Source organism: Pseudomonas sp. Leaf15 (assembly GCF_001421425.1).
Taxonomy (GTDB): domain Bacteria; phylum Pseudomonadota; class Gammaproteobacteria; order Pseudomonadales; family Pseudomonadaceae; genus Aquipseudomonas; species Aquipseudomonas salomonii.
In genome coordinates this window covers 55674-112014 of record NZ_LMKI01000033.1, presented here as the reverse complement: position 1 = coordinate 112014, position 56341 = coordinate 55674, and the positions used below count along the sequence as shown (strand labels likewise).

The following is a 56341-nucleotide window of genomic DNA, read 5'->3' as shown; positions in this document are numbered from 1 at the left end:
TCGGCAACCAACTCAGGGGTATACGACATAAGGACTCCAGACGTTCTAAGAATTTATTAGAGGCTAGCAGGCCATAAGGTGAACGCACTTTGCCGAACTGTCCAGTGTGTTGCCGCTTGTTGGAATTATTGCTTTTCGGGCGGCAATTCCGGCAGAGCACGCAGTGCAGTTTCATACCATTCGGTATTGAAAGCGCGGTCCTCTTCCAGCAGCGCGTCGATCTCCACCGCAAGCACGTGAGCCATCAGTTGCAGGATCTCTTCACGTTCGTAGCCCACCAGCGTCAGTTTGTTGAAGGTGGCCTTGGCCGCTGGCGGGGTTTCGCTTTCGATCTGGTTCTCGATGGCTTCGATCAGGGTGGTTTCGGCGAATTCTTCTTCGTCGTTGTCGATATCGGTCGGCTCGCTCATGGCAGGCTCCTCAAGGAAAGGGCGCCAGTCTACCGCCATTCAGGCAACTGATGCTGCTGGTCAGGCGGCCTGCAGGGATCTATAACGCTTGCAGCCAACCCCACACCCGGCCTGGAGGCATTCGCTATGCTCAAGCTTTACGGATTTTCGGTCAGCAACTACTACAACATGGTCAAACTGGCGTTGCTGGAGAAAGGCCTGCCATTCGAAGAAGTGCCATTTTACGCAGGCCAAACCCCTGAAGCCCTGGCCGTCAGCCCGCGCGGCAAGGTGCCGGTGCTGGGGGTCAAACAAGGCTTTATCAACGAAACCAGCGTGATCCTCGAGTACATCGAGCAAACCCAGGAAGGCCCGTCGTTGCTGCCCGCCGACCCGTATCAGCGCGCCCAGGTGCTGGCGTTGTGCCGGGAGATTGAGCTGTACATCGAGTTGCCCGCCCGCGCGTGTTTTGCCGAGGCGTTCTTTGGTATGCCGGTTCCGGACGCGATCAAGGAAAAAACCAAGGCTGAGTTGTTGCTGGGGGTGGCTTCTTTAGGTCGGCACGGCAAGTTCGCGCCCTATGTGGCGGGAGAAAGCTTCACGATTGCCGATCTGTATTTCATGTACAGCCTGAACCTCGCCTGCGCGGTGGGCGAGAAGCTGTTTGGTCTGGATTTGCTGGCGGATTTGCCGAAGGCCAAAGCGTTGCTCGAGCGCCTGCATGAGATGCCCAACGCCAAGAGGGTGGCGGCGGACAGGGAGGCGGCGATGCCTGCATTTATGGCGATGATTGCGGCCAAGAAGTAGATATTTTGCGGCTGGGATGACGCCATCGCAGGCAAGCCAGCTCCCACATTTTGAATGGTGAGTCCATTCAAGTGTGGGAGCTGGCTTGCCTGCGATGCTTTTAGCGGCTGGCGAGCAGTGCCTGGCCGCGCACAACGGCTGCCTTGACCTGCGCCGGCGCAGTGCCGCCCACGTGGTTACGGGCATTCACCGAGCCTTCCAGGGTCAGCACGGCGAACACGTCCTGTTCGATCTGGTCGCTGAACTGACGCAGTTCTTCCAGGCTCATTTCCGCCAGGTCCTTGCCGGTGTCCACGCCGTATTTAACAGCATGGCCGACGATTTCGTGGCAGTCACGGAATGGCAGACCACGACGCACCAGGTAGTCCGCCAGGTCGGTGGCGGTGGAGAAACCGCGCAGCGCCGCTTCACGCATGATCGCGTGCTTGGGCTTGATCGCCGGGATCATGTCGGCAAACGCACGCAACGAGTCGCGCAGGGTGTCGGCGGCGTCGAACAGCGGCTCTTTGTCTTCCTGGTTGTCCTTGTTGTAGGCCAGAGGCTGGCCTTTCATCAAGGTCAGCAGGCCCATCAGCGCGCCGAACACGCGGCCGCTCTTGCCACGCACCAGCTCCGGTACATCGGGGTTTTTCTTTTGCGGCATGATCGAGCTGCCGGTGCAGAAGCGGTCCGGCAGGTCAATGAACTGGAATTGCGCGCTGGTCCACAACACCAACTCTTCGGAGAAACGCGACAGGTGCATCATCGCAATGCTGGCGGCGGCGCAGAATTCGATGGCGAAGTCGCGATCCGACACGCCGTCCAAAGAGTTGCCGCCCACGGCGTCGAAACCCAGCAGTTGCGCGGTGTATTCGCGGTCGATCGGGTAAGTGGTGCCGGCCAGCGCGGCGCTGCCCAACGGCATGCGGTTGGCGCGCTTGCGGCAGTCCACCAGGCGCTCGTAGTCGCGGCTGAGCATTTCGAACCAGGCCAGCAAATGATGGCCGAAGGTCACGGGCTGCGCGGTTTGCAAGTGGGTGAAGCCGGGCATGATGGTGCCGGACTCACGCTCGGCCTGCTCCAGCAGGCCTTTTTGCAGGCGGGTGATTTCGACCAGGATCAGGTCGATCTCGTCACGCAACCACAGGCGGATATCGGTGGCCACCTGGTCGTTACGGCTGCGACCGGTGTGCAACTTCTTGCCGGTCACACCGATGCGATCGGTGAGGCGCGCCTCGATATTCATGTGCACGTCTTCCAGGTCGACGCGCCAGTCGAACGTGCCGGCTTCGATCTCACCGCGGATGGTGGTCAGGCCGTCGATGATGCTGTCGCGCTCGGCGTCGGTCAGCACGCCGACCTTGGCCAGCATCGTGGCGTGGGCGATCGAGCCCATGATGTCGTGGCGGTACAGGCGCTGGTCGAAGGTGACGGAGGCGGTGAAGCGCGCGACGAAGGCGTCGACGGGTTCACTGAAGCGGCCGCCCCAGGACTGGTTGGTCTTGTCGGTGCTCATGGATTCGCTCGTGATCTGCTTAAAAGAGGCGTGGAGGTGTGCCGCCGATAATAACAGGGTTGCCCGTGGAGGCGATGCTGCGGGTGATCGGCATTTTTATTTGCGCCAAGGATGGCTAAGTGCCTTGCCGTCGAACGCATCCGGGACGAGACTGGTGGCAGGCGTTAATTGAAACGATATTTGACGATTGAGCAATATCGTCTCAGCGAGCGTCTACAGTTGCACTGATAGAGCATGAATGCACCAAAGTCGGGTGATGCGGTCATAGCCCAGACTATCCATTAAAAAAGGGGGGTATTCGGATTGTGTATCAGCAAACCCTACGACGATGCCCAAAGGCAGCAGGTCTTGGGCGCAATTGAACAGGTCCGGGTAAATTTGGGTGCCGCTGCCGGGGCACTTTTTGCCGCTCGCGCTAGTCTTAGCGTGGATCGCTGTGACGCAAGTCACCGCACCTGTCTACGCTATCCTTGTGCGAGACTCACGCAGGAATCCAGCGCAATATGAATGTCCTGATCGTTGATGACGAACCCCAAGCCCGCGAGCGACTGAGCCGTTTGGTCAGTGAACTCGAGGGTTATACAGTCCTTGAACCGAGCGCCACCAACGGCGATGAGGCATTGACGCTGATCGACAGCCTCAAGCCGGACGTGGTGTTGCTCGATATCCGCTTGCCGGGCCTTGATGGCCTGCAAGTCGCCGCCCGTTTGAGTGAGCGAGAATCGCCACCTGCCGTGGTGCTGTGCGCCGCACAAGAAGAGTTTTCCACCGAGACCCTGGAAGCCAGCGGTGTCAGCTTTATCCTCAAACCGGTGACGAGTGAAGCATTGCTCAAGGCGCTCAAGAAGGCCGAGCGCCCGAACCGCGTGCAACTCGCTGCGCTGACCCAGCCGGCCGCCCAAAGTGGCAACGGGCCGCGCAGCCATATCAGCGCGCGGACCCGTAAGGGCATCGAACTGATCCCGTTGGGGCAGGTGGTCTACTTTATTGCCGACCACAAGTACGTGACCCTGCGCCACGAGGCTGGCGAAGTGCTGCTCGACGAGCCGCTCAAGGCCCTCGAAGATGAATTTGGCGACCGCTTCGTACGCATCCACCGCAATGCACTGGTGGCCCGCGAGCGAATAGAACGCCTGCAGCGCACGCCTTTGGGGCACTTCCAGCTGTTCCTCAAAGGGCTTAACGGCGATGCCTTGATCGTCAGCCGACGCCATGTCGCCGGTGTGCGCAAGATGATGCAGCAGCTTTAGCCCAAGGGTTATAGCGAGGCCTGCAATCGTTTATCCCGGTGCGACGTGGCCAGGGAGGCCCCGCACTTGCTGATTCAAATCAAAGCGTGTTTGGCTGAGCTGTTATTATCTGCCGTATCTATTCAGTACGGATTGATCCATGTCCTCTCGCGAAATCCGCATCGCCACCCGTAAAAGCGCCCTGGCCTTGTGGCAGGCCGAATACGTCAAAGCGCGCCTTGAACAGGCCCACCCAGGCCTCAAAGTATCCCTGGTGCCCATGGTCAGTCGCGGCGACAAGCTGCTCGACTCGCCGCTGTCGAAGATCGGCGGCAAGGGCTTGTTCGTCAAGGAGCTGGAAACCGCGCTGCTGGAAAACCAGGCCGACATCGCCGTGCATTCGATGAAGGATGTGCCCATGGACTTCCCCGAAGGCCTGGGCCTTTTTTGCATCTGCGAGCGCGAAGACCCGCGCGATGCGTTTGTTTCCAACACCTACGCGTCCCTGGATGACCTGCCGTTGGGCAGCATCGTCGGCACCTCCAGCCTGCGTCGTCAGGCCCAATTGCTGACTCGTCGCCCGGACCTGCAGATTCGTTTTTTGCGCGGCAACGTCAACACCCGCCTGGCCAAGCTGGACGCCGGCGAATATGACGCGATCATCCTTGCGGCTGCCGGCCTGATCCGCCTGGGTTTTGAAGACCGTATTACGTCGGCCATCAGCGTCGAAGACAGCTTGCCCGCCGGCGGGCAGGGCGCAGTCGGCATTGAGTGCCGCACCGCCGACAGCGAAATCCATGCCTTGCTCAAACCCCTCGACCACCACGACACCGAAGTGCGTGTCACTGCTGAACGTGCCCTCAACAAGCACCTCAACGGTGGCTGCCAGGTGCCGATTGCCTGCTACGCGGTACTCGAAGGTGAAAACCTCTGGCTGCGTGGCTTGGTCGGTGATCCGGACGGCGGCACACTGCTCACCGCCGAGGTGCGTGGGCCGCAGCGTGACGCGACGGCCTTGGGCATCCAGGTCGCAGAGGAGCTGCTGGGCAAAGGCGCCGGCGCCATTCTGGAAAAAGTCTATGGCGAGGCCGGCCCGCAGTGACCGATTGGCGCGTGCTGCTGACGCGGCCCGCCGAAGAGTCGGCGGCCGTGGCTGCGTTGTTGGCCGAAGCCGGAATTTTCAGCAGCAGCTTGCCGCTGCTGGATACCGAAGCCTTGCCCGTCACGCCCGAGCAACAGGCAGTTTTTGCTGAGCTGGGCCGCTATAGCGCGGTGATTGTGGTGAGTAAACCGGCGGCACGCCTGGCTGTGCAGCAATTGCAGCAGCCCTGGCCAGCGTTGCCGTGGTTCAGTGTGGGCGCTGCCACTGCGCAGGTACTGGCCGATCACGGCCTCACCGTTCACTATCCGCAAACCGGCGACGACAGCGAGGCCTTGCTTGCGTTGCCCGCCTTGCGCGAGGCTGTCGCACGGCCCGGTGCGCGGGTGTTGATCCTGCGTGGTGAGGGCGGCCGAGAGTTGCTGGCTGAGCGTTTGCGTGAGCAAGGTGCTAGTGTCGATTATCTGGAGTTGTATCGGCGTTTCCTACCGGCCTACGCTGCCGGGGCGTTGATGCAACGCATCCAGTTGGAACGCTTGAACGGCCTGGTGGTCAGCAGTGGGCAGGGTTTTTTACACCTGCAAGCCCTGGCCGGCCCCGATTGGCCGAAGGTGGCGCAGCTGCCGTTGTTCGTGCCCAGCCCTCGCGTGTCTGACATGGCGCGGGCCGCTGGTGCAGAAAAAGTTGTGGATTGTCGCGGCGCGAGTGCCGCGGCTTTGTTAGTGGCGTTGCGCAGCGCTGCCTCATAAGGCATGCGGCGCCCACTCTCTGATACGCAAAGGACGGATACGTGAGCGAAACAGCCTTGCCTAAAGATGAAACCCAACCCGCACTTGATGCGCCGGTTGAGTCACAGGTCACCGCGCCACGCCGTGGCAATGGCCTGGCGGTTGTGGCCCTGTTGCTCGGTGCTGCAGGCGTTGCCGCCGGCGGTTGGGGGATCTGGCAGGTCCGTGCCCTGCAAGCCAGCAGCCAGCAACAGCTGGGCCAGGTACAGACCCTTGATGATCAATCCCAATCCCTCAAGCAAAGCCAGCAACAGCTGGCGGCGCGCCTGGCGCAGTTGCCTGGCGCGGACGAGCTTGAGGAGCGTCGCCGCCTGGTCGCCCAATTGCAGGGTGACCAGCAGCGCCTGAGCCAACGCCTGGAAACCGTGCTGGGCGCCAGCCGCAAAGACTGGCGCCTGGCCGAGGCTGAACACCTGATCCGCCTGGCCAGCTTGCGTCTCTCTGCCTTGCAGGACATCAACAGTGCCCAGTCACTGGTCCAGGGTGCCGACGAAATTCTGCGTGAACAGAGTGACCCAGGCGCCTACGCCGCCCGTGAGCAGTTGGCCAAGAGCCTTGCCGCGTTGCGCAGTACCGAGCAACCCGACCGCACCGGCCTGTACCTGCAACTGGCCGCACTGCGTGATCAGGTCGTGGCGCTTGCGGCTATCGCACCGGAGTATCAGCTCACCGAACCTGCGTCCGAAGGGCGCTCGACCACCGATACGGAAAATCGCCTGAAACAGTGGTGGGAGCAGATCTCTCGCTACTTCCGTATCGACTTCAACCCTGATGACAACATTCGTCCATTGCTCGCCGGCCAAGGCCTGAATCAGGTGCGCCTGGCATTGAGCCTGGCGCTGGAACAGGCGCAGTGGGCCGCGCTTAACGGCGAATCGGCGGTGTACAGCCGCTCGCTGGGTGAGGCGCGCAGCGTGCTGCAGGACAACTTCAACCAGGACAATCCGCAGAGCAAGGCGATGCTGGCGCGTATTGCCGAGCTCGAGCCCAAGGCTGTCTCGGTGGTGACGCCGGACCTGGCCACCAGCCTGGCCGCAGTGCAGGCCTACCTTGAGCGCCGTCATCTGTCTGCCGATGAAGCCAAGGCGTCGGCGGGCACGCCGGCGACCCAGGAGTAGAGCCGATGAAGCGTTTCTATGTGATCCTGGTGCTGGCGATTGCGATCGCCCTGGCACTGGGCGTGGGTATTTCGAAACACACCGGCTACGTGCTGATTACCTACCCCCATCTGCTGCATTACGAATCAAGCCTGTGGGCCACGCTGGTGGCGGTGTTCGCCGTCGTTCTGGTGATCTACCTGCTGCGTGTGCTGTTCAGCTTGCTCACCACCTCGGGCGGCGTAGTCAACCCATGGTCGCGGCGTAACCGCAGCCGCCGTGTGCAGATTGCCATCGAGCAAGGCCAGATGGACCTCGCCGAGGGCCGCTGGGCCAGCGCCGAACGTCACCTGCACCGCGCCGCTGAAGCCGAGCGCCAGCCGTTGTTGTACTACCTTGGCGCTGCACGGGCTGCCAACGAACAGGGCCGCTATGTGGAGTCCGACGGTTTGCTGGAGCGTGCCCTGGAACGCCAGCCACAGGCGGAACTGGCTGTGGCCCTGAGCCATGCGCAACTGCAGATGGACCGTGGCGACACTGAAGGTGCGCTGGTGACCTTGCAGGCCATGTACGAGCGTCATCCGCATAACGCGCAGGTCTTGCGCCAATTGCAGCGTCTGCATCAGCAGCGGGGTGATTGGCCGTCGGTGATTCGCTTGTTACCCGAACTGCGCAAAGACAAGGTACTTCCCGCCGCTGAGCTGGCCGAACTTGAGCGCCGTGCCTGGGGCGAAAACCTTGGGCTGGCGGTCGAGCGTGAAGAGCAGGGCGAAGCCGGTTTGCAGTCTTTGGAGCGAGCGTGGGAGCAACTGACCTCCGCCCAGCGCCAAGAACCGCAACTGGTGTTGGCTTACGCTGAACAACTGCGTCGGCTGGATGCTGACGCCAAGGCCGAAGAAGTGCTGCGTGGCGCCATCAAGCGCGGCTATGACAGCCATCTGATTCGGCTTTACGGTTTGTTGCGTGGCAGTGACCCGGGTCGACAGCTCAAATTTGCTGAAGGCTGGCTCAAAGACCATCCGGGGGATGCCAGCCTGTTGCTGACACTGGGTCGCCTGTGTCTGCAAAACAGTCTGTGGGGCAAAGCACGCGACTATCTGGAAAGCAGCCTGCAAGTGCAGCGTAACCCCGAGGCCTGTGCTGAGCTGGCGCGCTTGCTGGCCCAGCTGGGCGACACCGAGCGCAGCAACCAGTTGTTCCAGGAAGGCCTGGGGCTTCTGGACAGCCGCTTGCTGGCATCACCGTTGCCGGTGCCTGCGCGAGTGTAGGAATGAAAGCCAAGGTTGGCCCGACCTTTCTGAGGGCCAACCTTTCTTTATCGCGTAAACCCTGGGCGCTAAAGCGCTACGTAGCAAATTCCTACCGCCAACTGCTTGAAGTCATCCAGGTTCTGACGGCATATCCCCAGGCGGTTGCGGAATAGTCTGCTCTAACGCGTATTGAAAGGAGTCAGGCCTTTACTCTACCGTAAGGGTCTATCTCCTGCGGTACGGATAACAATGTCTTTGGCCCCTTCACGCTCCCTGTTTCTTCTGGCCTTCTTGGCTGGTGCGCTGACGTTGGGTGCGTCTTTTTATCTTGAGTTCGGCGCGCTCTTGCGTCCTTGCTTCCTGTGCCAGGTGCAGCGCATCTTTTTGGCAGCCTTTACGCTGATCAACCTGGTAGCGACCATTCACAACCCGAAACGCTCCGGGGTCTACCTGTACGGGTTGGCCAGCATGGGCTGCGCAATGCTCGGGGCCATCACTGCGGTACGCCAGGTGCTGCTACAAAATGCCGCGCCGGAGCAGGTCAACGATTGCTGGCCCAGCCTTCACTACATGATTGAAAACCTGTCGTTATGGCAAGCACTGCAACTGAGTGTAAAAGGCACCGTGGACTGCGTGGAACTCAACTGGACACTGTTTGACCTGAGCCTGCCCGAATGGAGCTTGTTGTTCTTTTTGGCGATGCTGGTGCTCGGCATCATGCAGTTTTCACGATTGTTGGCGGGCCGCCGTTTGCACCCTGCGAGGTACTGAAAATTCGCCGTAATGTGTAGGACGGGATTAAACACTTGTATGAACTTTCTCTCCTGCGTACCTTGAAGCCATAGTCATGCGGGCATAATCTGGCCCGCACGCGTTATCGAAACCGTTTGTGACATGCGGCCTTGTTCGGCTCCCGCCTCAATGTTTGAGGTGTTACGCGGGCACAGGCGGCAGCGCCCCTATAGGGAAGAGAGATCACCATGCTGGAAAGTTGTCAGAATGCTCAGGAACGCTGGGGTGGAGTGCACAAGCTGATCGACAGCTGGTTGAAGGCACGTCACGAACTGGTTCGAGCCTTTGATGCTCTTGGCGCCAAGCCCGAGGCACTGGCTGAGAATCGCGAACCGCTGCAGGATTTCTGCGGTGTCTTGGTGGACTACGTGTCGGCCGGCCATTTTGGTGTCTACGAGCAACTGACCAAGGAAGCGGAAGCTTTTGATGATCAGCGTGGCCTTGACCTGGCAGATACGATCTACCCGCGCATTGATGTGATCACCGAGAAGCTGCTGGCCTTCACCGATCTGTGTGATGCTGGTAATTGTGTTGCTGAAAAATTCAAAGAATTGGGCGCGCTGCTGCATGAGCGCTTCGAGTTGGAAGACTGCCTGATCGAAGTGCTGCACAACGCTCACAAAGAAGAGTCGGCCGCCCAGGCTTGACCCTCTGAGTGAGATAAAAAAACGGTGCGCATGGCGCACCGTTTTTTATTGGGTCAGTGGCGAGTGCCGAGCAATTCGATCTCGAATACCAGTGGCGTATAGGGTGGGATCAACTCACCCGCACCGTCGGCGCCATAGGCCTGGGCGGAGGGAATCACCAGTCGCCATTTCGCGCCTACCGGCATCTGCTGCAGCGCGCTGCTCCAACCACTGATCACACTGTCCAGGCGAAACCATTGGGGCTGCGTGCTCTTGTCGAAGACTGTCCCATCGGGCAGCCGTCCTACGTAATTTACGTGCACCTCATCACTGGCCAGTGGTTTGCTGCCGTTGCCGGGCGCTAGCTCGGTGAGCAGGATGCCATCTGCCAGTTCACGCACGCCGCTGACGGCTTTTTCCTTGGCTAAGAATTGCTGTTCGGCAGCGAGGGCCTTTTCGCTTTGTGGAGCCTCGGCGTCGGCAGCGTTTTGTGCTTCGTGTTCGGCGAGGATCTGTTCGATGCGTGCATTATCCAGTGCCAATGGCTTGCCCTGGTAGGCTTGCTTGAGGCCATCGAGCAAGGCTTGGATCTGCAGGTCGGGAACCTGCTGGCGCAGGCGCTCGCCAAGGCTTGCACCCAAACTGTAGGCAAGGTCGTGTGGGTCTTGGGCAGTGGTTTTTGACGGTGATTGCTCGCCTGCATTGGCCACGCCAATCGCCAGGCCAAGCACTAAAAAAAGATAACGCGACATGCTGCTTCTCCCGCCGAAAGTGCGACGGATTATGCCAGTGTGAGTGGGCAAAAAGTGCCGCCGTTTTTTGTTATATCGATAAGAATTTATTCACGGTGCAACGCAAGGCAAACGATACTGTCAACATGCCCTAGCGGCGGTAAGAGCAGAGGGCTAGTATGAGCCGCACCCACGTCAGCCAGGAGGTAAACCATGTCGGCCAAACAGAAGCCTGTTAATACCCCGTTGCATTTACTCCAACAACTTTCGGGCAGCTTGCTCGAACATCTGGAAAGCGCATGTTCCCAAGCGTTGGCCGATGCAGAAAAACTGCTCGCCAAACTGGAAAAACAACGCGGTAAAGCGCAAGAAAAGCTGCACAAATCCCGCACCAAACTGCAAGACGCCGCAACTGCCGGCAAAGCCAAGGCACAAGCCAAAGCCAAAGACGCCGTCAAAGAACTTGAGGACCTGCTGGACGCCCTCAAGGATCGCCAAGCTGAAACCCGCACTTACATTTCCCAACTCAAAAAAGATGCTCAGGAAAGCCTGAAACTGGCCCAGGGCGTTGGTCGAGTCAAAGAAGCGGTGGCTAAAGTATTGGGCGCTCGTACACCGGCAAAAGCTGCCGCATCGAAAGCTCCAGCCAAGGCTGCGGCCAAGCCAGCTGCAAAAACTGCTGCTGCAAAACCAGCGGCCAAGCCAGCTGCTAAAACCGCTGCTGCAAAGCCAGCCGCCAAGCCAGCTGCTAAAACTGCTGCTGCGAAACCAGCCGCCAAGCCAGCTGCTAAAACTGCTGCTGCGAAACCAGCCGCCAAGCCAACTGCTAAAACCGCTGCCGCGAAACCAGCCGCCAAGCCAGTTGCTAAAACTGCTGCTGCAAAGCCAGCGGCCAAGCCAGCTGCTAAAACCGCTGCTGCGAAACCAGCCGCCAAGCCAGCTGCTAAAACTGCTGCTGCRAARCCAGCSGCCAAGCCAGYTGCTAAAACTGCTGCTGCGAAACCAGCTGCCAAGCCAGCTGTTAAAACTGCTGCTGCAAAGCCAGCGGCCAAGCCAGTTGCTAAAACTGCTGCTGCRAAACCAGCYGCCAAGCCAGTTGCCAAACCGGCTGCAGCCAAACCAGCCGCTAAGCCAGCAGCCAAACCTGCCGCCGCGAAACCGGCCGTCAAGCCAGCCGCCAAACCTGCTGCCGCTAAGCCAGCTGCAAAGCCAGCCGTTGCCAAGCCTGCTCCGGTCAAGCCAGCAACTCCGGCAGCCGCGCCTGCTACCCCGGCAGCGTCCAGCGCTCCAACCGCATCGGCCAGCAGCACGCCTGCACCGGTAGCGCCAAGCACCACCCCAACCAGCGCTTCCTAAGTGCGGGTGGCCACGACGCGCAGCTGCTGCAGCGCGTCGTGGTCAAGGTTGGCGGCTTCGGTCGCCAAACCTTCAAGCCATTTCGGTTGACTCACTTCCCCCGTCGGCCATGCCTGCGCCAACGCTTCCAGGCGCGCTAATAATTCCCGTTCGGCCTCCAGCTCCAGAGCTTTGACTCGCTCGCGTAATGCCGCCAGAGGCACATCCTGTTGCGCCAGGGCTCGCCATTGCATGCGCATCTGTCGTAACGGTTCGACCACCGTTTTTTGCCATGGGCGTGCAAGCTGTTGCAGCGCGTGAATGCGCGCAGGCTCAAGCGCTACGCCGCGCCGTTCCAGCCACGCACCACAGAGCAACAGGCACACATCCGCGCCTTGTTCCTGCAAGCGCAGGCAAGCGTCTTCGCACCCTGGGCGGGCGTAAATCGAAAGGGCAAAGCTCCACAGGTCAGCGCACATATTCACACCCAAGCCAGCGGGCAACGAAGCTGGTAGACTCCGCCGCCATTATGATCCGACTTCAAAGCCTAACATTACAGCGTGGCCCGCAACGTCTTCTTGAAGACGCCGAGCTGACCCTGCACGCCGGTCACAAAGCCGGCCTGATCGGTGCCAACGGCGCCGGCAAATCCACGTTGTTCGCCCTGTTGCTGGGTGAGCTGACCCCGGATTCCGGGGACTGCTTGCTGCCGGCCGACTGGCGCATTGCCCATATGCGCCAGGAGATCGACACCCTCGACCGCATTGCGATCGACTACGTGCTCGATGGCGACCTGCGCCTGCGCCAGGTGCAACACGACCTCGCCGAGGCCGAGAAAGCCCAGGACGGCGCCGCTCAGGCCCGCCTGCACTCGGAGCTGGACAGTGCCGACGGCTACACCGCCGATGCCCGCGCCCGCAAGATGCTGGCTGGCCTTGGGTTTACCAACGAACAGATGGATCGACCGGTCGCCGACTTCTCCGGTGGCTGGCGCATGCGCCTGAACCTGGCCCAGGCACTGATGTGCCCTTCGGACTTGTTGCTGCTCGACGAACCGACCAACCACTTGGACCTCGATGCGATCCTGTGGCTGGAAGACTTCCTCAAGAACTATCAGGGCACCTTGTTGCTGATTTCCCACGACCGGGACTTCCTCGACGCCGTGGTCGATAACATCGCCCACGTCGAACAGAAGAAGATTACGCTGTACCGTGGCGGCTACACCGCGTTCGAACGCGCGCGCGCCGAGCGTCTGGCCCAGCAGCAACAGGCCTTCGAAAAGCAGCAGGCGCAACGTGCGCACATGGAAAGCTACATCGCCCGGTTCAAGGCCCAGGCCACCAAGGCCCGCCAGGCCCAGAGCCGGATCAAGGCGCTGGAGCGCATGGAAGAGCTGTCGGCGGCCCATGTCGATTCGCCGTTCGACTTTGTATTCCGTGAATCGGTGAAAATCTCCAGCCCCTTGCTGGATCTCTCGGATGCACGCCTGGGTTATGGCGACAAAACCATCCTGGAGAAGGTCAAGCTGCAGCTCACACCGGGTGCGCGCATCGGTTTGCTCGGGCCTAACGGCGCGGGCAAATCGACGCTGATCAAGAACCTGTCCGGCGAGCTTGAGCCTTTGGCCGGCCGCCTGACCCGTGGCGAGAACACGGTGGTGGGCTACTTCGCCCAGCATCAGTTGGATTCTCTGGACTCCAAGGCCAGTCCGTTGCTGCACCTGCAGCGTCTGGCGCCGACCGAGCGCGAACAAACGCTGCGTGACTTCCTTGGCGGTTTCGACTTCCGTGGCGCACGCATTGATGAGCCGGTGCTGAATTTCTCCGGCGGCGAAAAGGCCCGTCTTGCCCTGGCATTGATTGCCTGGGACCGGCCGAACCTGCTGCTGCTCGACGAACCGACCAACCACCTGGACCTGGAGATGCGCCTGGCGTTGACCATGGCCCTGCAGGAGTTCAGTGGTGCGGTGCTGGTGGTGTCTCACGATCGCCACTTGCTCAAGAGCACCACCGACAACTTCCTGCTGGTGGCTGACGGCAAGGTTGAAGAGTTCGACGGCGACCTGGATGACTATGCGCGTTGGCTGACCGATTACCGCCTGCGCAACGCGCCCGTGAGTAATACGCCGGTCAACCCCGACAAAACCGACAAGAAGGCCCAGCGCCAGGCAGCCGCCGCCCTGCGCCAGCAGTTGGCGCCGCACAAGCGCGAAGCCGACAAGCTGGAAGCCGAGCTGGGCAAGGTGCATGAGCGCCTGGCCAAGATCGAAACCAGCCTGGGCGACAGCGCCGTCTACGAGGCGGCGCGCAAGGACGAACTGCGCGACCTGCTGGCCGAACAAGCCAAGCTCAAGGTGCGCGAAGGGCAGTTGGAGGAGACCTGGATGGAAGCCCTCGAAGTGCTCGAAACCTTGCAAGCGGAGCTGGAGGCGCTGTCCTGATGGAAGCGTTGCAGTTACCGCTGCCGGCACAATGGATCGCGCCGCTCTGGGTGGGTGTGCAAATCCTGCTGATCCTGCTCGCGGGTTATTTCGCCCAGCGCTTCGTGGCCAAAGTCCTGAATCGCCTGGGTGAACGCTACCCGTTGCCTCCTCAGTTGCTGATGCCACTGCGTGGCGGCCTGCGCTGGCTGATCATGGGCAGTGCGCTGATTTTTGTGCTGGAGCGCCTGGGCGTGTCCGCCACTGTGTTGTGGACGGCGCTGTCGGGGTTTGTCGCAGTCGCGGCCGTGGCGTTTTTTGCCATGTGGTCGGTACTGTCCAACCTGCTGTGTGCGATTTTGATCTTTACCGTCGGGCCGTTTCGCCTCGGTGATATCGTCGAACTGGTGGATACCGTCGACAAGCCGGGTGTAAAAGGCCGGGTGGTGGCGATCAACCTGCTCTACACCACACTCATCGAAGTGGCGGAGGCAGGCACTGACAGTGCGATGGTGCAGGTGCCAAACAGCCTGTTCTTTCAGCGCTCGGTGCGGCGTTGGCCAGGTACCCACGTGTTTCCAGGCGACCGCTAGCATTCACGTCGTGTAAAAATCCATAGCCAGTCTTCGGTCGGCGGAGTTAGCTTAAGCCTTACTCGCAAACTCCCTCCTGAGGTGTGTAATGGCACTCGACACATGGCTGGCCTTTTTCCTGGCCAGTTGGATCATTTCCCTTTCCCCCGGCGCCGGTGCCATCGCTTCGATGTCCAGCGGCCTGCAATACGGTTTCCTGCGCGGCTACTGGAACGCCATTGGCCTGCAACTGGGCCTGGCGATGCAGATCGCCGTGGTGGCGGGTGGCCTGGGTGCCATTCTTGCGGCGTCTTCGACCGCGTTTTATGCGATCAAGTGGTTTGGTGTGGCGTACCTGGTGTACTTGGCCATCAAGCAGTGGCGCGCCCTGCCGATGGACATGAGCGAGGATGCAACGATACGCCCGATCGGCAAGCCAATGGCGATGATATTCCGTGGCTTCCTGGTCAACGCGAGCAACCCCAAGGCGTTGGTGTTCATGCTGGCGGTTCTGCCGCAGTTCGTGAACCCGCAGGCGCCGCTGCTGGTCCAGTACCTGGTTCTGGGCGCAACCATGATCAGCGTCGACATGATTGTAATGGCGGGCTACACGGGGCTTGCGTCGAAAGTCTTGCGGCTGCTGCGTACGCCCAAGCAGCAGAAACGCATGAATCGCACGTTTGCCGGATTGTTTGTGGGGGCGGCGGGTTTCCTGGCCAGCTTGCATCGCGCAACGGCTTGATTGACGAAGCCAGCTCCCACATTTGTCATGTGTTGGCTTTGAGATGACGGCTCAACGAAGAATCTTCGGCGCTTCATCCCTTGGCAGGTTATTGCGCACTGCAGGCTTGCCTGGTTCTTCGTAGCCACCGCCCAGTTGTTCCGCCAGTTGGCGCGCCACATCCTCACCCAGCGCTTTCGACACTTCCCGCACCACGCGCGGCCGGTTCAGGCTTACGCGCACGTCACGGTTGTTCACCAGCTTGGTGTCCTGGCCCTCACCCATGGCGGTAAACGCCGAGGTGATCTCGAAGGTGCGCGTATTGATCAGGCTGAAATCGGCCACCAGCGTCAGGCCCAGCACCGCCGAGTAGCTGTTGGTGTGGTCCAGGGCGTTGATGTCCTGGGTGAAGTCGATGTCTGACAGGGTGCCGAACAGCACATAGTCCGCGCCCTTGAAATTACCGGCCTTGATGCGTTTGATCACGTCATAGACATCACCTTTGGCGTCGGCGGTGTAAGGCGTGCCCTGCACCAGCTGAAACTGGTGCGACTTGAGGATCTCTCCCTTGATATCACCGCTGAATTTACGCAGCTCGGCCTGTTCGATGTAGCTGGTACGGCTCTCGTACTCGCTGTAGCTCGAAGCTCCGCTGGCGCTGTAGCCACTGGCCTGGAAGTTGTTGCTGGCCGACACCGCGTGGATGTACTCCTCGACTCGCGCCTCGTACGCCAGGTCGGTGACCGCGATCTTCGGGGCGGCCGAGGCGCCAAAGGCGCACAGCAGGCCGATCATGCCGATCCATGCACGCATTGCTTAGCGCTCCGTGGTCTTGCGGATTTCTTTCTCGTCCATCCATTCGGCCAGGCCGCTTTCAACGTCGATCAGTTGCAGGCTGAACTTGTAGAACACGTCCTTGTAGTCCGAGCTGCGCTTGACGATGGAGCTGATGGAACCTTCCAGGCGGTACTTGGCGGCAACCATGTTGCCGGTTTTGCTCACCGTGGATTTCTTGTACAGGCCGCTCTGGTTTTGCAGCTTGAGCTGGTCGACCTGGCTTTGCATGTCGGTGTTATCGCTGGCGAAACGCGCGGTGCCGGTTTTCATCAGCTGGGTCTTGATCGACGTGGTGATCTCGCGGGTATCGATGTACTCGCTGGTCTTGTTCTTCACGTCGTACACCTGCACCACTGGGCGGCCTTGCAGGATGCCGGACTGGGCCAGGGAGCGGGTCATGCTCTCGGCGATCATCTGCAGGTCGGTGGAGCCGAACTCGTTGGTCACCAGCTCCACGGCCTTGGAGTCGCCATAGCTGATGTTCTTGCCGCCGAGTACCGGCGAGGTGTTGGAGCAACCGCTGGCCAGAAGGGCAACGACGGCGAGAATCGAGAAGCGTGCAAACATGGGGAAATCTCTCTGAATACGGTTAGCGCAGCGGCTCAAGGGGTTTTCACTTCGAGACGGAAGTCGGCGGCCTGGGGCAGGTTGGCGATGGCCGGCAGGAAAGTCGCCTGGTTGGCGTACAGGTTCAGCACTTTCCAGGTTTCTTCATCGCCCACCGGGAAGCCATCGGCACCCAGCCAGGCGAAGCGGTAATACATCATCTGGTTGCTGCTGGTGATGTTGCTCAACTGCACCTTGGCGGTCAGGAAGCCATTTTCGCGGGCCACGCGGATGGCGCCGACGGCGATGCCCTTGAACTTGCCCATCACCACGATCTTGCTGGCGGCACTGCCGGGCTCCTGTGGCGGCGGGGTGGCGCAGCCGGCGAGCAGGACCAGCGCCAGGGCGCCGAGGATGAAATGACGCATAACGTGCTCCTTAAGGTTGTTTGAGGGCGATGGCCTGGGCAGAGGTGCTCGGCACCACATGGGCCGCAAGGCCACCGGCGAACACCTGGTTACCGACCACGCGCAGGGTGATCACCTGATAGCGCTGGTCGGCCTTGACCGTCACCCGTGTACCGCCCAGGGCATTAGGCAGGCTGACCTGGTGCTCGCCGTGCTTGAGGCGCAGGCGTGTCACCTGGGTCATGTCCGGCAGCGTGCGCCAGGTGCGGGTGTCGGCGCCTTCGGTCACTGCCGAGGCGATGCCCAGCACCAGGCCCGCCATTGGGTTGGTCTTGTTCAGGTTGTTTTGCGTCACGCCACGGCTGACGGCCCGCACGGTGGTGCGCAGGATGATCCCCGGCATGTCGTCACGCAGGGCGCGGCGGGACATGGCGGTGGTGCTATTGAGCACGGTGAGATTCTGCTGCTTGCCGTCGACGCCGATCTGGCCGAAAGCCTGGGTGGAGGTGTCGGCCTTGATCACCGGGAACGAGAGCGGGGTGATCACCAAATGGCCGTCAATCGGAATCGGCAGCGGCAGGCGGATCGAATCTCGCGCCGGTGCCAGGCCGCTCTGCACCACGATCAGTACGTCGGTCTCGTCGGCGCCGACCTTGGACTTGTCCAGGTCCAGCAACGCCTGTTCCAGCAGCGGCGTATTGGGGCGCAACTCGGCCGCCTTGCGATAGCCCGGTGCAGCCAGGTCTTTCTCACCCAGGGCTTCGTAGACAAAGCCTGCCAGGTAATGGCTGAACGCACTCTGGTAGCTGTTCTTCAGGCCGACCACTTCCGGCGCGTCGAGTGCTTCCACCGGGTAGCCGCGCAGGTCTTTGAACTGGGTAGTGACGCCTTGGCGCTCGGCTTCGTTTTCGCGCTTGAGGTATTCCTTGTCCCGCAGGTCGGCGATCACGGCTTCGCGCTCGTGGGTCTTCTTGATCTCGGTGCGGGCGCCGTCGAAATCATTCAGGGCCAGCAGGTTCAGGGCCATCTGGGTGGTCAGCATGACTTTTTCGTAGTCATAACCTTCGTAGCGACGCACCTTGTCGTTGACCAGGAAGCTGCCGAACTGGGCGAGGTACTTTTCGCTGTCGAACTTGACCGACTCTTCCCACTTGAACACTTGCAGGTCGGCGTTGCGCCAGGCGGTCTGGCTGCCGGTGAGGTCGCCTTTGGCGCGCAACAACTCGCCCTTTTCAAAAAAGTAGAGCAGGTCCTTGTCTTCGCCGGTGTTGTTCTTTTCCAGCAGGGTCAGGGCGCCGTCGACGTTGCCGGTGGCCAACTGCTGGTTGGTGGCTTGCAGCTCGGTATCGTAGCTGCGAAACATTGAACAACCGGAGAGCAAGGTAACCGCCGCCAGTGTGAGCGGGGTTAAGGCGCGAAATGCCATGCAAACTTCTTCCCTGAGAGTATTCAGCTGATGTGCAAATTCCTCATAAAAACGAGGAAATAAATTCCCTTTCGCAATAACAGGGCGCGGCATTATAGGCGTCATTGCTGGCAAAACAATGGCTTTTTGCTGCTGCAAGTCACGTTCAGATGCCATTACTTGCCCCTTGAATGCACAGGGCTCACCTGCGCCAAATCACTAACACCTTGAGTCAAACCCTTTAAAATTTAACAATGTGTTACTTCGTATTTCCCTTTGAGATTCATTCATGATTGCCCCCATCCGTTTTCTCGCTTGGTTGCTGCTGCCAGCCTTGATGTCGTGCAGCTTCAACCTGCTGGCCGCGACTGCCGAGGGCGCCCCACAAGCCCTGCATCTGTTGGACTACATTGGTGCTGACTACCCTCCGACGGTGGAGGCGGGCAAGGTTATCGATGAATCGGAATACCGCGAACAAATAGAGTTTCTCGGCGTGTTGCAGGGCTTGGTGGCTGAGCTACCGCAAAGGCCTGAGCGCGCGGAGTTGGTCAAAGGCGTCGACGAATTGTTAGCGGCTGTATCCGCTCACCAGGACGGCGCACTCGTCGCCCGCCAAGCCCGTCAGTTGGGCGCCAAGTTGGCGGTGGCCTATGAAGTCAGCCAGGCGCCGGCTATCACGCCAGACCCTGCGCGGGGTGCGCCGCTGTACGCCCAGCACTGCTCGGTGTGCCACGGTACTGCCGGTGCGGGTGATGGCCCGGCGTCCACGGGCATGACGCCGCCGCCTGCGAACCTGCGCGATGCGGTACGTCTGGACCGCCTGAGTCTCTACGCGATTTACAACACCTTGGGCCTGGGTGTTGAAGGCACTGACATGCCGTCCTTTGCCGACCAGTTGGATGATCGTCAGCGCTGGGACCTGGCCACCTACATAGCAGGCTTCACCGCCGACCCGGCTGCCGCCAAAAGCGAACAGCCTTTCAACCTTGCCGACCTCGCTCGCCAGACCCCCAACGAGGTGCTGGCAGCCAGTGGCCCAGCCGCTGCAGCGACGTTCCGCGCCCAGCGTGCGCAGCCGCCGCAGGTCAAGCGTGGCCCGGCGCAGTTGCTCGACTACACCGCAACCACCTTGGACAAGAGCCTCGCCGCGTTCCGTAACGGTGATCACGAACAGGCCTATGACCTTTCAGTTGCAGCGTACCTGGAAGGTTTCGAGCTGGTAGAAAGCTCCCTGGATAACGTCGACGCCAACGTGCGTAAAGACACCGAGAAAGCCTTGATGGCCTACCGGCAGTCATTGCAGGACGGCCTGCCGGTCGAGCAGGTGCAACAGCGCCTGGACGTGGCCAAGGGCAAACTCACCGAATCCGCCGGATTGTTGGGCAGTGATGGCCTGAGCTGGTCGCTGAGCTACATCTCCGGGTTGCTGATCCTGCTGCGCGAAGGCCTTGAGGCGATTCTGGTACTGGCGGCGATCCTGGCGTTCCTGCGTAATACCGGCCAGCAATCGGCGGTGCGCAGTGTCAACGTCGGCTGGGGCTTGGCGCTGCTGGCCGGCTTGGCGACCTGGGCACTGGCGGCGTATGTGATCGACGTGAGCGGCGCCCAGCGCGAATTGCTCGAAGGCTGCACGGCGTTGTTCGCCAGCGTGATGGTGCTGTGGCTGGGCGTGTGGATGCATGACCGACGCCACGCGGCGGCCTGGCAGGATTACATCAAGAGCAGCCTGGTCGGTGGCGGTGGCCGTTTCGGTTTTGCGATGCTGGCGTTTTTCTCGGTATACCGCGAGCTGTTCGAGGTGATCCTGTTCTACGAAACCCTGTGGCTGCAGGCGGGTCCTGCCGGGCACAACGCGGTATTGGCCGGCGGCGCCACGGCGTTGGTACTGCTGGTAGGTTTGGCGTGGGTGATCCTGCGCGGTTCGGCGAAACTGCCGCTGGCGTTGTTCTTCGGCATCAATGCGGCGTTGCTGTGCGCGTTGTCGGTGGTGTTCGCCGGGCATGGCGTCAAGGCGTTGCAGGAAGCGGGCATCTTCGGCACACGGCCGGTGGCGTTCTTTGACTTCGACTGGCTGGGCATTCACGCCGATGCGTATTCGCTGGGGGCGCAGGCTGTGGCGATTCTGGCGATTGTGGTGTTGTATGGCCGTAGTCGTTCTGCAGAGATGCGTCGTAGAATCTCTGATTAAATAAATAGACAGAACGATTTGATCTGCGGTTCCGAATAATAGTATTTTGTGCTGTGATGAGGTAAATGTTTAAGCATCAAAAGCCAGTCAGTGTAATTGACTGGCTTTGATGTTTTTGTTATTTGGCGCGTTGCATAATAGTTGTTGATGGGTGACATGTGTTAAATGCAATTATCGTTCTCGCTGGAATAGTAGTTGTGATTAGATTAGAACTTCGGTTTATTGCTTGCCCAGTTAAGGTCTCCACTATTAATTCCTCCTGGTTCTGATAAGTCTTTGTAAAAGTGCCAGCTCGATGTTTTGTCGGGGTTAGCTTTTTCTGTTTTCACACAGTCCCAGTCTTCAAAAACCGCAGCGCCGGCTTGGTAGGGTGCTACGAGCCTCCAACTTGCATCAGCTGTCGAAAACCACATTATGGTTGCTTTCTTTTCATTGTTGAAAGAAAAGTGACCTTTAATATCAACCGTATCCTGTCCGGGAACGGTTAGTGAACCACTAAACGCACCACTTGGCTCATCAATGTTTTTGAATTCAAGTTGTATGTTGTCCTTGTCGGAATTGTATTTCCCGCGCATGTCTGTTGTAAGTGACATTTTGCACCTCTCTCATATGCTGTAGCTTTAGGGTGGCGAGTAAATTAATTACTCTGAGATCAGAGTAGGGTTGGTAGAGTGAGTTGTAACCTGTGAAGGTTGACAGTTGTTTATATTCTTTCGGAGTAGCCTTTATTCCGATTTTTTTGTTTAGAGAGGAAATGAGTCTGTTAGGTTGGGCGGCTTTTTTCAGAGCACGCCCGTTGGCGGATAGCGTCTTTACCGAAGCGCAAATATGCACCGTTGAATGTTTTCGGTGTGCAGGCCGTTATGTGCGAGCAGCTCACTCGCTAAAAAGTGTCGGAGCTGCGCGCGCTTTAATACAGCATCAGGGGCAGAGCGCTGTTTTCTCTGCCGCCCAGGTGTATGCGCACTACTATCCTGATTGCTCATGCGCTATCGCCTTCCCTGGTTCAATCATTCTCGTGGGTCAATTCCAATACCCGATCCACCAACTTGTTGATCCCTGACGCGACCTCGCTGATGCGCTTGCCGAGCATGTAGGCCGGTGTGCTCACCAGCTTGCGGGCCTTGTCTTCGACGATGTCCTCGACAGCGCACTCCTGATGAGTGGCACCCATCTTGTCCAGGGCGGCCGCCGTGTCGGGGCAGTTGCCGATGGTGCAGGTCACGCCGGGGCCGTAGATCTTCGCAGCCAGGGCCGGCGAGATGCAGATCAACCCCACCGGCTTGCCGGCTTCGGCAAAGGCTTCGGCCAGCTCCAGCACGTGCGGGTTGACGCTGCAACCGGCGCCCTCCACGGCAAAGTTCGAGAGATTCTTCGCTGCGCCAAACCCGCCAGGCACGATCAGTGCGTCGAACTCGTCGGCGCTGGCTTCACGAATGTCCTTCACTTCACCTCGAGCGATGCGCGCCGACTCCACCAGCACATTGCGCGACTCGGGCATCTCTTCACCGGTGAGGTGGTTGATGACGTGCAACTGCGCAATATCTGGCGCAAAACATTGAACCTGAGCGCCGCGCTGATCCAGGCGCAGCAGCGTGATCACGCTTTCGTGGATCTCTGCGCCGTCGTACACGCCGCAGCCGGAAAGGATCACTGCAATCTTTTTGCTCATGGGCATCTCTCCTCTTTTGTGGCGTTAAATGTCTACTAATTTGTCACCTGTTGCCAATGGGATCTCCTGCCGCTACACCTAATCTTGATGTAACAAAAAAACATCGGACTAGCCCATGGACTTCGTGCCTTACGCGGTACCGTTTTTCATTGCCCTGATTGTGGTCGAGCTGCTGGCCGATCGCTGGCGCGGTGAACGCAATTATCGGGTGGCGGACGCCATCAACAGCCTCAGCACCGGTGTGCTGTCTACCACCACCGGGTTGTTGACCAGAGGCGTGGGCCTGCTGACCTACGCGTTTGCCCTCAAGCACCTGGCGCTGATCGAGCTGCCTGCCCAAAGCGTGTGGACCTGGGTGTTCGCCTTTGTGTTCTACGACTTCTGCTACTACTGGCTGCACCGCTGCGGCCATGAGCGCAACATCCTGTGGGCTGCGCACTCGGTGCATCACCAGAGCGAGGACTACAACCTCACCACCGCGTTGCGCCAGACCAGTACCGGCTTCCTGCTGAGCTGGATCTTCTACTTGCCCCTGGCCGTCGTGGGCGTGCCGCTGGTGGTGTTTATCAGCGTGGCCTCGCTCAATCTCTTGTATCAATTCTGGGTACACACACGTCACGTGCCCAAGCTCGGCTGGTTCGAGTGGTTTTTCGTCACGCCGTCCAATCATCGTGCCCACCATGCACAAAACGCTCTCTACATGGATCGCAACTACGGCGGGGTGTTCATTATTTGGGACCGCCTGTTCGGCAGCTTCCAGGAAGAAGACGATAACGAGCCGGTGATCTTTGGCGTGACCACGCCGCTGGCCAGTTGGAACCCGCTATGGGCCAACCTGCAGTTTTATGCACAGTTGTGGAGTGATGCGCGTCGCACTGAGAGCAGGTGGGACAAGCTGCGCATCTGGTTCATGCGCACCGGCTGGCGCCCGGCGGACGTGAAAGCCAAGTACCCGATGGCCAAGCCCGACTTGAGCCAGTTCCGCAAGTTCGAGGTGCCGCTGGATGCGCGCCAGCAGGTCTACATTGCGCTGCAATTTGCGGCGTATGTAGGGTTTGGCAGTTACCTGATGAATTTCGGCGAAGGGCTGCCCACGGCGGCGCTGGTGCTGGGCTGGAGTGCGATGGCGCTGGGGTTGTTCACCCTGGGCGTGGCCCTGGAGAACCGACCGTGGGCGCTGAAAGCCGAGCTGGTGCGCCTGGGGCTGAATGTGCCGCTGGTGTGGCTGGCGCCGCTGGTCGGCTTGTGGCCGGCCAGCAGCCTGGGCTGGTTGGGCCTGCTGAGTTACAGCTTGCTCAGTGCGATCGGCCTCTACTGTTGCAGAAGCCGGCTTACTCGACTGGCGTCTTAGGCGGTTGCTCAGTGGCTTGCTCGGCAGCCAGCCGGGCCTTGGCCTCGGCACAGGCTTCGCGGGCGATACGCGCGTTCTTGAAGCGCCGGCGCAGCCACAGGCCAAGGCCCAACAGCAGCAATGCCCCCAGCACCCACAGCTCGTATTTCTTGACGCTGCCGAGCATGCCTTCCAGCACTGCGCCGAAGTGGTAGGCCGCAGCGCCCAGGGCCGCGGCCCAGATAGCGGCGCCGATGCCGTTGAGGATCAAGTAGCGAGCCGGCGGGTAGCCCGACAGGCCAATCGCCACCGGCATCACGGTGCGCAATCCATAAACGAAGCGGAAGCTCAGCACCCAGATATCCGGGTGCTTGCGGATGTGCTCCAGGGCCTTGTCGCCCATCAATTGCCAGCGCGGCTTGCGCGCCAGCAGCTTGCGCCCGTGTTTGCGCCCCAGGAAATACCACAGCTGGTCGCCGGCGTAGCTGCCAAAAAAGGCAACGACCACCACCAGGTTGATATCCATATAGCCACGGAACGCCAGGAAGCCTGCGAGAACCAAAATGGTTTCGCCTTCAAAGAAGGTGCCCAGGAAAAGCGCAAAGTAGCCGAAGTCATGCAGAAATTGTTGAAGCATGGTCTGGGGTGCTGGCGAAATGAACGCGCAGCCTACGCCTTCGTGAACATTCATGAAAGTATCGAGATGTGTCACGAAGTGAACAATTCCTACATAAACGACGAATGCGACTACAGGTCGCATCGATAAGCACAACTGTCATTCCTTCGTCATAATGGCCGCTTATAACTGCAACGCTCGCCCGTAAACGCGGGCTCAGGAGTCTGTCGTGAGCTTTACCCCTGCCAATCGCCTGTTCCCCGCCACCCGTCTGCGACGCAATCGCCGTGATGATTTTTCGCGCCGCCTTGTACGTGAAAACGTACTGACGACGAATGATCTGATCCTGCCGGTGTTTGTGCTGGACGGCGAAAATCGTCGGGAAGCCGTGGCGTCGATGCCGGGTGTGGAGCGCTTGACCATTGATTTGCTGCTTGAAGAGGCGGCTGGTTGGGTTGAACTGGGGATTCCGGCGCTGGCACTGTTCCCGGTGACACCGTCTGAGCTCAAGTCCCTCGACGCCGCCGAAGCCTGGAACCCGGAAGGCATCGCCCAGCGCGCCACCCGTGCCTTGCGTGAGCGGTTCCCGGAACTGGGTGTGATCACCGACGTGGCGCTGGACCCGTTCACCACCCACGGCCAGGATGGCATTCTCGACGAAGACGGTTATGTTCAGAACGACATCACTGTCGATGCGCTGGTCAAGCAGGCCTTGTCCCATGCGGCGGCAGGCGCCCAGGTGGTGGCGCCGTCGGACATGATGGACGGCCGCATCCAGGCGATTCGCGAAGCCCTGGAACTGGCCGGCCACGTCAATGTGCGCATCATGGCCTACTCGGCCAAGTACGCCAGCGCCTATTACGGCCCGTTCCGCGATGCGGTGGGTTCGGCGTTGAACCTGGGCAAGGCCAACAAGGCTTCGTACCAGATGGACCCGGCCAACAGCCATGAAGCCCTGCACGAAGTGACGGCCGACCTGGCCGAAGGCGCCGACATGGTGATGGTCAAGCCCGGGATGCCTTACCTGGACATCCTTTATCGGGTCAAAGAGGAATTCAAGGTGCCGACCTTTGTCTATCAGGTCAGCGGTGAATACGCCATGCACATGGCCGCGATCCAGAATGGTTGGTTGAGTGAAGGGGTGATCCTCGAATCCCTGACTGCCTTTAAACGTGCGGGCGCTGATGGCATTCTGACCTACTTCGCCGCCCGCGCCGCCCAATTGCTTAGAGAGCAACAATAGCCCTCACAGGAACACTCGATGAATACCGAAGGACTCTCCGAAGTGGCTGTAAAAGACGCTCACCCGGTGGTTGAACAAATCGCCGAAACCCCACCGGAGCTGGAGCCGGCCGCACCTGCCGTGGTGGCTGAGGCGCCCGCGCCGGCCCCGGTGGCGGCGGTGACCAACCTGGATGACAGCAGCCTGTACATCCATCGTGAGCTGTCACAACTGCAATTCAACATCCGCGTGCTGGAGCAGGCGCTGGATGAGTCCTACCCACTGCTGGAGCGGCTTAAATTCCTGCTGATCTTCTCCAGCAACCTGGACGAGTTCTTCGAGATCCGCGTTGCCGGCCTCAAAAAGCAAATCACCTTTGCCCGCGAACAAGCCGGTGCCGACGGCCTGCAGCCGCATCAGGCCCTGGCGCGCATCAGCGAACTGGTGCACGGCCATGTGGACCGCCAGTACGCGATCCTCAACGACATCCTGCTGCCGGAACTGGAAAAACATCAGGTCCGCTTCATCCGTCGTCGTCATTGGACCACCAAGATCAAGACCTGGGTGCGTCGCTACTTCCGTGACGAAATTTCACCGATCATCACCCCGATCGGCCTCGATCCGACGCACCCGTTCCCGTTGCTGGTGAACAAGAGCCTCAACTTTATCGTCGAGCTGGAAGGCATCGATGCTTTCGGTCGCGATTCGGGCCTGGCGATCATCCCGGCGCCGCGTCTGTTGCCACGGATCATCAAGGTACCGGAAGAAGTAGGGGGCGCTGGCGATAACTATGTATTCCTGTCTTCGATGATCCACGCGCACGCCGATGACCTGTTCCAGGGCATGAAGGTCAAGGGCTGCTACCAGTTCCGCCTGACCCGTAACGCCGATCTGGCGCTGGACTCCGAAGACGTCGAAGACTTGGCCCGTGCTCTGCGCGGCGAGCTGTTCTCGCGGCGCTACGGCGATGCGGTACGTCTGGAAGTGGCGGATACCTGCCCCAAACATCTGTCGGACTACCTGCTCAAGCAGTTCAACCTGGCCGAGTCCGAGTTGTATCAGGTCAATGGCCCGGTGAACCTGACACGTCTGTTCAGCATCACCGGCCTGGACAGCCACCCGGAGCTGCAATACACGCCGTTCACGCCACAGATTCCGAAACTGCTGCAAAACAGCGAGAACATTTTCAGCGTGGTGAGCAAGCAGGACATTCTGCTGTTGCACCCGTTCGAGTCCTTCACGCCAGTGGTCGACCTGCTGCGCCAGGCCGCCAAAGACCCGCATGTTCTGGCGGTGCGCCAGACCCTGTACCGCTCCGGCGCCAACTCGGAAATCGTCGATGCGCTGGTAGACGCCGCGCGAAACGGCAAGGAAGTCACGGCGGTGATCGAGTTGCGTGCGCGGTTTGACGAAGAGTCCAACCTGCAACTGGCCAGCCGCCTGCAAGCGGCCGGCGCGGTGGTGATCTACGGCGTGGTTGGCTTCAAGACCCACGCCAAGATGATGCTGATTCTGCGCCGCGAGGCCGGCGAGATTGTGCGTTACGCGCACTTGGGCACCGGCAACTACCACGCCGGCAACGCCAAGCTCTACACCGACTACAGCTTGCTCACCTCTGACGACGCCTTGTGTGAGGACGTCGGCAAGTTGTTCAGCCAACTGATCGGCATGGGCAAGACCTTGCGCATGAAGAAGCTGCTGCACGCGCCGTTCACGCTCAAGAAGGGCATGCTCGACATGATTGCCCGCGAAACCCAGTTCGCCCTCGACGGCAAGCCGGCGCACATCATTGCCAAGTTCAACTCGCTGACCGATCCGAAGATCATCCGCGCGCTGTACAAGGCCAGCCAGTCCGGTGTGCGCATCGACCTGGTGGTGCGTGGCATGTGCTGCCTGCGACCTGGCATTGTGGGTGTGTCGCATAACATCCATGTGCGCTCGATCATCGGCCGCTTCCTGGAGCACACACGGGTGTTCTACTTCCTCAACGGCGGCGAAGAACAAATGTTCCTCTCCAGCGCCGACTGGATGGAGCGCAACCTCGACAAGCGTGTGGAGACCTGCTTCCCGGTGGAAGGCAAGAAGCTGATCATGCGGGTCAAGAAAGAGCTGGAAAGCTACCTCACCGACAACACCCATAGCTGGAGCCTGCAATCGGACGGGCGCTACGTGCGCAACACGCCGACCGGCAACCAGAACCCGCGCAGCGCGCAGGCGACGTTGCTGGAGAAGCTGGGTAGTCCGATTCTTTCGGTGAATTAAGCAAGGTATACGCGGGCCCATGTGGGAGCGGGCTTGCTCGCGAAAGCGGAGTGTCAGTCAACAGATTCATCGACTGATCCACCGCTTTCGCGAGCAAGCCCGCTCCCACATTATTTTGTGGCGTTATATAGATCGTATCAACGCAGGTTCAGGCTGAACCCCACCCGCGTCAACCACTCCGCTTCCTGGGCAAAGTCTGCCTGGGTCAGCTGGTTTTCATCCAGCCAGCCTTTGGGGAATACCACGTCCAGGCTGTCGCCATGGGCGCGCAGGGTGACTTGGGGCATTTCCTGGGTGCCACGGATGTGGTGGAACAGGATCGCAAAGCGCAGCAACACGCACAGGCGGATCAGCTTGATGCCTTCGTCGCCGAATTCGGCAAACTTGTCCTTGGGAATGTTGCGGCGATGGCCACGCACCAGCAGGGCGAGCATCTGTTGGTCTTCGCGGGAGAAACCGGCGAGGTCCGAGTGCTCGATCAGGTAGGCGCCGTGCTTGTGGTAATGGTAGTGGGCGATGTCCAGGCCCACTTCATGCACCTTGGCCGCCCAGCCCAGCAACTCGCGCCAGACGCCGTCTTCCAGGTCCCAGTCCTCTGCCACCTGGTCAAAGGCGTGCAGGGCTTTGCGCTCCACGCGGGCCGCTTGTTCCAGGTCGACGTGATAACGCTCCATCAACGAGGTGAGGGTGCGCTCACGCACGTCTTCGTGGTGATGGCGGCCCAGCAGGTCATACAGCACGCCTTCACGCAGGGCGCCGTCGCAGTGGTCCATGCGTTGCAGTTCGAGGGCGTCGAAGATCGCTTCGAGAATCGCAAGGCCGGCCGGGAAGATGGTGCGACGGTCGGGCTTGATGCCGTCGAAGTCGATTTTCTCGGCATCGCCCAGCTTGAACAGTTTGCGCTTGAGCCACGCCAGGCCTTCGGCGTTGACCTCGCCGGTGCCATGGCCGCCGGCTTTCAGGGCCAGGCCGATGGCGCGGATGGTGCCGGAGGAGCCGATGGCTTCATCCCAGGTCAGGCGATGCAGGGCGTGCTCAATGCTCATGATCTCCAGCCGCGCCGCCGTGTAGGCCTGGGCGTAGCGGGCCGGGGTGATCTTGCCGTCCTTGAAGTAGCGCTGGGTAAAGCTCACGCAGCCCATTTGCAGGCTCTCGCGCAGCAACGGCTCGAATCTTTGCCCGATGATGAACTCGGTGCTGCCGCCGCCGATATCCGCCACCAGGCGCTTGCCGGGGGTGTCGGCCAGGGTGTGGGACACGCCCAGGTAGATCAGGCGCGCTTCTTCGCGGCCGGAAATAACTTCAACCGGGTGCCCGAGAATTTCTTCGGCGCGGCGGATGAATTCGACACGGTTACGCGCCTCACGCAAGGCGTTGGTGCCGACAATTCGCACGGCGCCCAATGGCATGCCGTTGATCAGTTGGGCAAAACGCTTGAGGCAGTCGAGGCCGCGCTGCATTGATTCTTCGTTGAGCTGGCGCTGGTCGTCGATGCCGGCAGCCAGTTGAACTTTCTCGCCGAGCCGCTCAAGGATGCGTATTTCGCCGTTCTGGGCCTTGGCCACGACCATGTGAAAGCTGTTGGAGCCCAGGTCGATGGCGGCGATCAGGGACAGATTCTTGGCTTGGGATTGCGGCATGGTTTGGGGGTCTCGGTCGATAACCCGACCATCGTGCCACGATCGACCGCTGACGCCAACGCGTTGTGCTTCGGGAATCTTCCTGTGGCTGTAGGAGGCAATGCCTGTTGGAGCTGTAGGGCGTTTCTCTTTTGCTCCAGTGAATAAATTTTAAGCCAAGTAAGAGATATTAAAATTATGCCTATAGAAATCCTCTACGGACTTTCCTTACAAGGGTGTTGAGTTGTTCTGTTCGGTTTCTTAATTATGACTACGTGGGCAGTCGAAAACGGTAATTACGTTTTTATTGCATTCTGACAATAGTTGGCGTGCTCTCCTATTCTTTTTTTGGTCACTAACAAGCGAGACTGCCCGCCGGCAATGATGCCGTGGTGTTACTTGTTTATGGGCTTTTTTGTCAGGGAATGTCGTGTTTTAGACGCGGCTTTTCAGTCTTTAATAAGTGACGCCTGTTAACTTCTTAATGATGGGTAAAACATGAAAAAAGTATTTGGCTTGGCCGTGGGTGTTGCGTGTCTGGTTGCCAGTGTGGGCGCCTATGCTACAAACAACCCGACCGGCAACCTGATCGTCAAGGGCACCATCACTCCGGAGGCTTGCAATATCAGCGTGACCGCCGGCGGGGTTATTGACTATGGCACGATTCGCTCCGCCGAATTGTCCCGGACGAATTTCAACCCACGTGAGGAGCGCTCCACCGCGCTGACCGTCAATTGCGGTCAAACGCCTGCGAGGTTTGGCTTGACGGTTACTGACTTGCGAGCCTCCAGTAAAGTCCTTGGCATATTGGGCCCAAACTATACCGAGGCCCAGAACTTTGGCCTGGGCGCGCCTGGTGGCAAGCGCACCGGCGGCTATTCGGTCACCCTCAGGAACTTGACGTCCAGCGGACAGACGCTTTGGCCGATCGTACGCTCGAGCACGACAGCTGCCTGGCAAACCAGCGATGGAAAGGTGACCCAGGCACCCAGCCAGCACTCCTGGCGTAACGGCACAAATTATGCGCCAGCAGCGGTCTCCCAGCTCTCCGGTGTTATTGCCGTTAAAGCTGTGATCAATCGCAGGGATGACCTGAACCTCACCGGTAACGTGACACTGGATGGTCACGCGACCTTGGTGCTGAATTACATCTAAGCCTTTGAATAACAGTCGATGCGAAGCAGGGGGCGTCAGCATGCCCCTGGTTTGTTATCGGCTGTTTTTAAGTGGCTGGGGGATTACAAGTGTTTACTTATTTGTAAGTGTTCCAGGGAGAACTCGGTGATCGGTCTTTCAAGAATAATTGTTTTCATATCGTGCTGTATGGCGTTGCTATTGTACGGCGTAGCCAATGCCGACGGTATGTTGCCTGAAACCACGGTTGTGATTCTTTATGAGGAAAATGGCGAAGCCACGATTAATATCAAAAACACCGATCCAACCCCCGCATTACTGCACTCCGTCATTGAAAACGTGCCCGAGGATCTTGAAACCCTGTTGATTGTCACCCCGCCCATTGCTCGCGTGGAGCCAGGGGAGACGCAACTGGTGCGGTTTATCAGCACCTTGAAGGCACCGCTCAAGACTCAGCGTCTCAAGCGCGTGTCCTTCGAGGGCATTCCCCAGGCGCGTGAGCCCGGTGGTGCGACCATTGGTATCACCCTGCGTCAAAACTTGCCGCTGATCCTGCACCCGGCAGGTTTACCCCGGCACCTGGCACCTTGGGAACTGCTCAAGTGGAAGCGCCAGGGTGATCGCTTGAGCGTACATAACGACAGTGCCTATGTGGTGCGGATGGGGTTGGAGGTACTGCTTAATCCGCTGAAGCAAACCGGCTTGCTGCCCCGCACTTATATCCTGCCCGGTGAGGTGCTGACGCTCAAGACCGAGGGGCCGGTGAGCGAGGTGACCTCGGTGCGGCTACAGCCGGCCACGATGTTTGGTTTTGCCGTCGATGATTACCAGGCAGATGTACTGGGCCATGAGGGTTAATCACTCGCTACCCGGCCCGGCGGGCCGCCGCTCAGGGCTTTTCTTGGGGTTGGCAGCCTTGTGGGGTGCCCCGGGTTTTGCCTTGGCGGGCGAGTTGGGGGAGGGCTTTGATCTGGCTGTCTTGGCCAGCTATGGCATCGACCCGAAGGTTTCCGACTACTTTCGCGGTGCCGCGCGGTTTCGTGAGGGCATGCAGGTAGTGGGACTGCGCGTCAACGGAAACTCCCTGGGTTTGGTCGAGGCCCGTTTCGATTATCAGGGACAGCTGTGCTTTACCCAGGGTCTGCTTGAAAAAGCCGGACTCAAAGTACCCGCAGCAATCGTGCAATCGGGCATTTCGGCCGATCAGGCGTGTCACGATTTCATGGGTGAGTTCCCCGCGACCATCGTCAGGCTGCAGCCGGGCAGAGAAGAGGTTGCTCTGGTCGTGCCTACCCAGTCGCTGCGTGAGGCTGAATGGGAAGCGGAAAGTTTTTCCGAGGGCGGTGCGGCGGCGTTGTTCAACTACGATGTGCTCGGGTTTCAGACCCAGTCGCGCAGTGGCCCCAGCCGGTTCGTTTCGGCTTACACCGAGGCGGGATTCAACCTGGGCAATTGGGTGGTCCGCAGCCGGCAGTTCTACATCTCTGATAACGGTAAAAGTCGCAGCGAACATGTGCAGGCCTACGCCCAGCGTGACATCGCCGCATTGCGCTCGACTTTCCAGGTGGGCCAGATCTCTACCCGAAGCCCGGTGTTCGGTGGGATTCAGCTGTCGGGCTTTCAGCTGTTTCCGGATGGCGTATCGCGCACCGGCGCCAGTAATGGTGTGGTGGTGGAGGGGGTGGCGCACAGCCAGGCGCGTGTCGAGGTGCGCCAGTCCGGCGCGCTGATTCATACCACGTTGGTGCCTGAGGGGCCGTTCAGCCTGACGGGCTTGCCCTTGCTCAATGGCACCAGCGACCTGGAAGTCAGCGTTATCGGCACCCGGGGGGGCACCCGCAGTTTCGTGGTGCCGGCGGCCTCCTTCAGTGCGGCTATTGGCGTGACTCCGGGTTTTGACTTCGCCCTTGGCAAGGTGCGCGAACAACTGAGTGATGGTCGGGAAGCACCGACTGTCGCCATGGGCAGTGGCACCTGGGGGCTGGGCAGGCAGTCATCCCTTGGGTTTGGTTTATTGAGCACCGATGAGTATCAGTCGGCCGGTGGCACCTTTAGCAGCGTGTTTTTCCAGCGGGTGACTGTCAGTGCCCGGCATAACATCTCGCGCGATGGCGAGGTGGGCGTGCAGGGCAGCCGCAGTTCCCTGTCCCTGAGCAGCCCGTTGGTGGCGCGTATTGAGATGAGCCTGAGTGCGACGACCCAAAGCCAAGGCTATCGGGATGTCCTAGAAGCGGGTCGGCGCTTGAAAAAAGATGAGCTGCAGACTCGCTTTCAGAGTCAGTACACGGCGGGCCTAAGTTGGTCTGACCCGACCCTGGGGGCCTTTTCGGTTAGCTACGCACGCAGTACACAGTTTGATGGTCAGCTTGCCGAAAATGTACTTGCCTCGTGGAGCAAGGGTTTCAGGCAAGTCGATGTGGCGTTGATCGCCGACTCGCAGGTGGGCGCATCGCGGCGGCGCAAGACCGCCAGCCGTGAGCGGGGTATGCGCGATGAGGTATCGCCGGAAGGGGTGTCCTTGCGCCTGCAGGTCACGGTGCCCTTTGGTGACGATCGCCGCCTGACGTCCTACGCCAGTCGCCGCAATGGCCGCGCCGATATGGGCACGGCGTTGTCCGAACGGGTCAATGAGTATGTGAACTACGAAGTTGGCGTTGAGCGGGATCTGCAGGACCGCCAGCAAGCGGTGCGCGCAAATGTCGATGTGATGCCGCGCTACACCCGGGTTGGCCTGGGCATGAATCGCACGCCCACGAGCACCAGCTATAACGGGCAACTGCAAGGCGCCGTGGTGGCTCACGAACGCGGCCTGACCTTTTCTCCCTATAAGGTGCAGGACACCTTCGGTGTTGTATCGGTGGGCGATGTGTCGGCGGCCAAGGTCTCGACCCCACAAGGCCCGGTGTGGACGGACTACCGTGGGCATGCAGTGATTCCCGGCTTGCCGGCTTACACCACCAGCCGTCTGGAAGTGCAGACCCAGTCCTTGCCCAAGCGGGTCGATCTCAAGAACGGCACCAAAATCCTCGCCGCTGGGCGCGGGTCATTCAATACCGTGGATTTCCAGGTGGTGAATGTTCGTCGGGTATTGCTTGAAGTCCGCGATGACCAAGGTGCACCTCTGCCCCAGGGTTCTGCGGTGTTTGGCCCGGACAATACCTACCTGACCAATGTGGTGGGCGAGGGCCTGATCTTTTTGAACAATATGGATGACGGGCAAATCCTCAGCGTTTCGCCGCCGGGCTCTACCCGGGCGTGCTTGCTGCATCTGAACCTCGAGTCGCAAACCCAAGAGGACAAGCTCTATGAAACGGCTTCGGCGGTCTGTCGTGCCCAGTAAAACCGTACAGCACTCCGTCCGCCGAATGTGCCTGGGGCTTGGCTTGTTGTTTATGCTCGCGATAGCTGCCCAGGATGCTTCGGCGAATGATTGTCGACTGTCAATCAGCCAGCCAAGGGTCGACTACGGCATGCTCAGGCGCGCAGAACTGCTGGATGAGCAGATCAGCAACCAGCCGATTATTTTGGGCAAACGTACCCTGCAACTGAGCGTCGTGTGTGCCGAGCCCGGGGCTGTCGCCCTGCGCTTTACCGGCGTCCCGGCAGGGGCGCAAGGCTTTCGCTTCGGGCGCCAGGGCAGCTTCACCCTGGCCCTCAAACATGCCCAGGTCGATGGTCGCGCCGTCGAACTTAATTCGTTGCAATCAACAGACACGTCTGCCCTGGGGCATTTACTGCCCGGCCAGGTATTGATTGCCAAAGCCGGGGGCTTACCGCTGACCGGCACACGCTTTTCAGCGCAAGTGGAGATCGACACTTACCTGCCGCCCGATGCCTTTTCGGTGCGCCACGAGACCGTCTTCGAAGGTCAGGGGCACTTTGAATGGTTGCCTGGCGGCTGACCGGTCAGCCCGGCTGCTCCACCGAGCCAATGAAATTGGCGAACTCCGGCGTCTTCGGGTTGGCGAACAAGGTCTTGGGGTCGCCCACTTCATGCACCTTGCCCTGATGCATGAACACCAGCTTGTCCCCGACTTCCCGGGCAAAGCGCATTTCGTGGGTCACCATGATCAGGGTCATGCCGTCCTTGGCCAGTTGGCGCACCACACTGAGCACTTCATTGACCAGCTCCGGGTCCAGCGCCGAGGTGATTTCATCGCACAGCAGCACCTTGGGCGACATGGCCAGCGCGCGGGCAATGGCGACCCGTTGCTGCTGGCCGCCGGACAGGCGATCAGGGAAGGCGTCGAACTTTTCCCCCAGCCCGACCCGCTCCAGCATCTGCCGTGCAAGCTGGGCGGCCTTGGCCTTGGGCACTTTCTGCACCACTTGTGGCGCGAGCATGACGTTCTCGCCCACGGTCAGGTGTGGGAACAGGTTGAACTGCTGGAACACCATCCCGACTTTCTGTCGCAGGCTGCGCAGGTCGGCGCGGGCGGCGTCGAGGTATTCACCATCGACTTCAATCACGCCGTCGTTGATCGATTCCAGACCATTGAGGGTCCGCAGCAAAGTGGACTTGCCCGAGCCGCTGCGGCCGATGATCGCCACCACCTGGCCTTCTTCAACGGTCAGGTCGATGCCTTTGAGGACGTGGTGATCGCCGTAATACTTATGCAGGGCGGAAATTCTAAGCAGAGGCATGCAGTCTCCTTTCCAGGTAGCGCGCACTGAGGGACAAGGGGTAGCAGAGCAGGAAGTAACCGAGGGCCACCAGGCCATAGACCATGAAGGGCTCGAAGGTAGCGTTGGCGAGCATGCCGCCGGTTTTGGTCAGTTCGGTAAAGCCGATGATCGAGGTCACGGCGGTGCCTTTGACCACCTGCACCGAGAAGCCCACGGTGGGCGCCACGGCAATGCGCAGGGCTTGCGGCAGGATCACATAGCGCAGTTGTTCAAACGGGTTAAGCGCCAGGCTGGCCGAGGCTTCCCATTGCCCGTGGGCAATCGACTCGACGCAGCCGCGCCAGATCTCGGCCAGGTAGGCGCTGGTGAACAGGGTCAAGGCAATCGCCGCCGCCAGCCAGGGCGAGATATCCACACCCAGCAGCGCAATGCCGAAAAACACCAGGAACAACTGCATCAGCAGCGGCGTGCCCTGGAACAGCTCGATATAGGTGCGCGCGACATTGCGCGGGAAGGCTTTACGGCTGATGCGCAGGGTCATCACCAACAACCCGATAACGCCGCCGCCAACAAACGCCACCAGCGACAGCAGCAAGGTCCATTGCAGGCCGGTGGCGAGGTTGCGCACGATGTCCCAGAAGGAGAAATCACTCATCGGCTGTTCCTCATTACGTAGCGACGGCCGATCCAGTTGAGTAACTGGCGAATCATCAGCGCCATGCACAGGTACACCAGGGTGGTCAGTGCATAGGTTTCGAAGGCACGGAAGTTGCGCGACTGGATAAAGTTGGCGGCAAAGCTCAGCTCTTCGGTGGCGATCTGCGAACACACCGCCGAGCCGAGCATCACGATGATGATCTGGCTGCTCAAGGCCGGCCACACCTTGCCCAGTGCCGGCAGCAGCACCACATGGCGGAATGCCTCGAAACGCGTCATCGCCAATGCGGCTGCGGCTTCCAACTGGCCGCTTGGGACTGCCTGGATGCCCGCGCGAATAATCTCGGTGGAGTACGCACCTAGGTTGATCACCATCGCCAATACGGCGGCTTGCCACTCGGTGATCTTCAGCCCCAGGGACGGCAGGCCGAAGAAGATGAAAAACAACTGCACCAGAAACGGCGTGTTGCGGATCAACTCGACATACACCCCGAAGATCCAGGAAAACGGCTGGATCTTCCAGGCCCGCACCACGGCGCCGACGGTGCCCAAGGCCACCCCGAGGATCGTGCCGATAGCCGTCAGCTCAAGGGTGAACAGCGCGCCGCGTAGCAGCAGGTCGGTATTGGCCAGCACCGGCACAAAGTCAAATTGATACGCCATGAATCAGCTCCGCATCACAGATCGGCAGGCAGTGGCTCTTTAAGCCACTGCATCGCGTTCTTTTCCAGGCTGCCATCGGCCTTGGCCGCGACCAGGATCTGGTTGACCTTCTCCAGCAGCGCCGGCTCGTTTTTGTTCACGCCCACGTACACCGGCGAATCCTTGAGTTTCACTTTCAGTGCCAGCCCGCGTTTATTGCTGCGCTCGCTGATCGCGACCATCACTACGTTGCCGCTGGCGATCAGATCGACCTGGCCGGCCAGGTAGGCGGCGATGGTGGAATTGTTGTCTTCGAAACGCTTGATCGTGGCTTCCTTGGGCGCCACGGCGGTCAGCTCGATGTCTTCGATGGCGCCGCGCGTCACGCTGATGGTCTTGCCCTTGAGGTCATCGGTGGTGTGGATGGCCGCATCAGGCGGGCCGAACACGGCCAGGTAGAACGGCGCGTAGGCCTTGGAGAAGTCGATGACCTTTTCGCGCTCGGCATTCTTGCCCAGGCTGGAAATCACCAAGTCGACCTTGCCGGTAGTGAGGAACGGAATGCGGTTGGTGCTGTTGACCGGGGTCAGTTCCAGCTTGACCTTGAGCCGGTCGGCCAGCAGCTTGGCGGTGTCGATGTCCAGGCCACGGGGTTTCATGTCCGGGCCAACCGAGCCGAACGGGGGGAAGTCCTGGGGCACGGCCACCTTGAGGGTTCCACGGGCGACGATATCGTCCAGACCGTTGGCATGGGCGGGCGCCTGGCTCAGCATCAGGCTGGCAAACAGGGCAGTGAGCAGGGCGCTGTAGCGCTTGGTCATGGCAACTCTCCGGGAAAGGGCGCGGGAATATTCTGTTTCGAGCCATTGCACGGCCCATGCCATCACCGCACCAATGGTCTGGAACGCTGGGATTTGTTGAGTTCTGGTGGTCTTACTGGTCTGAACAGTGCGCAGGGTTTTCGCACCTTTTTCGAGCGCCGATAAAAGCCCGCGAGCCCCTTTGGGGCGTGGCTTGCCGCCGGCTGCGAATAGCTTTACAACTAGCCGCTCCGTTGACTGCAACCCTGAGTTTTTTATGAATTCCATCGCCCAAGCCGTACCGGAAGCGGCCCTGCAGGCCATCCGCAAACTGATCAAGGAACAGGGCTTTGCAGCGGGTGACGCATTGCCGTCCCAGCGCGACCTGGCGGTGCAACTGGGCGTGAGCCGGGCGTCGTTGCGCGAGGCGTTGTCGTCTTTAAGTGCATTGGGCGTGGTGAGTGTGCAGCCGGGTAAAGGCGTGTTTGTGCAAGAGGTGCAAGAAGCGCCGGGGTTTGCCTGGCCCTTCGCCGCCCAGGCCACGCCGCTGGATATCTTCCAGTTGCGCTACGCCCTGGAAGGGTTTGCCGCGGGGTTGGCGGCGGTGACTTTGAGCCTCGATGAACTGGACAGCCTGCAAGACAATGTCGAGGCCATGCGCAAAGTGCTCAAGGCCGGCGACTTCGAAGCCGCTGCCCGCTTGGACTTCGAATTCCATCAACGGATCCTGCTGGCCAGCGGTAACCAGGCGATGGTGAGCATCCTGAGTGTCAGTGCCGAGGTGTTCCTGGAGAGCCAGAAGCTACCGTTCATCCGGCCGGAACGGGCCATGGAAACCTGGCAAGAGCACCGCAGGATCCTGCGTGCCCTGGCCCGGCGCGCCAGTGCGGCGGCGCAGAAAACCATGCAGGAGCACGTGCGCAATGCGGCATTGCGCACCGGCATCGCCTTCGTGACCCCCGTGACGCCGTGAGTGAGCTATACCCAAACTCATGCGACGCCATAGCAAGACTCAATCAGAGGCGGCTTCCTGAACGGGGGAAGGGCGGCTATGATGGGCCACGTTTTTTTTGCTTACAATCCGGAGACATCCATGAGCAACGATCTTATCAAGCACGTCACCGACGCGACCTTTGAGGCCGAAGTACTCAAGGCTCAAGGCCCGGTACTGGTTGACTACTGGGCTGAATGGTGTGGCCCTTGCAAAATGATCGCCCCTGTTCTGGACGACATTGCGACCACTTACGAAGGCAAGCTGACCATTGCCAAGCTGAACATCGACGACAACCAGGAAACCCCGGCCAAGCACGGCGTGCGTGGTATCCCGACCCTGATGCTGTTCAAGAACGGCAACGTCGAAGCCACTAAAGTAGGCGCGCTGTCGAAGTCCCAGCTGCAAGCTTTCCTCGACGCGAACATCTAAGCGTCGTCAAAAAAGCCCCGCAAAATAGCGGGGCTTTTTCGTGAAACAGGGCTAGACGCTCCGAAATTCAGGTGGTACATTCGGCCCCGCACTGGTTTCTCCACTGCCCCCTGCAAGCCGTCGCCGACGCATTCCTTTTCGATTAGTACGCGATCCTGTCGCCTTCTCTGCGGCGCGGCCTCATTAAGCCAAAAGCTTAATTTCCCCCCTCCATAAATGATTACGTCATTCCTATATGAATCTGACTGAACTCAAGCAAAAGCCGATTACCGACCTGCTCCAATTGGCCGAAGAAATGGGCATAGAAAATATGGCCCGTTCGCGCAAGCAGGACGTGATTTTCTCCCTGCTCAAAAAGCACGCGAAAAGCGGCGAGGAAATCTCCGGTGATGGCGTGCTGGAGATTCTCCAGGACGGCTTCGGCTTCCTCCGCTCTGCAGACGCTTCCTATCTTGCCGGCCCAGACGATATCTACGTCTCGCCGAGCCAGATCCGTCGCTTCAACTTGCGCACCGGTGACACCATCGTCGGCAAGATCCGTCCTCCGAAGGAAGGCGAGCGTTATTTCGCCCTGCTCAAGGTCGACACGATCAACTTCGATCGTCCTGAGAACGCGAAGAACAAGATTCTCTTCGAGAACTTGACGCCGCTGTTCCCGACCGTGCGCATGAAGATGGAAGCCGGTAACGGTTCCACCGAAGACTTGACCGGTCGTGTCATCGACCTGTGCGCCCCGATCGGCAAAGGCCAGCGCGGCCTGATCGTCGCACCGCCGAAAGCCGGTAAGACCATCATGCTGCAGAACATTGCAGCGAACATCGCGCGTAACAACCCGGAAGTTCACCTGATCGTATTGCTGATCGATGAGCGCCCGGAAGAAGTGACCGAAATGCAGCGCACCGTGCGCGGCGAAGTGGTTGCCTCGACGTTCGATGAGCCGCCAACCCGCCACGTGCAGGTTGCCGAAATGGTGATCGAGAAGGCCAAGCGCCTGGTTGAACACAAGAAAGACGTGGTCATCCTGCTCGACTCCATCACCCGTCTGGCGCGTGCCTACAACACCGTGATCCCGAGCTCCGGCAAGGTCCTCACCGGTGGTGTCGATGCCCACGCCCTGGAGAAACCGAAGCGTTTCTTCGGTGCTGCGCGCAACATCGAAGAAGGCGGCTCGCTGACCATTATCGCCACCGCGCTGGTTGAAACCGGCTCGAAGATGGACGAAGTGATCTACGAAGAGTTTAAAGGTACCGGCAACATGGAACTGCCTTTGGACCGTCGTATCGCTGAAAAGCGTGTGTTCCCTGCGATCAACATCAACCGTTCCGGCACCCGCCGTGAAGAGTTGCTGACCGCCGACGACGAACTGCAGCGCATGTGGATCCTGCGCAAGCTGCTGCACCCGATGGACGAAGTCGCCGCCATCGAGTTCCTGATCGACAAGTTGAAAACCACCAAGACCAACGACGAGTTCTTCCTGTCGATGAAGCGTAAGTAATACGACGCTCCAGGTCCAAAAGATGGCGCCCTTCGGGGCGCCATTTTTTTTGCATCGGAAAAGTGAGATTTGTGCGGTAATAGTGTCAGTTAAGAAACAAAAGGCTGAGCGTGGCTACGCTCATCTCCATTCGAATCAGGCTGATCTACGATTTATGACCGCTCTTGCTTACCGAAGAGACATTGATGGCCTGCGCGCCATTGCTGTCCTCGCTGTCGTGCTGTTCCATTTTGGTGTTCCTGGTATTACTGGCGGTTTTGTCGGCGTTGATGTGTTCTTCGTGATTTCAGGCTTCCTGATCACCTCGATCATCTGGCGCGAGCGTGAAGCAGGGCGTTTCAGCTTTGTCGATTTTTGGGCGCGACGGGCACGGCGTATCCTGCCTGCGTTGCTTGTGATGATGTTCACCTCGTTGGTGGCCGGCTGGTTCCTGATGGCGCCCAAAGATTACTCAGAGCTTGGGCGCTCGATACACAATCAGGTTATTTTCATCTCCAATCTGTTCTTCATGCGTCAGGACGGCTACTTCGACACGGCCTCCGATATGAAGCCGATGTTGCACACGTGGTCGCTCTCGGTTGAAGAGCAGTTCTACATCGCCTTTCCACTCTTGCTGGCGCTGTTGTCGAGCCGGCTGAAGCAGTGGCGCAGCGCTTTGTTTGTGTTGCTGCTGGTGTCGTTTGCAGCGAGCGTTTGGGCCGTGGCCCATGAGCCGGACAAAGCGTTCTTCCTGCTGCCCATGCGTGCCTGGGAATTGCTGGCCGGGTCCATGTTGGCGGTGATGCCGGCGCGGGCAGGGCGGGTAAGTCCGCTGTTGGCGCAAGCGGTCAGTCTGTTCAGCCTGGGCCTGATTCTGGTGGCGGTATTGGGTTATGACGCCAGCACGGCGTTCCCTGGCGCTGCGGCGTTGTTGCCGGTATTGGGGGTGGTGGGGTTGATTTGGGCCAACGGCCAACACACCACCTGGGTCGGGCGCTTGCTGGGCAGTCGCGTGCTGGTCGGCATCGGGCTGATTTCCTATTCGTGGTACCTGTGGCACTGGCCGGTGCTGGTGTTTGGCAAGTACGCGAGTATTTTTGGCCTGTCGTCCTGGGCGCTGGCGGGTCTGTTCGTCTTGAGCCTGGTGCTGGGTTATGCGTCCTGGCGGTTCGTCGAGGGGCCGTTTCGTGAGCGGCGCTTGCTGGCGGGTCGTCGGTCGATCCTGATCGCGGGCCTTGTCGGGCTGGCCGGCCTGGGCCTGATCGGCAAAGGCCTGGTGTGGTCGGATGGGTTTGCATCGCGGCTGTCGCCCCAGGCGTTGCAATTTGCCCAGGCGCATACCTGGAGCCCTACGCTCATGAGCTGCCTGTCGGATGACAAGAAAGACCCACACCGCAAACTTTGCCATTTTGGCCCGCAGGCCAGTGCTGCTCGCGCGTTGGTCTGGGGCGACAGCCATGCCTCGGCACTCATTCCTGCGTTGAATGATGGTTCACGCAAGTACGACTTCGGCATCACTCAGGCCGGTTACGCCGGGTGCCTGCCGTTCGACCGCAAAGAAAACACCCCAGGCTGCCGGGCGTTCAACGAGCGTGTCACCCAGTTGTTGAGCAAGGAACCGTTCAGTGATGTGGTGCTGGTAGCCCGCTGGAGCCTGTACGTTTATGGCCAGCGCTCCGGCGACACCGGCGCTTCCCTTCATGACCCGCAGACGGGCAAGTACGACCGCGCCGTCGCTGAACGACTGTTTGCCGAGGGTGTGACTGCACTGGTGCAGCAACTGCGTGCCAGCGGGCACAGGGTATGGCTGGTCAAGGAGGTGCCGTTGCAGGCGTTCAACGTGCCTTACCGGCTCAGCCGCCTGGCGATGCTGGGGCGCCCGACCGACCGCGAAGGCTTGCCCCTGGCCGAGCACGTCGAGCGCCAAGCCTTCATCAGCAGCGTCTTTGAGCGCATCGCCGCGGCCGACCCCGGTGTGCAGCTCATGGACCCGGCGCCCAAGCTGTGCGAGACCAACGGCTGGTGCGGGGTCGAGCGCGATGGCCAGTCGCTGTATACCGATGACAACCACCTCTCAGCCGTGGGCACGCGTTATGTGGAAGGGTTCCTTGAGCCCTTCTTCCACGCCATGCGTAATGAGGCCGTTGAGTCGGGTGTGAGTCGCAATGACGTGCAATAAGCTGCCAGCGCTCTTAAGAGCAGGTAGGATGTACGCCTATTTTACGGGTGGCATGGTTAATGAAATTCAAGGATCTTCGGGATTTCGTGCAGCAACTTGAGCAGCGCGGAGAGTTGAAACGTATCCAGGTGCCGATTTCCCCGGTGCTGGAGATGACTGAGATTTGCGACCGTACCTTGCGCAACAAGGGCCCGGCGCTGCTGTTCGAAAATCCGACCGGCTTTGATATCCCGGTGCTCGGCAACCTGTTCGGCACGCCCGACCGCGTTGCGTTTGGCATGGGCGCCGAGTCGGTCAGCGAGCTGCGCGAGATCGGCAAGCTGCTTGCCTTCCTCAAGGAGCCCGAGCCACCCAAGGGTTTGAAGGACGCCTGGTCGAAGCTGCCGATCTTTCGCAAGATCATTGCCATGGCGCCCAAAGTGGTCAAGGACGCGGTGTGCCAGGAAGTGGTCATCGAAGGCGATGATGTCGACCTGGGCATGTTGCCGGTGCAGACCTGCTGGCCGGGCGACGTCGGCCCGCTGATCACCTGGGGCCTGACCGTCACCAAAGGCCCGAACAAGGATCGCCAGAACCTGGGGATCTACCGTCAGCAAGTGATCGGCCGCAACAAGGTGATCATGCGCTGGCTGAGCCACCGTGGCGGCGCGCTGGACTTCCGTGAGTGGTGCGAAAAACACCCTGGCAAGCCGTTCCCTGTGTCCGTGGCCCTGGGCGCCGACCCGGCGACCATCCTCGGCGCCGTGACGCCGGTACCCGACAGCCTGTCCGAATATGCTTTCGCCGGCCTGCTGCGCGGCAATCGCACCGAGCTGGTGAAGTGCCGCGGCAACGACCTGCAAGTGCCGGCCACCGCCGAAATCATCCTCGAAGGCGTGATTCATCCGGGCGAAATGGCCGATGAAGGCCCTTACGGCGACCACACCGGCTACTACAACGAAGTCGACAGCTTCCCGGTGTTCACCGTCGAGCGCATCACCCACCGGATCAAACCGATCTACCACAGCACCTACACCGGCCGTCCGCCGGATGAGCCCGCTATTCTCGGTGTGGCGCTCAACGAAGTGTTCGTGCCGATCCTGCAAAAGCAGTTCCCGGAGATCACCGACTTCTACCTGCCGCCCGAGGGCTGCTCGTACCGCATGGCCATCGTGACCATGAAGAAGTCGTACCCAGGCCATGCCAAGCGGGTAATGCTCGGTGTGTGGTCGTTTTTGCGACAGTTCATGTACACCAAGTTCGTTATCGTCACCGACGACGACATCAATGCACGAGACTGGAACGACGTGATCTGGGCCATCACCACGCGCATGGACCCCAAGCGCGACACGGTGATGATCGACAACACGCCGATCGACTACCTCGACTTTGCTTCGCCGGTATCGGGCCTGGGCTCGAAGATGGGCCTGGATGCCACCCACAAATGGCCGGGTGAGACCACCCGCGAGTGGGGTCGGGTGATCGTCAAGGATGAAGCCGTCACCGCACGTGTTGATGCGATCTGGAAAGAATTGGGAATAGATTGATGCGTGTAACCCTGCAACCTTCCGGCGCCGTACTGGAGCTGGTCCCCGGCGAGCGAATCCTTGAAGGCGCGCGCCGCCTGGGCTATGAATGCCCACAGGCGTGTCGCAATGGCGTGTGCCATGTGTGTGCCGCGCTGCTGGTGGAAGGCCGGGTGCAGCAAGCCGGTGAGGTGCGCGACCATGGTGAGTTCTACACCTGCATCGCCGAGCCGTTGGAAGATTGCATTGTGTTGTGGGATGGCGTGCTGGCGCCGGGAGAGTTGCCGTTGCGCAAGTTGTCGTGCCAATTAAGTGAGTGCGTGGACGTCGGTGGCGATGTATGGCGCGTGCGCCTGCGCGCTCCGGCGGGTAAAGCGGTGCGTTACCACGCCGGGCAATACCTGATGATCGAGCGCGACAATGGCGATAAATCGGCGTTTTCCCTGGCCTCGGCGCCCCACGCCGGGCGTGAGCTGGAACTGCATGTGCTGGTGCGCGAGGACAGTGCGCGCAATTTGATCGAGCAGTTGCAACGTAACCAGATGGCGCGGGTTGAGCTGCCGTTTGGTGATACGCACTTGGCCGAGTTGCCGGACGGGCCGCTGGTGTTGATCGCCGCCGGCACCGGCATGGCGCAGATGCACAGCCTGATCGAACATTGCCGCGCTTCAGGCTTCAAGCACCCGGTTCACCTGTATTGGGGCGTGCGCCGCCCGGAAGACTTCTACGAGATTGAACACTGGGAGCAATGGCAGCAACTGCCCAACCTGTTCCTGCACAAAGTGGTCAGCGACCTGTGCGGTTGGGAAGGGCGCTGCGGGCTGCTGCATGAGGCCGTGTGCGAAGACATCAGCGACCTCAAGGCGGTGCACGTCTACGCCAGTGGTTCGCCGGCGATGATCTACGGCACGCTGGACGCATTGGTCGACGCCGGCATGGATGCACACCAGATGCGCGCCGATGTGTTTGCCTACGCGCCACGGCCTTGAAGTCGACCCAATAAACAGCTGTTGTACGCCGACAAAACTGTGGGAGCGGGCTTGCTCGCGAAAGCGTCGTGTCAGTTTATACATCCGTGACTGACTCACCGCCTTCGCGAGCAAGCCCGCTCCCACATTGTTTTGTATGTGTTCAAAAACGCACGCCTGCCGTCAGCATCGCCGCGTTGAAGCCAAGCAACACAAGCTCGCTGGCCACCGGGCCGAAGTGAACCCCCACCGACGGAATGATCGCCGGTGCCACGCCATAACGGTTGAGCGGGATTTTGTCGCGGTACTTACCGCGATAGCCCTGTAGCGCGCCTGCGGTCACCTTCATATAAAACGGTGAGTCGCCAATATCGTAGCGCTTGCCGGCGTAGACGTAATACGAGCGCTGGCTGAACGAGTTGCGAAACGTCGCCCCGCCATACACCAACCCCGACGCCTCGTTACGTTCCAGGTTGATCAAATCCTGATTGTTATTGTGCTTTGGGTCCGGAGAAAAATGCCGGGTGTAGACACTGGTCTGGGCGTACCAGAAACCTTTGTCGTCATTGGCGGCGGCCTCGGAAGCCAGGGCAGTGGTGGTTTGCAGCAAAAGCAGCAGACCGGAAAACAGGTATTTCATGGTTCGACCTCGATAGTCGTTTGAAGAGGCGGCTAATGTGGGTCGCTAAACACCTGCAGTTTGGCGGCTTGTGTTGGGCACGACCTGAACCAGCGCTGAAAACACGGCCGCCTATGCTTATGCAATTAAGGTATTTTAAATGTAGGAATAATCTCATTAGGCTATAAGTCAACGGACTACCGCCTTATCGTCAATAACCAGTAACTGACCGCTACCGCCCGCCAGCCGGACCGATCGTGTGAATTCAGAGCATTGAAGCTTTGATTTTTTGATTGCCAGGCTTGAATGGCAGGGGAGCGGTATGGGGAGTTACAAGAAACATGCGTACACAGCTATTTTGTCGGCCAATTTGCTGACTGCTGTGGGATTCAATCCGGTGCGGGCGGACGAAGCCGCCGCCGATGCACCCAAACTCGACACCGTGATCGTCACCGGCACCCGCGCTCAAGAGCGCACCGCCAGTGCTTCGTTGTCGCCCATCGATGTCATTTCCGGTGACACATTGCGCAGCACCGGCTCCGATGAACTGGGCGCGGTGTTGGCACGTCTGATTCCTTCCATCAACTTTCCGCGGCCCAGCCTGGTGGACGGTGCCGAACTGGTACGCCCGGCGCAGTTGCGCGGCTTGTCGCCGGATCAGGTATTGGTGCTGGTCAACGGTAAACGCCGCCACACCAGTGCCTTCGTCAACCTGGGCGGCGCGGTGGGGCGCGGTTCGGCGCCGGCGGATTTGAATGCGATCCCGCTGTCGGCGGTCGACCATATCGAAGTGCTGCGCGATGGCGCGTCGGCGCGCTATGGCTCGGATGCGATTGCCGGGGTGATCAACGTGATCCTCAAGCACGACGACCACGGTGGCTCTGTCTCGACCAAGTTTGGCGAGTACAAGAAGGGTGATGGCATCCAGCGCAACGTCAGCGGCAACACCGGGTTTGCCTTGGGTGACAATGGCTTTATCAACGTTTCGGGCGAAGGCGCCGACAACGACTACACCAACCGCGCCGGTGACGACTTCCGCCCTGGCAGCGTGGGTTCCACCACCTATGGCCAGCGGGTGTTCCGTCAGGGCGAGCCGGCCACCAATGAAGGCAAATTCCAGTTCAACTGCGAATATTCCTTTAATGATGCGGCCGAGTTCTACACCTTCGGCGGCTACAGCAAGCGCCGTGGCGAAACGGCGGCGTTCTATCGGGCGAGCAACGCGTCCAACAACATCCCGGCGCTGAACCCCAATGGCTACCTGCCGCTGATCAAGGGCAATCTGGAAGACACCTCCTTGGTGGTCGGCCTGCGCGGCTTGCTGGCCTACGATTGGCACTACGACCTGTCGGCCAACTACGGCAAGAACCAGTACGAACTGGGCACCGAAACCATCAACACCTCACTCGGCCTGGCCACGCCACGCAAATTTAACAACGGCACCCTGAGTAACGACCAGCGCCAGGTCAGCCTGGACCTGTCCCGAGAGTTCGACGTGGGCTTTTTGCCGTACCCGGTGTCGGTGGCCTTTGGCGGCGAATACCTGCGCCAGGGTTATCAAATTGAAGCGGGCGAACCGGTGTCCTACTACCAGACCGGCAGTTCGGGCCTGGGTGGGTTCCGTGATGCCGACGCCGGCAGCACCTCGCGGCACAACTGGGCTCAGTACCTGGACCTGGAAACGAACTTCACCGAAAAGCTCAGCGCCTCGGCCGCCGTGCGTCATGAGGACTACAGCGACTTCGGCTCCAATGTCAGCGGTTCCTTGTCGGCGCGTTATGACTTCACCCCGCAAGTGGCCCTGCGTGGCAGCATTTCCAATGGTTTCCGCGCGCCGTCCCTGGCGCAGCAGAACTTTGCGTACACCTCGTCGCAGCTGATCGGCAACACCATCCAGGAAGCCGGCACCTTCCCGGCCAACAGCCAGGTCGCCCGGCTGTTGGGCGCCGAAGACCTCAAAGCCGAGAAGTCACGCAACTACAGCCTCGGCCTGGTGCTGGAGCCTGCCGATGACCTGACCGTGACGCTCGACGTGTACCGCATCGACATCCGCGACCGCATCAGCCTGTCGTCCAACCTCAATCTCAACCCGGCCACCATCGCCTACCTGCAGGCTAATGGGGTCGGCAACATCAACTACACCAGCGCCCGTTATTTCACCAACGCTACCGACACCAGCACCGACGGTGTCGACCTGGTGGCCAACTATCGTTACCAGTTCGATAACGGCATCCGCTGGAACAGCACCGTGGGCTACAACTACAACCACACAAAAGTCACCGACGTGAAACCCAACCCGGCGATTCTGGACAGCCTGGGCGCCAACCTGGTGCGGGTAGACCGCCGTGAGCGCATCGGTTTGCTGGGTGATACCACGCCGCAGCACAAGCTCAGCCTGGGCAACGATTTCACCTACGGTCGTTGGGCGCTGCACAGCAACCTGGTGCGCTATGGTGAATTCACCAGCTACCAGGCGGACAAGGTCAATGACCAGACCTTCAAGGCCGCCTGGGTGCTGGACCTGTCGGCAGACTACAAGCTCAAGAACTGGACCTTCACCCTGGGCGGCGACAACATCACCGATAAATACCCGGAGAAGGTCAATGCCTACGCCAGCAGCGGCGGCAACCTCGCCTACAGCACTTTTTCGCCGTACGGTTACAGCGGCGCGTTTTATTACGGTAAAGTTGCTTACAACTGGTAACACGCAGGAGACCTAAGCGATCCGCCATGACCGTTATTGAAACCGATCTGTTGCAATTGGCTTACCCTCCGCGGCTCGATCTGGGGCCGCAACTGACTCACGAGCAATTAATGAGTTCGATGCAGGCCACCATGGCCAGGCATAAGGGCGGGCCGGTCTGGCTATTCGCTTATGGTTCGCTGATCTGGCGTCCCGAATGCTCGTCGACCCAGCGCATGCGCGCACGGGTTCACGGTTATCACCGGGGTTTGTACCTGTGGTCACATGAGCATCGAGGCACGCCGGAGTCGCCGGGGTTGGTGTTCGGCCTGGATCGTGGCGGTTCTTGCAGCGGGTTTGCCTACCGTTTGCCGGAAGACCAGCTTGAGGCCTCGCTTTATGCCTTGTGGCAGCGCGAGATGCCTTACCCGTCATACCGGCCGCACTGGCTCAGCTGCCGCCTGGAAGATGGCAGTCAGGTGCAGGCGCTGGGGTTTGTGTTGGAGCGGCACTTGCCCAGCTATGCCGGCAACCTGCCCGATATCGTGCTTAACCACGTGCTGGAAAGCGCTTGCGGGCGTTACGGCACCACTCGCGATTATGTCGAGCAGACCGTGAACGCCCTGCGTAGCCACGCCATGCCAGATAAGAATCTGGAGGCGCGGCTCAAGCGTTGTGCCAAAGACTGCGGCGCAAATTAACGCGCCGAGCTGACACTGTTGGTGTGCCACAGCGTTGGGATCAGGAAAGCAATCGCCAGCAGGCACGCGCCCACCAGCAACACAAAGCCACCGTCCCAGCCGAAATGGTCCACGGTGTAGCCCATGGCCGCACTCGCTGCCACCGAACCGCCCAGGTAACCAAACAAGCCGGTGAAGCCTGCGGCCGTGCCCGCGGCTTTTTTCGGCGCCAGTTCCAGCGCCTGCAGGCCGATCAGCATCACCGGGCCGTAGATCAGGAAGCCGATAGAGAACAGCGCAATCATGTCGACCATCGGGTTGCCCGGCGGGTTGAGCCAGTAAACCAGGGTCGCCACGGTGACCAGCGCCATGAACACGATGCCGGTCAGGCCACGGTTGCCACGGAAGATCTTGTCTGACATCCAGCCGCACAACAGCGTGCCGGGAATGCCCGCCCACTCATAGAAAAAGTACGCCCACGAGGTTTTATCCACGTCGAAGTGCTTGGCTTCCTTGAGGTAAGTCGGTGCCCAGTCCAGTACGCCGTAGCGCAGCAGGTAGACGAACACGTTGGCGAAGGCGATGTACCACAGCATTTTGTTGCGCAGCACGTACTTGACGAAGATTTCCTTGGCGCTGAACTCGTCTTCGTGGCTGGCGTTGTAGCCTTCCGGGTAGTCGTTCTTGTACTGCTCGATGGGCGGCAGGCCGACCGATTGCGGGGTGTCGCGCATGGTGATGAAGGCAAATGCCGCCACGGCCAATGCCACGGTCGCCGGCACATAGAACGCCGCATGCCAGTCGTTGAACCAGGCCATGCCCAGCAGGAACAGCGGGCCGATCAGGCCACCGCCGACGTTATGCGCCACGTTCCACACCGACACCACGCCGCCGCGTTCTTTCTGCGACCACCAGTGCACCATGGTGCGCCCACTCGGCGGCCAGCCCATGCCCTGGGCCCAGCCGTTGATGAACAGCAAAATGAACATCATGGTCACGCTGGACGTCGCCCAAGGTGCGAAACCGAAAATGAACATCACCCCGGCCGATATCAACAGGCCAAAGGGCAGGAAGTAGCGCGGGTTGGAGCGGTCGGAGACCAGGCCCATCAAGAACTTGGACAAGCCGTAGGCAATCGCGATGGCCGACATGGCCAGGCCCAGCTCGCCACGGGTGTAACCCTCGTCGATCAGGTACGGCATGGCCAGCGAGAAGTTTTTGCGCAGCAGGTAGTAGCCGGCGTAGCCAAAGAAAATACCGGCGAAGATCTGCCAGCGCAGCCGTCGATAGGTACTGTCTATTTTTTCTTCAGGCAGGGGCGCCTGGTGTGCGGCAGGACGAAAGAAAGCAAACATTCAAGAGCTCCAAATTTCTTGTTTTGACTGCGGATGCGAATGTTACAGTTTCGTTACCGAAAATAGCATCGCCTCTTATCTGCAAACACAGGAAACTGGAGCGATTGCATGTTCTCTTACGAACATGTCGCGAATAGATAAGTGTGGGTCGGTATCGGGTCTTAAGACCAAAGAGATCAACTGTGGGAGCAGGCAAGCCAGCTCCCACATGAACCGCATTCAGCGGGTCTGGACCACGACTTTGCCCACAGCCCTGCGTTGCCCCAGGTCATTGATCGCCTGCGCAGCCTGCTCAAGCGGATACACCTGCGACACCAACGGCTTCAACTTGCCCTCGCCATACCAGGTGAACAACTGCTGGAAGTTCGCCGCATTGTCCTGCGGCTGGCGCTGGGCGAACGAACCCCAGAACACGCCGACCACAGACGCGCCCTTGAGCAGCGCCAGGTTCACCGGCAGCTCGGGAATGCGCCCGCTGGCGAAACCCACCACCAGCAGGCGGCCGTTCCAGGCAATGCCGCGCACGGCCTGGTCAAACAGGTCGCCGCCGACGGGGTCGTAGATCACGTCGACACCATTGCCGTCGGTCAGGCGTTTGATTTCATCCTTGAGGCTGGCTTCGCTGTAGTTGATCAGCTCGTCCGCGCCGGCCGCCTTGGCTACGGCGAGTTTGTCGGCGCTGCTGGCGGCGGCAATCACCCGGGCGCCCATGGCTTTGCCGATTTCCACCGCCGCAAGGCCCACACCGCCGGAGGCGCCGAGCACCAGCAGGGTTTCGCCGGGTTGCAGGTTGGCGCGTTGCTTCAGCGCGTGCATCGAGGTGCCGTAGGTCATGCTGAAGGCGGCGGCGGTGTTGAAATCCATGCTCGGCGGGATCGGCAGCACGTTATAGCCCGGCACCGCGACCTGTTCGGCAAAGCTGCCCCAGCCGGTCAGGGCCATGACCCGGTCGCCGACGTTGAGGTGGCTGAACTTTTCACCCACTTCGCTGACTACCCCCGCCGCTTCGCCACCCGGCGAAAACGGGAAGGGCGGCTTGAACTGGTACTTGCCCTCGATCATCAAGGTGTCCGGGAAATTCACCCCGGCCGCGTGCACGTCCAGCAGGATTTCGTTCTTCTTGATCACGGGGCTGGCGATCTCTTCCAGCACCAGGGTTTCGGCGGGGCCGAAGGCTTTGCACAGCACAGCTTTCATCGGACTATTCCTTTTGGCGTCGTGGCCGATAAGTGTAGGAGGGTACGCCCGTGGGTCAACGAGCATGCCCGGCCCTGATAAGTCGCCATAAGCTTGTACTCAGCCTTGCTAGCGTTATGCTACCCGGCAACCGAATTCGAGGAATGAACTGTGAAAGCGTGGATCCTGTTGATGCTCGCCCTGACCTTGCCGATGGCAGCCCAGGCCGAAGAAGCGAAAGAAGGCGAGGCGCCGAAGGTCAGCTACATCAGCCTGACCCCACCCTTTGTGGGCAACTACGGCCTGGATGGCACGGCAAAACTGCGGGTCTACAAGGCCGACATCGCCCTGCGCGTGACAGGGCCTGAAGCGGCAGCGGCCGTCAAAGCCAACGACCCGCTGATTCGTAACCAGCTGGTGGCGCTGTTTACCCAGCAGACCAACGAAGCCATGAGCACGGTTGAAGGCAAAGAAAAGCTGCGCCAGGAAGCCCTGAAGCAAACCCAGCAAGTCATGAACGATGAGACTGGCAAGCCGGTGGTAGAAGACCTGCTCTTCAACAACTTGATTATCCAGTAAAGCGGGCGCTTCGCGCCTTTCGCGAGCAAGCCCGCTCCCACATTCGACCGTGTTCCTCTGATTAAACGCGGTCAAAATGTGGGAGCGGGCTTGCTCGCGAAGAGGCCCTTACAGGCACCTCAAGAAGCCAGGCTCTTCCTGAACCTGGCCAACGCCACCGCAAAAAACACCAACCCAATCCCCACCAACGCCAGCAAATCCGGCCACACCACACCCACGCCCGCATCGCGAAACAAAATCGCCGCACTCAAACTCACAAAGTGCGTCGACGGTGAGCCCTGCATCACCCATTGCAACCACTCGGGCATGCTGTCCAATGGCGTGCTGCCGCCAGACAGAAGCAGCATCGGAATAATCACCGGAATTGCCAGCAACCCGAACTGCGGCGTCGAACGCGCAAGGGTGGCGAGGAAGATCCCCAGTGCCGTGCTCGCAAACAGGTACAGCGCCGTCACCAGCAAAAACAGGCTCAGGGATCCGGCCAGCGGCACGCCGAGCAAGCCTTTGACCACCAGCTCCAGCGACAACCACGTGCACAGCACCACCACCAGCATATTGCTCCAGATTTTTGCCAGCATGATTTCCAGCGCGGTCAGCGGCAGCACCAGCAAATGGTCGAGCGTGCCGTGTTCACGCTCGCGCAGCAGCGCCGTGCCGGTGAGCACGATGGCCAGGATGGTGATGTTGTTGACGATCTGGATCACCGCCAAGAACCAACCGCCTTCCAGGTTGGTGTTGAACAGCGCCCGTGTGGTCAGTTGCGCAGGCACCTTGCCCGCCGCGTCGGGTTGCCCGCCGTAGCGTTGCAACTCACGTTGGAAAATCCGGCCGATATAGCCTGCGCCCATAAATGCCTGGCTCATCGCTGTGGCATCGACGTTCACCTGCACACCCGGCTGACGCCCGGCCAACAGGTCGGCCTGGAAGTTGGCCGGTACATTGATCACGAAGGTGTACTCGCCGCTGTCCATGACCCTGTCCAATTGGTCGTAGGCCAGTGGGGCAGGCGGCTGAAACTCTGGCGGCTGCAACGCCTCGGCCATCTGCCGCGACAGCGCGCTGTGGTCTTCATCGATAAAGGCCACGCTGGCGTTGTGCACGCCAATCACCGAACCGGCGGCGGGCATGTAGATCGCGACCGTGAAGGCGTAGGCCAGAAACAGCAGCAACACGCTGTCGTGACGCAGGCTGGTGAGTTCCTTGAGACCCAGGCGCAGGATATGAGCGAGCTTGTGCATCAGGCCTCCTGCTTCTTGAGCATGATCAGACTCAGCCCGGTGAACCCGACGAAAAACCCGAACAGCGCCAGGCATTGCGGCCACAACTGGCGCAGGTCCAGGGCCTTGGTGAAGGTGCCCACGGCGATATCCAGAAAGTGCCCGGCGGGGAACAACATACCCATCAGCGCGGCCGCGCCTTCCAGCGACGAGCGCGGCACGATCAACCCGGAGAACTGGATGGTCGGCAGGCTGGTGATGATCATGGTGCCGAGGATCGCCGCGATCTGGGTGCGAGTGAACGCGGAAATCAGCAGGCCCATGCTCGTGGTGGCGAGTACATACAACAGACCGCCTACCGCCAGCGCCACGCCGCTGCCCTTGAAGGGCACGCCGAACAGCCAGCGGTTCATCGCCACCAGCAGCGCCAGGTTGACCAGGCTCACCGCCAGGTACGGCGCCTGTTTGCCCAGCAGAAACTCCAGGCGCGTCAGCGGCGTGGCGTAGAAGTTGGTGATCGACCCCAGCTCCTTTTCACGCACGATGCCCAGCGCGGTGAGCATTGCCGGGATAAACGCCAGGATCAGCGCCATCACGCCGGGGCCGATGGCGTTCACACTGACCACATCCTGGTTGTAGCGAAAGCGCGTTTCCAGCTTGGCGGCAGCTTGGGGGCTACGGGGCAGGCTGCTCAGTTCGGCCAGTTGTTGCAGATTGCCCTGGTGCACCGCTTCGACGTAGTTACGGCTGGTTTCGGCGCGAAACGGCATGCCGCCATCGATCCACGCAGCCACGGTGGGTTGGCGGCCGGCGTACAGGTCGCGGCCAAAGCCGGGCGGAATTTCCAGCGCCAGTTTGATTTCCGAACGTTGCAGGCGCCGGTGCAGTTCATTGGCATCGCGGATCGGTGCTTGTTCGGCGAAGTAGCGCGAGCTGCGGAAGGCTTCCAGGTAGGCGCGACTTTGCGGAGTCTGGTCCTGGTCGTAGACGGCGAAGGCGAGGTTTTCCACGTCCAGGGAAATGCCGTAACCGAAGATCACCATCATGAACATCGCCCCGAGCAGGGCGAAGGCCATGCGCACTTTGTCGCGCAACAGCTCTTTGCCTTCGCGGCTGGCCACGGCCAGCAGTCGGGCGATGCTGAAGCCGCGTTTGCTGACGGGCGGCGCGCTGCTTTCGCTGGCGGTTTTACTCGGTGCGGCAGGTTCGGCTTCGCCTTGGGCCTGTTCCAGGCAGGTGACGAACGCAGCCTCCAATGTGTCGCCGTGGAATTGCTGTTGCAGTGCGTCGGGTGTGTCGCAAGCCAACACTTTGCCCGCGTGCATCAAAGAGATGCGGTCGCAGCGCTGGGCTTCGTTCATAAAGTGAGTGGACAGAAAGATCGTCACGCCTTGCTCGCGGGACAACTCAACCAATAGCCGCCAGAAATCATCCCGCGCCGCCGGGTCGACGCCCGAGGTCGGTTCATCGAGGATCAGCACTTCCGGGCGATGCAGCACCGCCACAGCGAGTGAGAGGCGCTGGCGCAGGCCCAGGGGTAACTCGCCGGAGGGTTGCTCGGCCACTTCACCGAGGTCGAAGCGCTGGATCAGCTCGTCGATACGCGGGCCGCTGTCGGCCTTGGGCAAGTCGAACAGTTGCGCATGCAGCACCAGGTTCTGGCGCACGCTGAGTTCGCCGTACAGCGAAAAGCTTTGCGACATAAAGCCCACGCGCTTGCGAGTGGCCAAATCCTTGGCATTCACCGGGTTACCCAGCAGCGTGGCGCTGCCTTCGGTGGCCGGCATCAGCCCGGTGAGGACTTTCATGGTGGTCGTCTTGCCGCAGCCGTTGGAGCCGAGGAAGCCAAATATCTCGCCGCGACCAATCGCAAAGCTGACCTTGTTCACCGCCGTAAAATCCCCAAAGCGCAGCGTCAGGTCGTGGGCTTCGATGGCGATGTCAGTGTTGCCACTTTCGCGCGGCGGGATCACCAGCGGCTGGTTGTTGTGGGCGCTGTCACCCTGGAAATGAGTAAAGGCTTCATCGAGTTTGCCGCTGGGTGTAACGGCCGCCAGTTCGCGGCTCAGGCCGTCGGCGATCAGTTTGCCGCGATCGAGCATCAGGCAATGCTCGAACTGCTCGGCCTCTTCCATGTAGGCGGTGGCCACCAGCAGCGTCAGCTGTGGGCGCTCGCTGCGCACGGTGTCGACCAGCTCCCAGAAACGCCGGCGCGACAGCGGGTCAACGCCGGTGGTGGGCTCGTCGAGAATCAACAAATCCGGGTCGTGGATCAGCGCGCAGCACAGGCCGAGCTTTTGTTTCATGCCGCCGGACAACTTGCCCGCCGGGCGTTCTGCGAAGCGCGCGAGGTCGGTGGCCAGCAGCAGGTTGTGCATGCGCTGCTCGCAATCGGCTTTGGACAGGCCGAAGAGCGTGGCAAAGAAACGGATGTTTTCGCTGATGGACAACTCGGGATACAAGTTGCCGCCCAGGCCTTGGGGCATAAACGCAATGCGCGGGTACAGGCTATTGCGGTGGCGGCGATCTTCAATGGCGCCGCCGAGCACCTCGAGCTGGCCTGCCTGCAGTTTCTTAACCCCGGCGATCAGCCCCAGTAAACTCGACTTGCCCGCGCCGTCCGGGCCGATCAGCCCGCAGCGAGTGCCAGCCGGCAGGCTGAAGGCGATGTCGACCAGTGCTTGTTGCTTGCCGTAACGGTGGTGAATGCCGGTGGCGTGCAGCGCCAGGCCGGTCATTGCAGGTTGGCCGGCCAGTCGATATCAGCCGTGCGTACATAACCCGCGCCGGGCATGCCCGGTTTGGCTTGCGGCACGGCGCTGGGTTGGGTCAGGCGCAGCTTGACGCGGAACACCAGTTTCTGGCGTTCGTCGCGGGTCTCCACCTCTTTGGGGGTGAATTGCGATTTGGCCGCGACAAAGCTGATTTTCGCCGGCAACGGTTGCTGGGGCAGGGCGTCGAGCAGGATGCGTGCGTCGCTGCCGACGGTGAGGCGGCCGGTGACGGAGGCAGGCAGGTACAGGTTCATATACTGATCATTCGGGTCAATCAGCAGTAAAACTCTGCCGCCTGCGCCGAGCACTTCACCCGGTTCAGCCAGGCGCAATTGAATGATGCCGTCGATGGGCGCGCGCAGGCTGCTGTCGTCGATTTCGCTGGTGAGTTGGGCC

52 protein-coding genes (2 of these 52 only partly in view) are annotated in these 56341 nt (G+C 60.2%); 29 read left to right on the top strand and 23 right to left on the bottom strand.

Annotated features, from left to right (window positions below; translation table 11 throughout):
* Both ASE80_RS22040 and ASE80_RS22035 read right to left on the bottom strand, forming a co-directional pair.
* Positions 1–29, bottom strand: partial view of a TIGR02647 family protein gene (locus ASE80_RS22040; RefSeq protein ID WP_056860800.1) — the 5' portion only. 226 nt of this gene lie to the left of the window's left edge; 29 of the gene's 255 nt are visible here — the first part of the coding sequence; the start codon lies at positions 27–29; its stop codon lies off the left edge, out of view.
* A gap of 96 nt (positions 30–125) precedes the next feature.
* Positions 126–410, bottom strand: coding sequence for a hypothetical protein (locus ASE80_RS22035; RefSeq protein WP_056860799.1), 285 nt, complete (start codon positions 408–410; stop codon positions 126–128).
* Positions 411–536: 126 nt separating this feature from the next.
* Here ASE80_RS22035 and ASE80_RS22030 point away from each other — a divergent pair, with 126 nt between their 5' ends.
* On the top strand, positions 537–1196 hold the full coding sequence (locus tag ASE80_RS22030) for a glutathione S-transferase family protein (protein WP_056860798.1): 660 nt from the start codon (positions 537–539) through the stop codon (positions 1194–1196).
* A 100-nt stretch (positions 1197–1296) separates the two neighbouring features.
* Here ASE80_RS22030 and argH read toward each other — a convergent pair whose 3' ends face one another.
* Positions 1297–2691 carry an argininosuccinate lyase gene (argH, locus tag ASE80_RS22025; protein WP_056860797.1) on the bottom strand — a complete coding sequence of 465 codons (1395 nt, stop codon included), beginning with the start codon at positions 2689–2691 and terminating at the stop codon, positions 1297–1299.
* A gap of 503 nt (positions 2692–3194) precedes the next feature.
* Between argH and ASE80_RS22020 the strand changes: the two genes are divergently transcribed.
* From ASE80_RS22020 to ASE80_RS21990, 7 genes are all read left to right on the top strand, one after another.
* Positions 3195–3941, top strand: coding sequence for a LytR/AlgR family response regulator transcription factor (locus ASE80_RS22020; protein WP_056860796.1), 747 nt, complete (start codon positions 3195–3197; stop codon positions 3939–3941).
* Between the two features lie 139 nt (positions 3942–4080).
* Positions 4081–5022, top strand: coding sequence for a hydroxymethylbilane synthase (gene hemC, locus ASE80_RS22015; protein ID WP_056860795.1), 942 nt, complete (start codon positions 4081–4083; stop codon positions 5020–5022).
* On the top strand, positions 5019–5768 hold the full coding sequence (locus tag ASE80_RS22010; RefSeq protein ID WP_056860794.1) for a uroporphyrinogen-III synthase: 750 nt from the start codon (positions 5019–5021) through the stop codon (positions 5766–5768). Before hemC ends, ASE80_RS22010 begins: the two co-directional genes overlap by 4 nt.
* A gap of 41 nt (positions 5769–5809) precedes the next feature.
* Complete coding sequence (locus ASE80_RS22005; RefSeq protein ID WP_056860793.1) at positions 5810–6925, top strand: uroporphyrinogen-III C-methyltransferase; 1116 nt, start codon at positions 5810–5812, stop codon at positions 6923–6925.
* A 5-nt stretch (positions 6926–6930) separates the two neighbouring features.
* A complete protein-coding gene (locus tag ASE80_RS22000; RefSeq protein WP_056860792.1) occupies positions 6931–8172 on the top strand; it encodes a heme biosynthesis protein HemY in 1242 nt (413 codons plus the stop codon).
* Between the two features lie 231 nt (positions 8173–8403).
* The gene (locus ASE80_RS21995) at positions 8404–8925 is read left to right on the top strand and encodes a disulfide bond formation protein B (RefSeq protein WP_056860791.1); all 522 of its coding nucleotides are present in this window, start codon (positions 8404–8406) and stop codon (positions 8923–8925) included.
* Positions 8926–9134: 209 nt separating this feature from the next.
* A complete protein-coding gene (locus ASE80_RS21990; protein WP_056860790.1) occupies positions 9135–9593 on the top strand; it encodes an Rsd/AlgQ family anti-sigma factor in 459 nt (152 codons plus the stop codon).
* A gap of 53 nt (positions 9594–9646) precedes the next feature.
* On the opposite strand, the gene ASE80_RS21985 is transcribed toward ASE80_RS21990, so the two are convergent.
* Positions 9647–10324 (bottom strand): FKBP-type peptidyl-prolyl cis-trans isomerase, encoded by a 678-nt coding sequence (locus ASE80_RS21985; protein WP_056860789.1) that lies wholly within the window; start codon positions 10322–10324, stop codon positions 9647–9649.
* A 192-nt stretch (positions 10325–10516) separates the two neighbouring features.
* Between ASE80_RS21985 and ASE80_RS30365 the strand changes: the two genes are divergently transcribed.
* Complete coding sequence (locus ASE80_RS30365; protein WP_082463667.1) at positions 10517–11659, top strand: AlgP family protein; 1143 nt, start codon at positions 10517–10519, stop codon at positions 11657–11659.
* Here the strand turns inward: ASE80_RS30365 and ASE80_RS21970 are convergent.
* Entirely contained in the window at positions 11656–12117 is a 462-nt protein-coding gene (locus tag ASE80_RS21970) for a TIGR02444 family protein (protein ID WP_056860787.1), read from the bottom strand. The genes ASE80_RS30365 and ASE80_RS21970 overlap by 4 nt on opposite strands.
* 50 nt (positions 12118–12167) lie before the next feature.
* Between ASE80_RS21970 and ASE80_RS21965 the strand changes: the two genes are divergently transcribed.
* The 3 genes from ASE80_RS21965 to ASE80_RS21955 all read left to right on the top strand — a co-directional run bounded on the left by ASE80_RS21965 (position 12168) and on the right by ASE80_RS21955 (position 15371).
* Positions 12168–14078, top strand: coding sequence for an ATP-binding cassette domain-containing protein (locus ASE80_RS21965; RefSeq protein ID WP_056860786.1), 1911 nt, complete (start codon positions 12168–12170; stop codon positions 14076–14078).
* On the top strand, positions 14078–14650 hold the full coding sequence (locus tag ASE80_RS21960; RefSeq protein ID WP_056860785.1) for a mechanosensitive ion channel family protein: 573 nt from the start codon (positions 14078–14080) through the stop codon (positions 14648–14650). Before ASE80_RS21965 ends, ASE80_RS21960 begins: the two co-directional genes overlap by 1 nt.
* 88 nt (positions 14651–14738) lie before the next feature.
* Positions 14739–15371: a LysE family transporter gene (locus tag ASE80_RS21955; RefSeq protein ID WP_056860784.1), complete on the top strand. Its 633-nt coding sequence runs from the start codon at positions 14739–14741 to the stop codon at positions 15369–15371.
* 51 nt (positions 15372–15422) lie between these two features.
* On the opposite strand, the gene ASE80_RS21950 is transcribed toward ASE80_RS21955, so the two are convergent.
* The 4 genes from ASE80_RS21950 to ASE80_RS21935 are packed head-to-tail and all read right to left on the bottom strand — an operon-like array spanning position 15423 to position 18566.
* A complete protein-coding gene (locus tag ASE80_RS21950) occupies positions 15423–16163 on the bottom strand; it encodes a hypothetical protein (RefSeq protein ID WP_056860783.1) in 741 nt (246 codons plus the stop codon).
* Positions 16164–16166: 3 nt separating this feature from the next.
* Positions 16167–16754, bottom strand: a complete 588-nt coding sequence (gene lpoB / locus ASE80_RS21945) for a penicillin-binding protein activator LpoB (RefSeq protein WP_056860782.1) — start codon at positions 16752–16754, stop codon at positions 16167–16169.
* A gap of 35 nt (positions 16755–16789) precedes the next feature.
* Positions 16790–17161: a YcfL family protein gene (locus ASE80_RS21940; RefSeq protein ID WP_056860781.1), complete on the bottom strand. Its 372-nt coding sequence runs from the start codon at positions 17159–17161 to the stop codon at positions 16790–16792.
* A gap of 10 nt (positions 17162–17171) precedes the next feature.
* Positions 17172–18566, bottom strand: a complete 1395-nt coding sequence (locus ASE80_RS21935; protein WP_056860780.1) for a COG3014 family protein — start codon at positions 18564–18566, stop codon at positions 17172–17174.
* Positions 18567–18834: 268 nt separating this feature from the next.
* Here ASE80_RS21935 and ASE80_RS21930 point away from each other — a divergent pair, with 268 nt between their 5' ends.
* Entirely contained in the window at positions 18835–20733 is a 1899-nt protein-coding gene (locus ASE80_RS21930) for an FTR1 family protein (RefSeq protein ID WP_056860779.1), read from the top strand.
* 206 nt (positions 20734–20939) lie between these two features.
* Here ASE80_RS21930 and ASE80_RS30870 read toward each other — a convergent pair whose 3' ends face one another.
* Both ASE80_RS30870 and elbB read right to left on the bottom strand, forming a co-directional pair.
* Positions 20940–21326: a hypothetical protein gene (locus tag ASE80_RS30870; protein ID WP_133257344.1), complete on the bottom strand. Its 387-nt coding sequence runs from the start codon at positions 21324–21326 to the stop codon at positions 20940–20942.
* Between the two features lie 413 nt (positions 21327–21739).
* Positions 21740–22405, bottom strand: coding sequence for an isoprenoid biosynthesis glyoxalase ElbB (elbB, locus tag ASE80_RS21925; protein WP_056860778.1), 666 nt, complete (start codon positions 22403–22405; stop codon positions 21740–21742).
* Between the two features lie 115 nt (positions 22406–22520).
* Between elbB and ASE80_RS21920 the strand changes: the two genes are divergently transcribed.
* Positions 22521–23756 carry a sterol desaturase family protein gene (locus ASE80_RS21920; RefSeq protein ID WP_056860777.1) on the top strand — a complete coding sequence of 412 codons (1236 nt, stop codon included), beginning with the start codon at positions 22521–22523 and terminating at the stop codon, positions 23754–23756.
* Here the strand turns inward: ASE80_RS21920 and ASE80_RS21915 are convergent.
* The gene (locus ASE80_RS21915) at positions 23737–24372 is read right to left on the bottom strand and encodes a DedA family protein (RefSeq protein ID WP_056861046.1); all 636 of its coding nucleotides are present in this window, start codon (positions 24370–24372) and stop codon (positions 23737–23739) included. The genes ASE80_RS21920 and ASE80_RS21915 overlap by 20 nt on opposite strands.
* 208 nt (positions 24373–24580) lie before the next feature.
* Here ASE80_RS21915 and hemB point away from each other — a divergent pair, with 208 nt between their 5' ends.
* Positions 24581–25594 (top strand): porphobilinogen synthase, encoded by a 1014-nt coding sequence (hemB, locus tag ASE80_RS21910; protein ID WP_056860776.1) that lies wholly within the window; start codon positions 24581–24583, stop codon positions 25592–25594.
* Between the two features lie 18 nt (positions 25595–25612).
* Positions 25613–27835 (top strand): polyphosphate kinase 1, encoded by a 2223-nt coding sequence (gene ppk1, locus ASE80_RS21905; RefSeq protein WP_056860775.1) that lies wholly within the window; start codon positions 25613–25615, stop codon positions 27833–27835.
* A 137-nt stretch (positions 27836–27972) separates the two neighbouring features.
* On the opposite strand, the gene ppx is transcribed toward ppk1, so the two are convergent.
* A complete protein-coding gene (ppx, locus tag ASE80_RS21900; RefSeq protein ID WP_056860774.1) occupies positions 27973–29475 on the bottom strand; it encodes an exopolyphosphatase in 1503 nt (500 codons plus the stop codon).
* 477 nt (positions 29476–29952) lie between these two features.
* Here ppx and ASE80_RS21895 point away from each other — a divergent pair, with 477 nt between their 5' ends.
* From ASE80_RS21895 to ASE80_RS21880, 4 genes are all read left to right on the top strand, one after another.
* A complete protein-coding gene (locus tag ASE80_RS21895; RefSeq protein WP_056860773.1) occupies positions 29953–30609 on the top strand; it encodes a DUF1120 domain-containing protein in 657 nt (218 codons plus the stop codon).
* A 126-nt stretch (positions 30610–30735) separates the two neighbouring features.
* Positions 30736–31446, top strand: coding sequence for a fimbria/pilus chaperone family protein (locus ASE80_RS21890; protein ID WP_082463666.1), 711 nt, complete (start codon positions 30736–30738; stop codon positions 31444–31446).
* Positions 31436–33928, top strand: coding sequence for a fimbria/pilus outer membrane usher protein (locus tag ASE80_RS21885; RefSeq protein WP_056861044.1), 2493 nt, complete (start codon positions 31436–31438; stop codon positions 33926–33928). The genes ASE80_RS21890 and ASE80_RS21885 overlap by 11 nt, the downstream gene beginning before the upstream one ends.
* On the top strand, positions 33894–34490 hold the full coding sequence (locus ASE80_RS21880) for a hypothetical protein (protein WP_056860772.1): 597 nt from the start codon (positions 33894–33896) through the stop codon (positions 34488–34490). Before ASE80_RS21885 ends, ASE80_RS21880 begins: the two co-directional genes overlap by 35 nt.
* 4 nt (positions 34491–34494) lie before the next feature.
* Here ASE80_RS21880 and ASE80_RS21875 read toward each other — a convergent pair whose 3' ends face one another.
* Genes ASE80_RS21875 through ASE80_RS21860 form a run of 4 tightly spaced genes read right to left on the bottom strand, consistent with a single transcriptional unit; the run spans position 34495 to position 37334 of the window.
* Positions 34495–35232 (bottom strand): amino acid ABC transporter ATP-binding protein, encoded by a 738-nt coding sequence (locus ASE80_RS21875; RefSeq protein ID WP_017135248.1) that lies wholly within the window; start codon positions 35230–35232, stop codon positions 34495–34497.
* Positions 35219–35869 carry an amino acid ABC transporter permease gene (locus ASE80_RS21870; RefSeq protein ID WP_056860771.1) on the bottom strand — a complete coding sequence of 217 codons (651 nt, stop codon included), beginning with the start codon at positions 35867–35869 and terminating at the stop codon, positions 35219–35221. The genes ASE80_RS21875 and ASE80_RS21870 overlap by 14 nt, the downstream gene beginning before the upstream one ends.
* A complete protein-coding gene (locus tag ASE80_RS21865) occupies positions 35866–36534 on the bottom strand; it encodes an amino acid ABC transporter permease (protein WP_056860770.1) in 669 nt (222 codons plus the stop codon). Before ASE80_RS21865 ends, ASE80_RS21870 begins: the two co-directional genes overlap by 4 nt.
* Positions 36535–36548: 14 nt before the next feature.
* Entirely contained in the window at positions 36549–37334 is a 786-nt protein-coding gene (locus ASE80_RS21860; RefSeq protein WP_056860769.1) for a transporter substrate-binding domain-containing protein, read from the bottom strand.
* 256 nt (positions 37335–37590) lie between these two features.
* On the opposite strand from ASE80_RS21860, the gene ASE80_RS21855 reads away from it, so the two are divergent.
* From ASE80_RS21855 to ASE80_RS21830, 6 genes are all read left to right on the top strand, one after another.
* Positions 37591–38286, top strand: a complete 696-nt coding sequence (locus tag ASE80_RS21855; protein ID WP_056860768.1) for a FadR/GntR family transcriptional regulator — start codon at positions 37591–37593, stop codon at positions 38284–38286.
* A gap of 120 nt (positions 38287–38406) precedes the next feature.
* Complete coding sequence (trxA, locus tag ASE80_RS21850) at positions 38407–38736, top strand: thioredoxin TrxA (RefSeq protein ID WP_003213989.1); 330 nt, start codon at positions 38407–38409, stop codon at positions 38734–38736.
* Positions 38737–38971: 235 nt separating this feature from the next.
* Positions 38972–40231 carry a transcription termination factor Rho gene (gene rho, locus ASE80_RS21845; protein WP_003176825.1) on the top strand — a complete coding sequence of 420 codons (1260 nt, stop codon included), beginning with the start codon at positions 38972–38974 and terminating at the stop codon, positions 40229–40231.
* 154 nt (positions 40232–40385) lie between these two features.
* Complete coding sequence (locus ASE80_RS21840; protein WP_056860767.1) at positions 40386–42389, top strand: acyltransferase family protein; 2004 nt, start codon at positions 40386–40388, stop codon at positions 42387–42389.
* Between the two features lie 59 nt (positions 42390–42448).
* Positions 42449–43915 (top strand): 4-hydroxy-3-polyprenylbenzoate decarboxylase, encoded by a 1467-nt coding sequence (gene ubiD / locus ASE80_RS21835; protein ID WP_056860766.1) that lies wholly within the window; start codon positions 42449–42451, stop codon positions 43913–43915.
* The gene (locus ASE80_RS21830; protein ID WP_056860765.1) at positions 43915–44883 is read left to right on the top strand and encodes a CDP-6-deoxy-delta-3,4-glucoseen reductase; all 969 of its coding nucleotides are present in this window, start codon (positions 43915–43917) and stop codon (positions 44881–44883) included. Before ubiD ends, ASE80_RS21830 begins: the two co-directional genes overlap by 1 nt.
* A gap of 142 nt (positions 44884–45025) precedes the next feature.
* On the opposite strand, the gene ASE80_RS21825 is transcribed toward ASE80_RS21830, so the two are convergent.
* Complete coding sequence (locus ASE80_RS21825; RefSeq protein ID WP_056860764.1) at positions 45026–45502, bottom strand: hypothetical protein; 477 nt, start codon at positions 45500–45502, stop codon at positions 45026–45028.
* Between the two features lie 301 nt (positions 45503–45803).
* Here ASE80_RS21825 and ASE80_RS21820 point away from each other — a divergent pair, with 301 nt between their 5' ends.
* Both ASE80_RS21820 and ASE80_RS21815 read left to right on the top strand, forming a co-directional pair.
* On the top strand, positions 45804–48185 hold the full coding sequence (locus ASE80_RS21820; protein WP_056860763.1) for a TonB-dependent receptor plug domain-containing protein: 2382 nt from the start codon (positions 45804–45806) through the stop codon (positions 48183–48185).
* Between the two features lie 26 nt (positions 48186–48211).
* On the top strand, positions 48212–48865 hold the full coding sequence (locus tag ASE80_RS21815) for a gamma-glutamylcyclotransferase (RefSeq protein ID WP_056860762.1): 654 nt from the start codon (positions 48212–48214) through the stop codon (positions 48863–48865).
* Here the strand turns inward: ASE80_RS21815 and glpT are convergent.
* Entirely contained in the window at positions 48862–50199 is a 1338-nt protein-coding gene (glpT, locus tag ASE80_RS21810) for a glycerol-3-phosphate transporter (RefSeq protein ID WP_053258586.1), read from the bottom strand. The genes ASE80_RS21815 and glpT overlap by 4 nt on opposite strands.
* Before the next feature lie 219 nt (positions 50200–50418).
* The gene (locus tag ASE80_RS21805; RefSeq protein ID WP_056860761.1) at positions 50419–51396 is read right to left on the bottom strand and encodes an NADPH:quinone oxidoreductase family protein; all 978 of its coding nucleotides are present in this window, start codon (positions 51394–51396) and stop codon (positions 50419–50421) included.
* A gap of 150 nt (positions 51397–51546) precedes the next feature.
* Between ASE80_RS21805 and ASE80_RS21800 the strand changes: the two genes are divergently transcribed.
* Positions 51547–51954 (top strand): flagellar basal body-associated protein FliL, encoded by a 408-nt coding sequence (locus tag ASE80_RS21800; protein WP_056860760.1) that lies wholly within the window; start codon positions 51547–51549, stop codon positions 51952–51954.
* 119 nt (positions 51955–52073) lie between these two features.
* Here ASE80_RS21800 and ASE80_RS21795 read toward each other — a convergent pair whose 3' ends face one another.
* The 3 genes in view from ASE80_RS21795 to ASE80_RS21785 are tightly spaced (each overlapping or abutting the next) and all read right to left on the bottom strand, a layout consistent with a single transcriptional unit that may run on beyond the window.
* On the bottom strand, positions 52074–53192 hold the full coding sequence (locus ASE80_RS21795) for an ABC transporter permease (RefSeq protein ID WP_056860759.1): 1119 nt from the start codon (positions 53190–53192) through the stop codon (positions 52074–52076).
* Complete coding sequence (gene rbbA, locus ASE80_RS21790) at positions 53192–55909, bottom strand: ribosome-associated ATPase/putative transporter RbbA (protein WP_056860758.1); 2718 nt, start codon at positions 55907–55909, stop codon at positions 53192–53194. Before rbbA ends, ASE80_RS21795 begins: the two co-directional genes overlap by 1 nt.
* Positions 55906–56341, bottom strand: partial view of an HlyD family secretion protein gene (locus ASE80_RS21785; protein ID WP_056861043.1) — the 3' end only. Its footprint extends 530 nt past the window's final position; 436 of the gene's 966 nt are visible here — the last part of the coding sequence; its start codon lies off the right edge, out of view; the stop codon is at positions 55906–55908. Before ASE80_RS21785 ends, rbbA begins: the two co-directional genes overlap by 4 nt.

Coding starts and splice junctions, on each gene's coding strand:
- ASE80_RS21955 (WP_056860784.1), top strand. CDS start 14,739: ATGGCACTCGACACATGGCTGGCCTTTTTCCTGGCCAGTTGGATCATT.
- ASE80_RS21865 (WP_056860770.1), bottom strand. CDS start 36,534: ATGGCGTATCAATTTGACTTTGTGCCGGTGCTGGCCAATACCGACCTG.
- ASE80_RS21820 (WP_056860763.1), top strand. CDS start 45,804: ATGGGGAGTTACAAGAAACATGCGTACACAGCTATTTTGTCGGCCAAT.
- ASE80_RS21885 (WP_056861044.1), top strand. CDS start 31,436: ATGAGGGTTAATCACTCGCTACCCGGCCCGGCGGGCCGCCGCTCAGGG.
- ASE80_RS21880 (WP_056860772.1), top strand. CDS start 33,894: ATGAAACGGCTTCGGCGGTCTGTCGTGCCCAGTAAAACCGTACAGCAC.
- ASE80_RS21815 (WP_056860762.1), top strand. CDS start 48,212: ATGACCGTTATTGAAACCGATCTGTTGCAATTGGCTTACCCTCCGCGG.
- ASE80_RS30870 (WP_133257344.1), bottom strand. CDS start 21,326: ATGTCACTTACAACAGACATGCGCGGGAAATACAATTCCGACAAGGAC.
- ppx (WP_056860774.1), bottom strand. CDS start 29,475: ATGCCGCAATCCCAAGCCAAGAATCTGTCCCTGATCGCCGCCATCGAC.
- ASE80_RS21825 (WP_056860764.1), bottom strand. CDS start 45,502: ATGAAATACCTGTTTTCCGGTCTGCTGCTTTTGCTGCAAACCACCACT.
- ASE80_RS21940 (WP_056860781.1), bottom strand. CDS start 17,161: ATGCGTCATTTCATCCTCGGCGCCCTGGCGCTGGTCCTGCTCGCCGGC.
- ASE80_RS21930 (WP_056860779.1), top strand. CDS start 18,835: ATGATTGCCCCCATCCGTTTTCTCGCTTGGTTGCTGCTGCCAGCCTTG.
- ASE80_RS22035 (WP_056860799.1), bottom strand. CDS start 410: ATGAGCGAGCCGACCGATATCGACAACGACGAAGAAGAATTCGCCGAA.
- ASE80_RS21875 (WP_017135248.1), bottom strand. CDS start 35,232: ATGCCTCTGCTTAGAATTTCCGCCCTGCATAAGTATTACGGCGATCAC.
- hemC (WP_056860795.1), top strand. CDS start 4,081: ATGTCCTCTCGCGAAATCCGCATCGCCACCCGTAAAAGCGCCCTGGCC.
- ubiD (WP_056860766.1), top strand. CDS start 42,449: ATGAAATTCAAGGATCTTCGGGATTTCGTGCAGCAACTTGAGCAGCGC.
- ASE80_RS22000 (WP_056860792.1), top strand. CDS start 6,931: ATGAAGCGTTTCTATGTGATCCTGGTGCTGGCGATTGCGATCGCCCTG.
- ASE80_RS21985 (WP_056860789.1), bottom strand. CDS start 10,324: ATGTCGCGTTATCTTTTTTTAGTGCTTGGCCTGGCGATTGGCGTGGCC.
- ASE80_RS21970 (WP_056860787.1), bottom strand. CDS start 12,117: ATGTGCGCTGACCTGTGGAGCTTTGCCCTTTCGATTTACGCCCGCCCA.
- glpT (WP_053258586.1), bottom strand. CDS start 50,199: ATGTTTGCTTTCTTTCGTCCTGCCGCACACCAGGCGCCCCTGCCTGAA.
- ASE80_RS21840 (WP_056860767.1), top strand. CDS start 40,386: ATGACCGCTCTTGCTTACCGAAGAGACATTGATGGCCTGCGCGCCATT.
- ASE80_RS21990 (WP_056860790.1), top strand. CDS start 9,135: ATGCTGGAAAGTTGTCAGAATGCTCAGGAACGCTGGGGTGGAGTGCAC.
- ASE80_RS21895 (WP_056860773.1), top strand. CDS start 29,953: ATGAAAAAAGTATTTGGCTTGGCCGTGGGTGTTGCGTGTCTGGTTGCC.
- ASE80_RS21870 (WP_056860771.1), bottom strand. CDS start 35,869: ATGAGTGATTTCTCCTTCTGGGACATCGTGCGCAACCTCGCCACCGGC.
- ASE80_RS21805 (WP_056860761.1), bottom strand. CDS start 51,396: ATGAAAGCTGTGCTGTGCAAAGCCTTCGGCCCCGCCGAAACCCTGGTG.
- ASE80_RS21935 (WP_056860780.1), bottom strand. CDS start 18,566: ATGGCATTTCGCGCCTTAACCCCGCTCACACTGGCGGCGGTTACCTTG.
- ASE80_RS21960 (WP_056860785.1), top strand. CDS start 14,078: ATGGAAGCGTTGCAGTTACCGCTGCCGGCACAATGGATCGCGCCGCTC.
- trxA (WP_003213989.1), top strand. CDS start 38,407: ATGAGCAACGATCTTATCAAGCACGTCACCGACGCGACCTTTGAGGCC.
- ppk1 (WP_056860775.1), top strand. CDS start 25,613: ATGAATACCGAAGGACTCTCCGAAGTGGCTGTAAAAGACGCTCACCCG.
- ASE80_RS21950 (WP_056860783.1), bottom strand. CDS start 16,163: ATGCGTGCATGGATCGGCATGATCGGCCTGCTGTGCGCCTTTGGCGCC.
- lpoB (WP_056860782.1), bottom strand. CDS start 16,754: ATGTTTGCACGCTTCTCGATTCTCGCCGTCGTTGCCCTTCTGGCCAGC.
- rbbA (WP_056860758.1), bottom strand. CDS start 55,909: ATGACCGGCCTGGCGCTGCACGCCACCGGCATTCACCACCGTTACGGC.
- ASE80_RS21965 (WP_056860786.1), top strand. CDS start 12,168: ATGATCCGACTTCAAAGCCTAACATTACAGCGTGGCCCGCAACGTCTT.
- rho (WP_003176825.1), top strand. CDS start 38,972: ATGAATCTGACTGAACTCAAGCAAAAGCCGATTACCGACCTGCTCCAA.
- ASE80_RS22030 (WP_056860798.1), top strand. CDS start 537: ATGCTCAAGCTTTACGGATTTTCGGTCAGCAACTACTACAACATGGTC.
- ASE80_RS21830 (WP_056860765.1), top strand. CDS start 43,915: ATGCGTGTAACCCTGCAACCTTCCGGCGCCGTACTGGAGCTGGTCCCC.
- ASE80_RS22020 (WP_056860796.1), top strand. CDS start 3,195: ATGAATGTCCTGATCGTTGATGACGAACCCCAAGCCCGCGAGCGACTG.
- ASE80_RS21995 (WP_056860791.1), top strand. CDS start 8,404: ATGTCTTTGGCCCCTTCACGCTCCCTGTTTCTTCTGGCCTTCTTGGCT.
- ASE80_RS21860 (WP_056860769.1), bottom strand. CDS start 37,334: ATGACCAAGCGCTACAGCGCCCTGCTCACTGCCCTGTTTGCCAGCCTG.
- ASE80_RS21855 (WP_056860768.1), top strand. CDS start 37,591: ATGAATTCCATCGCCCAAGCCGTACCGGAAGCGGCCCTGCAGGCCATC.
- ASE80_RS21915 (WP_056861046.1), bottom strand. CDS start 24,372: ATGCTTCAACAATTTCTGCATGACTTCGGCTACTTTGCGCTTTTCCTG.
- argH (WP_056860797.1), bottom strand. CDS start 2,691: ATGAGCACCGACAAGACCAACCAGTCCTGGGGCGGCCGCTTCAGTGAA.
- ASE80_RS21795 (WP_056860759.1), bottom strand. CDS start 53,192: ATGCACAAGCTCGCTCATATCCTGCGCCTGGGTCTCAAGGAACTCACC.
- elbB (WP_056860778.1), bottom strand. CDS start 22,405: ATGAGCAAAAAGATTGCAGTGATCCTTTCCGGCTGCGGCGTGTACGAC.
- ASE80_RS21920 (WP_056860777.1), top strand. CDS start 22,521: ATGGACTTCGTGCCTTACGCGGTACCGTTTTTCATTGCCCTGATTGTG.